The sequence below is a fragment of the Pseudomonas brassicacearum genome (genome assembly GCF_918698105.1).
Lineage (GTDB): Bacteria > Pseudomonadota > Gammaproteobacteria > Pseudomonadales > Pseudomonadaceae > Aquipseudomonas > Aquipseudomonas brassicacearum_F.
Genome location: NZ_CAKKMI010000054.1, coordinates 1 through 47,001 on the forward strand (window position 1 = coordinate 1; position 47,001 = coordinate 47,001).

Here is a 47,001-nt window from a genome sequence, read left to right on the forward strand (position 1 = left end):
GGGATGGGCACGCCCCATGCGATCACCCTGTCGGTGCGCGACAGCGCGGCGCTGCTGGACGCCACCGCCGGGATGGACCTGGGTGCGCCGTACGCCGCGCCGATCCAGGCGTTGCCGTATGGGATGGCGGTGCAGGCTGATCCCAAGCCATTGCGCATTGCCCTGGTCGAGCAACTCGGGCCTTGGCCTACGTCACCCCAGAGCCTTCAGGCGGTGGGCGAGGCCGCGCGGCTGTGCGAGTCCCTGGGGCACCGTGTCGAAGCGGTGAGCCTGCCAGTGGGGTTGCTGGAGTTTCTCGACCACGTGTTCACCATCATTGGTGCCAGCTCTCGTCACTATGTCGACCTGCTGGGCCAGATGCGTGGGTTCGCCGTGCAGGCGGAAGAACTGGAGGTGCGCACCCGGATCATCTTGCGGGACAAGGGCAACGTCAGCGGCGCCCAATATGCCGCCGCGGTGGAATGGATTCATGCCCTCGGCCGGCAGTTGGCGGTGTTCATGCAGGACTACGACGTGATCCTGACCCCGGTCCTGACCCGTGAACCGGTGCCGATTGGCGAACTGGATCTGCAGGATGTGTGCATGAGCCTGGATCAACTGATCGAGCGCTTCCACAGCTATTCGCCGTTCACCGCGCTGTTCAACGCCAGCGGCCAGCCGGCGATGTCAGTGCCATTGTCCTGGAGCGCCAATGGCCTGCCGATGGGGGCGCATTTTGCCGGTCGCTTTGGCGAGGAAAGCACCTTGCTGGCCCTGGCCGCCCAACTCGAACGCGCCCAACCCTGGCGCGGCCGAGTCCCTCCGGTCAGCGCCTGCCGGCGTTAAAACTGAGGGAGCGAGCTTGCTCGCGATGGCGTTGGGTCAGTCGGCATCATGGTTGGCTGGTAGTCCGCTATCGCGAGCAGGCTCGCTCCCACAGGGGGGTTGTATTGGTCGCGGATGCCTTGGGTGACTCGGAAAAAACTGTGGGAGCAGGCTTGCTCGCGATGGCGTTGGGTCAGTCGGCATCATCGTTGACTGATAATCCGCTATCGCGAGCAAGCTCGCTCCCACAGGGGGATTTGTGGTGGTCGCTGGTGTCTTGGGCAACTTGGAAAAACTGTGGGAGCGAGCTCGCTCCCACAGGGGATTCGTGGTTGCCGCGGATGCTTTGGACGACCTGGAACAAACTGTGGGAGCGAGCTTGCTCGCGATGGCGTTGGGTCAGTCGGCATCATCGTTGGCTGACAATCCGCTTTCGCGAACAAGCCCGGTCCCACAGGCGGGACTGTTTGTTTAAGGCAGCCGACAAACCCGTGGCGAGGGAGCTTGCTCCCGCTGGGCTGCGCAGCGGCCCCTTTTGTGAGCGCTTCGCACTCAAGCGGGAGCAAGCTCCCTCGCCACGGGTCCATCGTTTTTCTTAAGTAACGGTACAGTCCCCTAAGGGGAATTTGGTAGGTTGGGCTCTGGGGTGTTGCTCCAGAGCCCTTTTTTGTTGCTCAGTAGCGGATCATCACCGACTTTAGTTCGGTGTAGTCGTCGATGAATGCACTGCCGAATTCGCGGCCCATCCCGGAAGATTTGCTGCCACCAAAAGGCACGGCCGGGTCGAGCAGGGTGTGCATGTTCACCCAGACCGTGCCGGTTTCGATGGCGGGGACCATGCGCAGGGCTTTGCCCAGGTCGTTGGTCCAGAGGCTGGCGCTCAGGCCGTAGGGGGTGTCGTTCATCAGCTCCAGCAGTTCCTCTTCACTGTCGTAAGGGAAGAACGTGGCGATCGGGCCGAAGGTTTCTTCGTTGAGCAGGCTGTCGTCGCGGCGATTGGCGAGGATGATGGTCGGCTCGACGTAGCAACCCGGCCCATCGATCAACTTGCCGCCGTGGACGATGGTGTTGTTCTGTGCGCGGGCCTTGGCGAAGAATTCTGCGAGTTTGTGCTGGTGCTGGCGGTTGGTCACCGGGCCGAATTCGGTGCGTTCGTCCAGGGGCGAACCGATGGTGAGTTTGCTCAGGCGCTGGGCCAGTTTGTCCATGATCGACTCGATCTGCGAACGATGGACAAAAAACCGTTCCGCTGCCGCGCAGATCTGTCCCGAATGCAGAAAGCCCGCCTCGATGATGCCGTTGACCGCCACCTCGGGGTCGATATCCCGTAAGAACCCCGCCGCATTTTTTCCGCCCAATTCCAGGGTCGCCCGGGTCAATCCGGCGCCCATGGCCGCCTGGCCCACCGCCAGGCCGGTGGGCACGGAACCGGTGAACGAGACCTTGTTGGTGCCCGGATGTTCGATCAGCCCTTTGCCCACCTGGCCGCCGCCGGTCAACACATTCAGGGCGCCGGCTGGAAGGCCGGCCTCGATGGCCAGTTCAGCGATGCGCAGGATGGTCAGCGGGGTGAACTCGCTGGGCTTGATGATGATGCTGCAACCGGTCACCAGGGCTGAGGCCAGTTTCCAGATGGCGATCATGGTGGAAAAATTCCACGGTACGATACCGACCACCACCCCGACCGGTTCACGCAAGGTGTATGCGGTGTAGCGTTCGCCAGCGAAGGAGGGCAGTGATGGAGTGATCGTCTCGCCGTTGATCTTGGTCGCCCAGCCAGCGTAGTAACGCAGGAAATGGGCGGCCTGGTCGACTTCGAAGGCGCGGGAGATGTGGATGATCTTCCCCGACTGGCAGGTCTCGATCTGCGCCAGCTCTTCGCGGTTGCGTTCCAACAGGTCCGCCAACTTGAGCAGCACGTGGCCGCGGACCGCGGGTGCCGTTTGGGACCACTGCTTGAAGCCACGACGGGACGACTCCACCGCCGCATCAATGTCGCCGGGAGTGGCGTCGCTGACCTGGGCGATGACTTGGCCGGTGGCAGGGTTGACGACGTCCAGCGTCTGGCTGCTCTGGCTTTCGACGTAGCCACCGTCGATGAACAGGGCGTGATGTCTACCGAGGAAGGCTTCGACCTGAGGCAGCAGGGCAATATCGCTCATGAGGGTTTCCTGATCACGAATAGGGAAAGCCCCGAGGGTAATCCCGGCAGGAGCGTCCAGCTTGACTGTGCCTGCCGCGCCGCATGTCTGTGGCTGCCAGCCTGGGCGGTTGGCAGCCAGGAGCAAGGCCCGTGCAGGCAGGGACAAGCCAGCCTGGCGGGTTTGCGATCAGATCCGGGTTTCGACTTGATGGCATAGGGGCGGGCGATGTTTCTCCAGACCAACAAACAGAAACTGGCGTTGACTGCACAGGTGCAACGGGCGTTGACCAGCGAAACGGAGGACACGCCGCTGCTCGACGCGTATCCGCAACTGCGCACCGTCCTTGAGCAGCATGCACGACGGATGGCGAGCGCGACTGCACATCTGCATCAGGTCGAAGCACAAGTACAGGCGCAAACCCTGCAATGGCAGCACAGCGAGCGTGAGTTGCACAGGGTTCGCCAGCAATTGGAGCAAACCCTTGAGCGCGAGCAGGTGCTTGAAATTCGCTTGGACGAACTGAGCCAGCAGCTGCAGCAACAACGCCAGGATGCGCAGATCTGGGAGTTGCTGCAGTCGACCCTGACGGAAGGCTGCTGGGACATTACCGTGGTCGGCGGCGATCTCCAGCACCCGGCCAGTGCCATGCGCTTTTCCAGTCAGTTCCGTTCGCTGCTGGGTTACGGGGCCGACGACTTGCCCGACGGCTGGGATGCCCAGGTCGGCATCACCCACCCGGACGACCTGCCCAAGATCATGGCCATTTTCGACCGGGAAATCCTTGGCTCCCAGGGCAGCGGCGAATACGTCTTCGAATACCGGATGCGCCACAAGACCCGGGATTACATCTGGTGTCGCGAACGCGGTCGGGCGGTACGGGACGTACACGGGCAACTGGTGCGGGTCATTGGCGCGGTGCGTGATATCAGCGATGAGCGCTCGGCCCAGTCCACCCACCAGCGCATGCTCGAACAGAACCAGGTGACCTACGGCCAGATTGCCACGGTGGTGGGGGTGATCAAGGGCATTGCCGACCAGACCAATCTGCTCGCCTTGAACGCCGCGATCGAGGCAGCCAGGGCCGGCGATGTCGGGCGCGGTTTCTCGGTGGTGGCTGATGAAGTTCGCAAGTTGGCGCAAAGCACCCGGCAGGCGACCCATCAGATCCAGACCATGTTGCACCAACACAGATAACAGGCTAATCGCTATCCGTGGAACTGCGTAGGAGCTGCGTAGGAGTTGTGTAGGAGCTGTGTAGGAGCTGACGAGTGCAACGAGGCTGCGATCTTCCCCCAGACACTTGAGTCCCAAGCGAAAGATCAAAAGACCAAAAGATCGCAGCCTGCGGCAGCTCCTACAGGTGTCTGTCAGAACGGAACCGCCACCACCAACTGACTGTAGACGTTGGTGCCGTTGCCGCCGACCTGATTGCCACCGCTGTCCGCATCCTTCTCAGGCTTGTACAGGCCCACCAGCGGCGTGACGATCAGGTGCTCATTCACCGCCCATTCCACGTACAGGTCCAGCTCCTGCGCATCGAGGTTCAGCGCTTCACGGGTATGCAGGGTCTGGTAGTCGAAGAACAGCGCGCCAATGGTCACGTTTTCCGCCGGCTTGAGCTTGAGGCCAACGTGCTGGATGGCGGTATTGCTGTTGAACGGGCCGGCATAGTTGCCCGCCACTTCACCCTGGAACCAGGTGCCATAGCCGCGGCTCTGGCCGTTGAACATCGAGTCCCAGTCCTTGGAGTAGCGGCTGTAGCGATAGGTCAGGTCCGGCGTCCAGGGCAGGTCGGCGAAGGTGTAGCCGGCTTCGGTGTACCAGGCTTTCTCCGGGCCCGCGTCCTTGTCCTGCCAGGCATACTCGAAGGCGAAGTGGGCATTCTCGATGCCAGCATTCCCGGCGCCGCGCAGGCTGTAGATGTCCATGCCTTCGCGCTGTTTCTGGAAGTCGCTGGCGTAGCGGTCATCGACATTGATGCCGTGGATGTAGGTCAGCCCCAGGGTGCCAGGCGCGGCGGTGTATTCCAGGGTGCTGGCGGCCATCTCGGTGTTGGCCTGGGCGCGGTTGTCGGACTTGATCCACATCAGGCTGCCATGCACGCCTTCCTTGCCGCCCAGGCGCACGACAGCGGTTTTGTCGAAGGCATGCCGGGCCGCCAGGTAATAGGCGCCGCCACGGTTGAGCTCGCCATCGGCCACGCCTTTGCCCAGGTTCAGGCCATCGTCGTTGATGATGAAACCGTCGCCCAGGGTGATCACTTGGCGGCCGTAGGACAGGTCGACACCGTCTTTGCCCAGGGCCGGGAACAGGTCACCCGAGCGCCAGCCGGCAAAGGCTTCATCGAACTTGGTGGTGCGCTCGGAACCATCGCTCAAGCCGCCTGCGTCGCCATCGCCCCACGTGCCGGAGCTGACCAGGTTGGCCGTGCCGTAGACACTGCCCAGGCCGCCGAGTGTCTGGTCGATACTCAGGCCATACTTGATGAAACCTTCGCGCCAGCTCGAACCGCCGGCGGTGCCGTCGTAGTTCTTGCGGCTGTTGAACAGTCCGTAGACTGCGAGGAAGTTGCCGGTGACGGTGGTGTCTTCGTCGGTGTAAAGCTCATAAGCCTGGACCGATGAGTTGGCAGTCAGCAGGGCGATGCCCAGGCCGATGGCGTTGCGCAGCAAAGGTGTACGGCGTGTGTGCTCCATGGTGGATTCCCCAGTGTGATAGGACAGTAGAGCGCGCATTAAGAGGAGTGGCAGCCGGGGAAGTCTTTCACTTGCCTGCCATGGAGTTGACTCAGGCCGCCAGCGCGGCGGTGTTGGCAGGCAGCAACAAAACCGGCGGCAGACATGGGCAAGACGGCTGGGGCGGGGCGGCGCAGAGTAAGGCTGCACGCAACGCCGTTTCGATCAGGGACCGGTTGGGGAAGGCATGATCGCCGGCTCCTGGACGGCTGTGGCATCCATACTAAAAATACGCTTTCGAGGACCTTGCACCATGTCGATCAATGACAGGCTCACCGAGCACTTGAACCGGGGTTCGGTGGGTTTTCCCACCGCGTTGGCCAGTACCATTGGCCTGATCATGGCAAGCCCCGTGATTCTCACCGCGACCATGGGCTTTGGCATCGGCGGCAGCGCCTTTGCCGTGGCAATGCTGATCGCCGTGGTAATGATGCTGGCCCAGGCGACGACGTTTGCCGAGGCGGCGTCGATTCTCCCCACCACCGGCTCGGTCTATGACTACATCAACTGTGGCATGGGACGTTTCTTCGCCATTACCGGGACGTTGTCGGCCTACCTGATTGTCCATGTGTTCGCCGGCACCGCCGAGACCATCCTGGCCGGGGTCATGGCCCTGGTGAACTTCGAACACCTCAACACCCTGGCCGAATCGGCAGGCGGCTCCTGGTTGCTGGGCGTGGGGTTCGTGGTGGTCTTTGGCGTGCTCAACGCGTTCGGTGTCAGTGCCTTTGGCCGGGCCGAAATCATCCTGACGTTCGGTATGTGGACCACCCTGATGGTGTTCGGCGTGCTGGGCCTGATCGCCGCGCCGGCGGTGGAACTGGAGGGCTGGTTTGGCGCGTCCGTGGTGGGCACCGATCTGGTCACGGTGCTGTCGCTGGTGGGCATGGCCATGTTCATGTTTGTCGGCTGCGAATTCGTCACGCCGCTGGCGCCGGACCTGCGCCAGTCCGCCCGGACCATGCCCCGGGCCATGATGCTGGGCTTGTTCGGCGTCGCCACCTGCATGTTCATCTACGGTGCGGCGATGAAGCGCCAGGTGGAAAACGTGCTGCTCGATGCCACCACTGGCGTGCATCTGCTGGACACCCCCATGGCCATTCCACGCTTCGCCGAACAGGTCATGGGCGATATCGGCCCGATGTGGCTGGGCATCGGCTTTCTGTTTGCCGGTGCGGCGACCATCAACACCCTGATGGCCGGCGTACCGCGGATTCTCTACGGCATGGCAGTGGACGGTGCGTTGCCCAAAGTCTTCACCTATCTGCACCCGCGCTTCAAGACGCCATTGCTGTGCATCCTGGTGGCGATGTTGATTCCGTGCCTGCATGCGTGGTGGCTGGGCGGCAATACCGACAACATCATGCACCTGGTGCTGGCGGCGGTGTGCGCCTGGAGTTTTGCCTATCTGCTGGTGACCGTGTCGGTGGTCAGCCTGCGGATTCGTCGCCCCGATCTGCCGCGGGCCTATCGCTCGCCGTGGTTCCCGTTGCCCCAGATCCTGTCCAGTGTCGGCATTGTGCTGGGCATGTGGTTCATCACACCGCCCGGCATGAATCCGGCAGACATCTACGTGCCCTTCGCGGTGATGCTCGGTGGCACGGCAGCGTACGCCTTGTTCTGGACCCTGGTGGTACAAAAGGTCAATCCATTCAAGCCAGCGTCGGTCGAAGACGTGCTGGCCAAGGAGTTCTCCCATGAGCCAGGGCAACCTGCGGGCGAGTTTATCGACCCTGCTGCAAAAACTGTCTGAGTTGTTCAGCACCCAGCGCGCCCCGGCCGGTTATCGGCCTGGGGTGACCCTGGAGCACCTGCGGCGCAACCTGGCGCTGGCGCGATTCGAGGTGGTGGGCCCGACTACGGCGACGGCCGCCACCGACGACGGCAGCTTGCAGTGGGAGATTGTCGAACGCACCGAGTCGCAGTTGTTGATGCACCTGGTGATGACCGAGTTCGTCCTGCGCGTGCCTGCCACCCGAGAGGGCACGGCGCGCCTGGAACTGCACCACGGCGGGGCCGTTCGGCGTAGCGGCATTCGTTGCCGGCAGCGGGACGGGCGCAGTGACCTGGCGGCCCGGTTGCAGGCGGCCGTGGAGCAGGATCTTGTGCTGTACCAGGCCCTCATGCCGCTGGATTTCAAGCGTCTGCGCATCGATCTGCAAGGACGCCAGTGGTGCGTGCGCCTGGAACACATGGGCGGTAGCGAAGTGGTCAATCGCATGCCGGCCTTTCGTCGCTATATCCCGTTGAGCCGCGAGCAGCGCGGCGTCTTGCTGGCGACCTTGAGCGGCCTGCAACGGGTGTTGGCAACGCTCTGATCCTGTTGTGCTGCCCTGGCATCATTCCTGCTACTGCTCTGGCGATCAGGTAGTTGTTGCGCGCATATAGATAACATGTTAACTATTGCCGCACAAAAACAAAAAGCCACTGCGGAGAATGCCATGAGCATGCAACAGGTTGGGCAGGACGGTCTGGACACCTGGAACCGGGATCTGCGGGCGACTTGCGGCCACTTCGATACCGAACTGGCCTTCAATCGCGCGCTGTTCATTGGTGAAGTGTCGAATTTTCATCGGGGCGGCCTTGCCCTCGCGAACCTGCGCACCAACGCCGGTAACATCAAGCGTCACTCACCCAACGCCGATTACGATGATGACCAGGATTGCCTCCTGGTCAGCCAGCGCAGCGGCTACTGCCGCATTACCCAGAACGACCGAAGCATCCAGTTGGCACCCGGTGAATTGTTGTTGATGGATTCCGTGGGGGCGCTTGAAATCACCCCGTTCGGCCTGATCGAGCACGCGGTGCTGTCCTTGTCTCGCCAGGACGTGTCGAGGCAGTTGGGCGGGGAAGCCAAGACCTTCGGCAAGGTGTCGTCCAGCAAGGCGTGTGGGCGGATGTTGCATGTCTTGATGGACCAGCTGTGCAGGGACACACCGGACGGCGAGGGCGCGGCGGGCGAGGGTGAAGCCTTGCAGAGCGCCTTCGTTTCGCTGCTGGGCTCGGCCTTGGAACAGGGCAGCGATGCCCGTGATGAAGGGGCTGCCTTGCAGGGTAGCCATCTGCGCAGCTATGTGCAGAAGGTCATCGACGAATCACTGACCCAGCCCGGCCTCAGCCCGGTGGGCCTGGCCAATCGGCTGAATATTTCGGTGCGGCATCTGTATCGTTTGTTCGAAGAGCAGGATGACAGCGTTTGCCGCTACATCCAGCGGGCCCGGCTCAAGCGCAGCGCTGATGACCTGACCAACCCGTTCCTGCGGGACGAGTCCATTACCTCGATTGCCTACAAATGGGGCTTTACCGATTCGGCGCATTTCAGCCGTTCGTTCAAGAAGCAGTTCGAGCTGTCGCCCAAGGAGTTTCGTTCCAGCCGTTTGCAGGTGGGGCAGGGGGTGGCTTGAGGGAGGACGTCGCTGGCTGGAGGATCGCTATCGCGAGCAAGCTCGCTCCCACAGGGGGGCTGTGGTGGTCGCGGATGGCGTGAGCAACTCGGAAAAAAACTGTGGGAGCGAGCTTGCTCGCGATGACGGTGGTACATCCACCCTCATCGCAAGCTGACTCACCCCCACACAGGTTCACACCTCCGGCAAAGTCGACCCCCCATCGACCACCAAGGTCTGCCCGGTCACATAACCGGCCAGGCCCGATGCCAGGAACAGCATGGCACCGGCGATATCGCTCGGCTTGCCCAGTCGACCCAGCGGTACCCGGCGGGCGATGTCCCGGTTGACCTCATCGTCGCCAAGATTGGCCATGGCCGGTGTCGCGATCATGCCCGGCTCGACGCCATTGACGCGGACATTCTCGGCCGCCAGTTCCAGCGCGGCGTTGCGAATGAAACCATTGACCCCGGCCTTGGAGGCCGCGTAGTGGCAGAGCCCCGGATAGGCCACCCGCGGACCGGTGACCGAAGAGGTCACCAGCACGCAGCCTTGGCCCTGGCGCCGGAACATCGGCAGCGCCGCCTGGGTCAGCCAGAAGAGCGCCGACAGGTTCACCGCCAGCGTTCGCTCAAGCATCGACGGGGTGATCTCGGCGAACGGTGTCAGCGGAAAATACCCGGCGTTGTGCACCAGGATGTCCAGCCTCCCCAAGCGCTGCTCCAGCTCGGTCATCATCTCGAAGACCGCCGTGGCGTCGGCCAGGTCAACCCCCACCGCTTGCACCTGGCAGCCCACGGCGGCCAATTCGTCGGCCACCGCCTCGGCCCGGGCCAGGCCCAGGTCGGCAATGACCACGTGGGCCCCGCGCAGGGCAAACGCTTCGACGATGGCCCGGCCAATGCCCTGAGCGCCGCCCGTGACCAGCACGGTTTGGCCGCTGAAATCCAAATCCTCAGGCATCGCCGGCCTCCATCCGGCTGAAGGCCAGTGTCGGTACGTCGACGATGCTGGAGCCGCCATCGGCCACCAGCGTCGCTCCGGTGATGATCGACGCCTCGGGCGAGGCCAGGAAACGGCAGACGTTGGCGATTTCCTCGGCGCTGGCCGGCCTGCGCAACGGCACGTCGGCGCAGACCCGGTCATAGGCCTGCTGCAACGTTTCGCCATGGAACTGCATCAATGCCTGCATTTCCTCATCGGCCATGGGCGTGCGGACCCAGCCTGGGCAGACCGCGTTGACCCGTACGCCGTGAGGCCCGTAATCCCTTGCCAAGGAGCGGTTGAGGCCCAGCAGCGCATGCTTGGCGGTGGTGTAGCCGCACACGTGCGGGCCCGCCGCCAAGGAAGCAATGGAGGCGATCAACACGATGTTGCCGGCACTTTCCTGCAGCAGCGGCAGGCACGCCCGGGCGCTGTAGAAGGCGCTGTCGAGATTGCTGCGCAAGGCCGCTTCCCAGGCCGATGGCGGGGTCTCGGTGGCGCTGCCCATGCCCAAGCCACCGGCACAGGCCAGCAGCACGTCGAGGCGGCCATAACGCGTGCGAATCTGCTCGACGAAGCCGTCCCAGGTGTTCGGACAGGCCGCGTCGCCCACCAGCACCAGGCCGCCGATGTCCTTGGCAAGTGCTTCCAGGGGCTCGCGACGGCGGCCGATCAGCACCAGGTCGGCGCCCTCGGCGGCATACAGCCTGGCGCAGGCGGCACCGATGCCGGTGCCGGCACCGGTGATCACGACGGTGCGTGAATCAGGCATCGGGATACTCCGTCTGATTGAGCACCTGGCAGTACGAACTGACCGGGAAATTGGAGAACTCATCGAACGACGCACCGGCGTAGCCGAAGATCTTGCCGTCGCTGCGGTGCTGTTGCAGGTCGATCAGCACCAGCCCCAGGGTCGGGATGATTTTTTCCCGCCAGACGAACAGGTACAGCTGATCGGCGATCTTGTAGGTGTCGCAGCGGTCGGTGTCGCACAGGCCTTGTTCAACGCCCTTGAGGCACTGCCACGAGTAGAACTGGTCGTTGAGGTAGATGTGTTCGTAGACTTCGCTCGGGCTGTAGCGATACAGGTTGCGCAGCCCCACCAGTTCGGTGGTCGGTGCATGCGGGCACAGGCCAGGCTGCCAGGGACGATCGAGGCTGCCGTGCAGGAACTGCGCTTGTACCGAGGTCAGGGGCTTGCCGGCCAACGCCCGGCTGTAGAGGCCTTCGCCGGTTTCTTGCTGGCTCGGCATGCGGCCGATCACGGCGGTGAAGGCGGCGCTGGCGGTATCGAGCACAAGGCTTACCGACAACGTCAGCTCGCCTTCGCGCTTGATGAAGTCCACCAGGTACAGGCCCGGGCGTACGGAGGTGGCCCGGTAGGTCGCGGTGCCGCTGGAGTGCCCATCGGCGGCGTTCCAGGTCAGGGTGTCCTGCGCGAAGCGATGCTCGATCTGCCAGCCATTGGCGAAATGCAGGGTGAAGGTCTTGCCGTCCAGGTCGGCCAGGTTTGGCAGGATGAAGGCTTCGGGGGCAAAGCCATCGGCCAGGGCGCCGACGGTGATCCAGTCTGAAGATGTGCTCATGTGCAAGGCTCCGGTGGTTGAATTACGCACTCGGATCATGGGGTGTAGGGCAACCGCGGCCTATCAACCAAATGGTTGATCAGAGGAACAGTGCGCTGACCAACTCGGTGCGACTGCTCACACCGACTTTGCGGAACAGGTGGATCAGGTGAGTCTTGATGGTCGGCAAGCCCACCCCCAGCTCCCGGGCCAATTGTTTGTTGCTGACGCCTTGGCGCAGCAGCCAGGCAATCTGGCGCTCCTTGGGCGTCAAGTCGCCCAGTGGATCCTCATGGCTGGGCAAATGGGCCACGGCCAGTTGCAGCAAGGCCTGCAACGCGCTGAGTTGGCTCAACTGCTGGCTGGTGAAAGCGCCTTGCTCGGCAGTGCGCAACAGCGAAATCGCGGCTTGGGGCTGACCGTCCCGATGGGCGAAGACTTCGACGACGTCGACCACGCCGTAGCGCTGCAGGAAGTCGTGATAACGATGGTTGTCGCGTCGCGGTTGGCGGGTCATCGCCAGGCTCAACGGCACCACGGCCAACTCGCTGGACACGCAGTGGCGCGGGAGCAGCGGGTCGAACTGGCGGTAGTTGTCCAGGTAGTCGCGGTGCATCTCGCCGCTCATCCCATGGAGGCTGAAGTCATGGGCTTGCAGCTGCCGATCGACGCAGTAGAACGCTGCCCGGCTGACGGGAACCAGCTGGGTGAAGGCGTGCAGGCATTGGCCGGCGATGTCCTGTGGCGGGATGACGTTCATGCTCGCTACCTTCGCAAGGGAGCTGCCGGTGGGGCCGGCAGCCCTGTGCGGTCAGACTACCGCGAAGTAGTGCTTGACGAAACTTTCGCTGACGATTTCCCACAGCACCGGTGTGCCCTTGGTCACGAACCAGCTGTCGCCGGCCTTGTAGCGGGTGCTCTGGCCGGTGGCCTCGTCGGTGAGCACTACTTCACCGGTGACCACGGTGGCTTGTTCGGCGAACGGGTAGACCATCCGGAACTTGCCTTGGGTGGTGCCGAAGTACGCGCTGCTGACGGGATCGGTCGGTGCGCCGAAGGTCATCTTGCCGAAGGCTTTGACCTCGCCTTCGAGAATCTGCGAACCGAGATCGGCGACGGTGCCCCAGGCGTCCAGGTCGGACAGCTGGATGTCTTTTTCGAGGGTGATAAGGGGCATGGCAGTGACTCCTGATGGTTGAAAAAAACAGAGGTGTGTTCAGTGCCAGTCAGTTAAACCTCGACCTCTGTGGGAGCGAGCTTGCTCGCGATAGCGGTGGAACAGTCGATATTGATGTTGACTGACAGGGCCCCATCGCGAGCAAGCTCGCTCCCACAGGGGGCTTGCTTAACTGATTGGCATCATGTCCGTCAGCGACGGCCGTTCCAGTAGCCCGACAGCTGATGCCAGGACTTGCCGGCGGTCAGCAGCAAGGGACGAATGGCGTCTTTGCCGATGATGGTCGGGCGGTGGATCGAGCTGACCAGGTCGTAGCGCGCCGAGCCTTCGCTCATGCCTTCGGCCAGCACCTTGCAGATGATGTGGCTTGGGGTGACGCCAAAGCCTGAGTAACCCTGGACGAAAAACGCGTTGCTGCGGCCGGGCAGGGTGCCGATCTGCGGGAACAGGTTCGGGCTGCACGCCATCGGGCCACCCCAGGCCAGGTCGATCTTCACGTCCTTGAGGTACGGGAAGATCTTCAGCATCAGGCGCCGGTTCCAGGCCTTGAGGTCCTGGGGGATGTGCTCCACCAACGGCGTCGCGGCGCCGAACAGCAGGCGGTTTTCGTTGGTGACGCGGTAGTAGTCGATTACCGGGCGAATGTCACTGTAGGCACCGCGAATCGGGCTGATGCGCCGGATCAGTTCGTCCGACAACGGCTCGGTCATCATCTGGAAAGCGTAGGTGTTGATGGTCGAGCGATGCAGCTCCGGTTCCAGCTTGTTGAGGAAACTGTCGCAGGCCCACAACAGTTTGCTGGCCCTGACCGAGCCACGCCCGGTACGCACCGTGATGCGCTCGCCATAACTGACCTCCAGGGCCGGGCTGTTCTCGAAAATCCGCACGCCGTGGCTGACCAGGGCCTTGGCCTCACCCAGTAACAGGTTCAGTGAGTGCACATGCCCACCGCCCATGTGCAGCAAGGCGCTGCCGTAGGCCTTGGAACCGATGATCTGCTGCACGTCGGAGCCGCCGAGAAAGCGGATCTCGTGCTTGCTGTTGACTGACTTGAAGTCTTTTTCCCAGGCCCGCAGGGTTTTCTCCTGGCGCGCGTTGAAGCCCATGTAGCCGTAGCCGTGGCAGAAGTCGGCATCGATGGCGTACTTGGCGATACGGTCCTTGATGATGTCGGCGCCCAGGTCGCTGATCTCGAAGACCTGGCGCAGGCCGTCTTCACCCACGTCCTTCTTGATCTTTTCCAGGTCATGCCCGATGCCGGCCATGATCTGCCCGCCATTGCGCCCCGTGCCGCCGAACCCCAGGTAACGCGCCTCCAGCACCACGATGTTGGTGATGCCTTTTTCGGCGAGCTCCAGCGCGGTATTGATGCCGGAGAAACCGCCGCCAATGACCACGACATCGGCGTCCACGTCCTGTTCCAGCGTGGGGAAGCTGAGGTTGTATTTCTTGGTGGCCGTGTAATAGGTGGGCGTTTCGATATTGATCATGACGCAACCTGACAAAGTGAAAGGAAACTCCGTTGCAGTGCCTACGCAAGGCATTGCAGGGGATGGCCCTATTAAGAGCCTTGGCGGGGGCGCCTGTCTTGATCATCCGTGCCGGGGTATTTGACCGAGCGCGCCAGGGAACGAAACCTGCCCATGAAAAGTACAATCTTGGATCTGGAAGGTGCATTTTTCACCTGCCCGTGATTGCCCATACTGGACCGGCCTTAAGCACTGATCCCGCTGTTTGTGCAACTCAGGTTGCCGGGCAAAGGCGGGATTGGCAGATGCCAATAATAAAAGAGCCTGTCCATGAAAAAGCCAAACCCGCTGCTCGAAGACCTCAAGCCCATCCTGCCGGTCATTGCCGCCAACGCCTTCCAGGCGGAAAAGGACCGTAGTGTCCCTGCCGAGAATATTGCCCTGCTCAAAGGCATCGGCATGCACAAGGCCTTCCAGCCGAAAAAGTACGGGGGCATGGAGATTTCCCTGCCACAGTTCGCCGATTGCATCGCGCTGTTGGCCGGCGCCTGTGCCAGCACGGCCTGGGCCATGAGCCTGTTGTGCACCCACAGCCATCAGTTGGCAATGTTCCCGGCCAAGGCCCAGGAGGAAGTCTGGGGCGATGATCCCGATGCCACCGCCAGCAGCAGCATCGCGCCGTTTGGCCGCACCGAGGAAGTCGAGGGCGGTGTGATGTTCAGCGGTGAAATGGGCTGGAGCAGCGGCTGCGATCATGCCGAATGGGCGATCGTGGGATTTCGCCGGAAAAACGCCGAAGGCGCCCAGGACTACTGCTTTGCGGTGCTGCCACGCAGTGACTATGAAATTCGCGATGACTGGTTCGCGGTGGGCATGCGCGGCAGTGGCAGCAAGACCTTGATCATCGACAACGCTTTCGTGCCGGAACACCGGATCCAGAAAGCCAAGGACATGATGGAGGGCAAGTCCGGCGGATTCGGCCTGTACCCCGACAGCAAGATTTTCTACTCGCCATACCGACCCTACTTCGCCAGTGGTTTCTCCACGGTCAGCCTGGGCGTGGCCGAACGCATGCTGGAGGTCTTTCGCGAGAAAACCCGCAACCGCGTGCGGGCCTACACCGGTGCGGCAGTCGGTGCCGCTACCCCGGCGTTGATGCGCCTGGCCGAGTCGACCCATCAGGTGGCCGCGGCCCGTGCCTTCCTGGAGAAAACCTGGCATGAGCACGCCGAATACGGCGAGCGTCACGAATACCCCAGCCGCGAAACCCTGGCGTTCTGGCGGACCAACCAGGGCTATGCCACCAAGATGTGCATCCAGGCCGTCGATCGCTTGATGGAGGCGGCCGGCGGCGGTGCCTGGTTCGAAAACAACGAGTTGCAACGGCTGTTCCGCGACGCCCACCTGACCGGCGCCCATGCCTACACCGACTACGACGTCTGTGCGCAGATCCTCGGTCGTGAGCTGATGGGCCTTGAGCCTGATCCTTCCATGGTTTGACCGCCTGTTCGCTGAACCCTAGAACAATAACCGAGGCCGTCGCTCGAGGCGGCCGGGAGTCTTGCATGTCCAGTCTTTGTGAAACCGCTTTCGATACCCGCGCGTTCCGCCGGGCCCTGGGTAACTTCGCCACCGGCGTGACCGTGGTCACCGCCGCCACTGAAGATGGCCGCAAGGTCGGTGTGACGGCCAACAGTTTCAATTCGGTGTCCCTGGACCCGCCGTTGATCCTGTGGAGCATCGACAAGCGCTCAAGCAGCCATGGCGTGTTCGAAGCCGCCAGCCACTTTGCGGTGAACGTGCTGGCCGCCGACCAGATCGACCTGTCGAACAACTTCGCACGACCCAAGGAGGACCGCTTCGCGCAAATCGAATTCGAGACCGGCGAAGGCGGCGCCCCGGTGTTTGTCGATTGCTCGGCGCGTTTTCACTGTGAAAGATTCCAGCAGGTCGATGGCGGCGATCACTGGATCATGATCGGCAAGGTCGTGGCGTTTGATGATTTCGGACGCTCGCCGTTGCTCTATCACCAAGGCGCCTACTCGATGGTGCTGCCTCACACGCGCATGACCAAACGGGAAGAGGGTCAGTCCCCCAGCAGTCACTTCCAGGGGCGCTTGAGCCACAACCTGTATTACCTGATGACCCAGGCACTGCGGGCCTACCAGGCCAGCTACCAGCCGCGTCAACTGTCCACCGGCTTGCGCACCAGTGAGGCGCGGATGTTGATGGTGCTGGAGAACGACGCCGGGCTGAACCTGTGCGACCTGCAGCGGGAAGTGGCGATGCCGGCGCGCGAGATCGAAGAAGCCGTGGCCAACCTCAAGCGCAAGGGGCTGGTGAGCGATGAAGGCGAGCGGGTACGCCTGACTGCCAAGGGTATCGATGAGACCGAAGGGCTCTGGGCGATTGCCAAGGAGCAGCAGGACAAGGTGTTCGGCCAGTTCAGCGAGGAACAGGTCGAGCATTTCAAGCAAGTGCTCAAGGGCGTGATCAAGGGCGCTTGAGCGCCCTGTGGGAGCGAGCTTGCTCGCGATGGCGGTGGACCAGTCGATATTGATGTCGACTGGCTGGGCCCTATCGCGAGCAAGCTCGCTCCCACAGGGTTATGTGTGCGGCCCAGCTACAGATTCTGTGAATGGATAGTCCGGCATGGGTTGGAAGCTGTTAAGATTTAGTTAACTCATTAACTAAATCTTTTTCGCGAACTTTACTCATGCCCAAGCTGCGCCAATCCTTGACCCTGACCCTGCTCCAGGCCCGTGAAGCGGCCATGGGTTTTTTCCGACCTTCCCTCAATCAACATGGCTTGACCGAGCAGCAATGGCGGGTCATCCGTATTCTCAGCCAGCACGATGAGCTGGAGATCAATCGCCTGGCCGAACTGGCCTGCATCCTCAAGCCCAGCATGACCGGCGTGTTGGTGCGCATGGAAGCGGCGGGCATGGTGGTGCGGCGCAAGGCCGAACAGGATCAGCGACGAGTGCTGGTGCGCCTGGCGCCGCAAGGGCAGGCAAGCTTCGATTCGATGAGCCAGAGCATGGAAGAGAATTACCAGCGTTTACAGGACAAGTTAGGGGAGGAAAAATTGCAGACGCTGCTGGGGTTGCTCAATGACCTGAAGGCGATCAGGCGCTGAAGTCTGCGGCAGGCTTAGGGCTTTTGTGGCGAGGGAGCTTGCTCCCGCTGGGCCGCGAAGCGGCCCCAACACTCCAACCTCCTATTGTCTGACACTGCGCAGCGACTGATCCGGGGCCTGCTGCGCAGTCCAGCGGGAGCAAGCTCCCTCGCCACAGAGAAATGTGATGTTGTTCAGTACACGCCGCCAGCCGCAGGTTTTGGCGTGTCCTTGAACGCCGCCGCCAGTGTCTGCAAGCCCCGCATCAACACCGTGGTATCCACGCCCACCGCGACAAACGCCGCGCCGAGTTCGATATAGCGCCGGGCCAGTTTTTCATCCGCGCTGAGAATCCCGGCGGCCTTGCCGGCCTGGCGGATGCGGGCGATGGCGTCCTCGATGGCTGCTTGCACATCCGGGTGACCGGGGTTGCCGCGAAAACCCATGGACGCGCTCAGGTCCGCCGGGCCGATAAAGACCCCATCCACACCTTCCACGGCCGCAATGGCATCCAGGTTGGCCAGGCCTTCGCGGCTCTCGATCTGGACCAACAGGCACATCTGTTCATCGGCCTTGTCGAGGTAACCGGGGATGCTGTTCCAGCGTGACGCCCGGGCCAGTGCGCTACCGACGCCGCGCACACCATGGGGCGGGTAGTGGATGGCGCGCACCAGTTCGCGCGCCTGGTCGGCGCTTTCCACCATCGGCACCAGTAGGGTTTGCACGCCGATATCGAGCACTTGCTTGATCAGCGCCGTGTCGCCGATCACCGGGCGTATTACCGGCTGGCTGGGGTAGGGCGCCACGGCCTGGAGCTGGCCGAGCAAGGTGCGCAAGTCGTTGGGCGCGTGTTCGCCGTCGATCAGCAGCCAGTCGAAGCCGGCGTTGGCCGCCAGTTCCGCACAGTAGGCATCGGCCAACCCCAGCCACAGGCCGATCTGCGCCTCGCCGCTGCGCAGGCGTTGCTTGAAGGTATTGATGGGCATGTCCATGAAACGGTCTCCGATCAGACGAAACGGCAGGCGATGGAACCGAGCATGTCGTAGTCGACATGAAAGGTGTCGCCGGGGTTGGCTGCCACGGGGCGGGTGAAGGAACCACCGAGGATGATCTGTCCTGGTTGCAGGGTGACGTCATAAGCCGCCAGTTTGTTCGCCAGCCAGGCCACGCCTTTGGCCGGGTGATTGAGCACCGCCGCCGAGACGCCGGACTCTTCGATCACGCCGTTGCGGTAGAGCACCGCCGGCACCTTGCGCAGGTCGATCTCGGTCGGGCGTACGGCGCGACCGCCCATGACCACGCCGGCATTGGCGGCGTTGTCGGAAATGGTGTCGAACACCTTGCGCGTCGCTTTGGTCTGCGGGTCGATCTGCTGGATGCGCGCATCGATGATTTCCAGCGCCGGGATCACCCATTCGGTGGCGTCGAGCACGTCGAACACCGTCACGTTCGGGCCCTTCAGCGGCTTGCCGAGAATGAACGCCAGCTCCACTTCCACCCGCGGCACGATGAAACGCTCGAACGGGATGTCGGTGCCTTCGTCAAAGAACATGTCGTCCAGCAGTGCACCGTAGTCCGGTTCGGTGATGTTCGACGACACCTGCATGGCCCGGGAGGTCAGGCCGATCTTGTGGCCGACCAGCTTGCGGCCGTCCTTGATTTTCTGCGCGACCCAGGCACGTTGGATGGCGTAGGCATCCTCGATGGTGATGTCCGGGTGGTCGAGGGAAAACTGTCGCACCTGCTCGCGGGAGCGTTCGGCCTGGTCGAGGCGGGCGGCGGCTTGTTGGATGAGGTTCTGGTCAAGCATGGCAAGGGTCTCTTATTGAGGGTTGACGATGGCGGCCCGGGTGCGCAGCACTAGCAAGCCGCCAAGGGCGATGAGCAGGGCCAGCACATACAAGGCGAGGCTGGCGCTCTGGGTGGTGTCGCGCATCCAGCCGATCAGGTAGGGCGCGAAGAATGAGGCGATGCTGCCGAAGGAGCTGATCAGCGCGATGCCGGCGGCCTGCGTGCCGTTGGACAGGAAGGCTGGCGGCAACTGCCAGAACATCGGCAACGCCGCGCTGGCGCCCATGCCGGCGACAATCAGGCCGCTGAGCACCAGGGTCGGATTGCCGGGCGAGAGCCCGGTGACCGCAATGCCCAGCGCGGCCATCCACAGCGGTACGCACAGGTGCCAGCGACGTTCGCGATGGCGGTCGGAGGAACGCCCGCAACCGATCATGAAGAAACAGCCGGCCAAATAGGGCACCGCGCTGAGCAGCCCGACCTTGCCGTCGCTGCCGATGCCGGCGCCATGGATCAGGGTGGGCATCCAGAAGGCCAGGGTGTTCACCGCCAGCATCACGGCGAAGTACACCGCCACCAACAACCAGACCTGCCGATTGTTGAGGATCGCCGAAAACGAGGTAATGGATTTGCGCTGTTCTTCAAGGCTCAGTTGTTCGCGCAGCTGCTGCTTGGCGTGCGGTGTGAGCCAACTGACCGTCTCGAAATTGTCCGGCAGGCACTTGAGCACGACAAGGCCGAGCAGGATCACCGGCAGCCCTTCGATGACGAACATCCACTGCCAGCCGCGCAAACCGCCAACGTCATGGAAGTGCTCGAGAATGCCGCCGGACAAAGGCCCGCCAATCACCCCGGCCATCGGTACGGCGATGGCAAACAACGCGGTCACCTGGGCCCGGCGCCGGGCCGGATACCAGCGGTTGAGAAAGACCAGGATGCCAGGAAAGAAACCGGCCTCGGCCACGCCGAGCAGAAAGCGCAACACGTAGAAACCGGCAGCGCTGTCGATAAGGAACATGCCCGTGGACAAAGCGCCCCAGACCACCATCAGCGTGGCGATCCAGCGCCGCGGACCGACCCGGTCCAGGGCCATGTTGCTGGGCACGCCAAACAGCGCATAGGCGATGAAGAACAACCCGGCGCCGAAGCCGTAGACCGTGTCGCTGAACTGCAGGTCGGCACTCATCTGCATTTTGGCGAAGCCGATGTTGATGCGATCCAGGTGGGCAAAGAGGTAGCAGACCAGCAGCAGCGGCATCAGCCGCCAGGTGATGGTGGCATGGGTGCGGTCGTGCGCGACGGTGCCGGCAGTGTCGGCGGTATTGGCTGTGCTCATGATCTTGTACTTTTTGTCAGAGAGGCCGATGGGAAGAGCGGGGCAGACGCATTCAGGTGGCCTGGCCCTTGAGGAAGGCGTGGACGTTGTTGGCCTTGAAGTTGAGCTGTTCGTGCAGCTCGGTCATCTCGAACGACAGGGCCAGCAGGCGTTGGGCCTGGAGCTCGGCGAAGTGCGTGGTGATTACCTCGAAGAGTTGTTCCGCGACTTTCTGACGGGTGGCCAGGTCGCGGCCGTGGCCGACTTTCAAGGTCATGTGCACGAAGGCGTAGTCGTGCTTGCCATCGGCCATGCGCCAGGTGTCCAGGCGTATGCCGCGGCTGCGGATACCGCCCAGGGGGAACACGCCGCTGTCGCCCAGCAAGGCATGGACCTTTTCAAACAGGCCGGGCAGGTCGGCTTGTTGCTCGATGTTGTCGGTGTATTCAGCGATGAAATGAGGCATGACTGCTCCTTCAGGCCGCACGGGGATGCCGTACGGCCGCAGTGTCAAACAGGGAAGACAGCGTTGATCTGGCCGGTGCCGGAGCTGCCGAAAGGCTCGGTGATGATTTCGGCGGGCTTGTCGTAGTCCGGCCCGCCGAGCAACCCCAGCAGCATCGCCGTGTCATGCATCTTGCCTTCGCCGAAGCAGTGTTCGGCGTAGTCCGGGAGCATGGCGCAGAACTCTTTCCAGCGGCCCTGGCGCCACATCTCGACGACGTGCAGGTCGACCTGCTTGTCGAACTCCCGCGTCCAGTTGTGGATGTTGGCTTCAGCGTTGCGATCGTCGGAGAAACGGTGCGACAGCGACCCGGACGCGAGCACCAGCACCTTGCGGTCGCTTTTTTCGATGGCCCGGCGCACGGCGGCGCCGAAGGTGAAGCTGTCTTGCAGGCGGTGCCAGGCGCACCAGGCGGCAATCGATACGACGTTGAATTTCTGTTCCTGAGGGACGTCCATGTGCATGTAGCGCATGGGCACCAGCGTGCCGTATTCCAGCTCAAGACTCGGGATGTTGTGGGCCAGGGTACGCACGTCGGCGGCATTGGCCTCGGCGGCGATCAGCTCACCCAGTTCCGGGGCGCCGGAGTATTCGTACTCCATGTTCTTGATGAAGTGCGGCAGCTCGTTGCTGGTGTAGATGCCCTTGAAGTGCGCGCCGCTGTTGACGTGATAGGCGCTGTTGACCAGCCAGTGCACGTCGAACACCACGGCGGTGTCGGCCCCCAGTTCACGGGCGCGGCGACCGATTTCCTTGTGACCGGCAATCGCGGCGGCGCGGCAACCGTGGTGCTTGCCGGGCAGCTCCGACAGGTACATCGAGGGAACGTGGCAGATTTTCGCAGCCAGGACGACTTCGCCCATGATGATTCTCCTGAAAAATTGTTCTTGTTGAATCTTGGATAACCGGTGAATCGGGTCTTGATGCTGAACCGTGGCGAGGGAGCTTGCTCCCGCTCGATTGCGCAGCAATCGCCAGGAAAAGCGGGGCCGCTTCGCAGCCCAGCGGGAGCAAGCTCCCTCGCCACAGGGTGTATCTCTTGCCACAGACGCATCACTTGCTACAGAGGGATCACCCGACCTGGGTCATACACCCCAGCGCGGTATGTGATGACTGCCCATGGAGATGCAAACGTTCTTGATCTCGGCAAACACTTCAAAGCTGTACTGTCCGCCTTCACGGCCGGTTCCGGAACCCTTCACGCCGCCGAAAGGCTGGCGCAGGTCGCGCACGTTCTGGCTGTTGATGAACACCATGCCGGCCTCGATGCCGTGGGCCAGGCGATGGGCCTTGCCGATGTCCTGGGTCCAGATGTACGACGCCAGGCCATACTCGGTGTCGTTAGCCAGTTGCAAGGCTTCGGCTTCATCCTTGAACGGGATCAGGCACACCACCGGACCGAAGATTTCTTCCTGGGCGATGCGCATCTTGTTGTTGACGTCGGCAAACACCGTCGGCTGGATGAACTGGCCGCGACTCAAGTGCGTCGGCAGGTTGGCCGGACGCTCCAGGCCGCCGGCCAGGAGGGTGGCGCCTTCTTCGAGGCCGATCTTGATGTAGCCGGTGACCTTGTCGTAGTGAGCCTGGGTGATCATCGAGCCGACCTGGGTCTTCGGGTCCTGCGGGTCGCCGACGATCAGGCGCTTGGCGCGGGCGGCGAACTCGGCCACGAATTGCGGGTAGACGCTTTCCTGGATGAAGATCCGGCTGCCGGCGGTGCAGCGTTCGCCATTGAGGGAAAAAATCGTGAACAGCGCCGCATCAAGGGCCCGTTCGAGGTCGGCGTCTTCGAAAATCAGCACCGGCGACTTGCCGCCCAGTTCCATCGAGTACTTTTTCAGCCCGGCGGTCTGCATGATTTTCTTGCCGGTGGCGGTGCCGCCGGTGAAGGAGATCGCCCGCACATCCGGGTGGCGCACCAGCGCATCGCCGGCGGTTGCGCCGTAACCCTGGATCACGTTCAACACGCCATTGGGCAGGCCAGCCTCGACCGCCAGGCGACCCAGCTCGTTGGCGGTCAACGGCGACAGCTCGGACATCTTCAGCACGGCCGTGTTGCCCAGGGCCAGGCACGGCGCGGTCTTCCAGGTCGCGGTCATGAACGGCACGTTCCAGGGCGATACCAGCGCGCAGACACCCACCGGTTGGTACAGGGTGTAGTTGAGCATCTGGTCGTCGACCGGATAGGTGTGACCGTCCATCCGCGTGCAGACTTCGGCAAAGAAATCGAAGTTGTGGGAGGCTCGCGGGATCAGCACGTTCTTGGTCTGGTGAATCGGCAAGCCCGTGTCGAGGGTTTCCAGTTCGGCCAGTTTCGGCACGTTCTGCTCGATCAGTTCACCGAGCTTGCGCATCAGCCGCGCGCGTTCCTTGGCCGGGGTGTTGGCCCATTTCGGAAACGCTGCCTTGGCCGCCGCGACCGCTTGGGCGACTTCCTCTGCACCGCCGCTGGCGACTTCGCCAATGGCTTCGCCAGTGGCCGGGTTGTAGTTGACGAACACGTCTTTGCTTTCGACCTCACGGCCGTTGATCCAGTGTTTGATCATGTTGCTCACGCCTCTTTACGGGATGCGAAGAACTCGGCTTCGCTGACAATTCGATTGACCAGACGGCCGACGCCTTCCACTTCCACGATCACTTCATCGCCGGGTACCACGTCCGCCAGGCCTTCGGGCGTGCCGGTGGCGATCATGTCGCCGGGTTGCAAGGTCATGAAGCCGGACAGGTATTCGATCAGGTACGGGATGTCGAAAATCATGTCCTTGGTGCTGCCTTCCTGGCGCAACTCGCCGTTGATCCAGGTGCGCAGCGTCAGGTTGCTCGGGTCCGGCACATCGGCCACGTCGACGATCCATGGGCCGACCGGCGTCGTCGCGTCACGGTTCTTCACCCGCAGGTTGGGGCGGTAGTAGTTTTCCAGGTAATCGCGGATCGCGTAGTCGTTGCACACGGTGTAGCCGGCCAGGTATTGCAACGCATCCTCGCGCTTGACGTTGCGCGCCGCTTTGCCGATGACCGCCACGAGCTCGCACTCGTAGTGCATGTAGGCGACGTTGTCGGGACGCCAGGTCGCCTGGTTGTGGCCGGTGTAGGTGCCGGGGGACTTGATGAATGCCAGGGGCTCGGTCGGCGGCTTGAACGCCAACTCGGCGGCGTGATCGGCATAGTTCAGGCCCAGGGCGAACATGCTGCCGGTGGCCGGTGGCAGCCACTGGACCTGGTCCTCGGCCAGCAGGCGACCGTCGGCCAGGCGTACGGCGTTTTGAGCTTCAACGGTGACGGCGTGATCCTGGCCTTCAAAACGAATGCGTGCGTGTTTCATGAACCTGCTCCTGTTTCCTCGGCCACGATGGTGTTGACCAGACGGCCCAGGCCGCTGATGTCCACTTCGACCCGATCACCGGGCACTACATCAACCCGGCCCTCGGGCGTGCCGGTGATCAGCACGTCGCCGGCATGCAGGGTCATGAACTCGCTGATCTCGGCAATCAGTTGGGGAATGTTGCGAACGAAGTTGGCGGTGCTGTTCTGCTGGCGGACCTCGCCGTTGACGTACAGCGTGATCGTCAGGCTGTGGGGGTCGGTCACCTGGGCGGTGGGCACCAGTTCCGGGCCGATGGCGCAGAAGCCGTCCCGGCACTTGGCCTTGACGGCGGGGCGGTAGTAGCTGTCTTCCGGGAGGCTGAATTCATTGACGATGGTGTACCCGGCCACGTAGTCCAAGGCTTCGGCGGCGCTGACGCGGCTGGCCGACTTGCCCATGACCACGCCAAGCGCCGGCCCTGGTTGCAGTGTTTCGCCGCGACCGGGGTGAACCACCTCGGCGCCGTGCCGGTTGCGGGTATTGGGGGTCTTGATGAACAGCACGGGCTTGAGCGGCGGCTTCTGGTAGGGCGGTTGCTCGAACTCGGCGAGGCGCTGTTTCAGCAGCCCCTGGTAGTTCAGAGCGACCCCGAACAGGGTGCCGGTCGCGACGTCATGCAGGGCACGGCTCATGCTTGTCTCCTGGCGATGCAGAGGGTGAGGGCTCTGCGGTTATTGTTAATGTGTTAACAGTTATAATTAAGATGTTAACTATCGTCAAGCGTGACAGAATGAGCGGGCACTGGTTGCCTTGCCGGATTCGGTGCAGGATGGGTGCGGCAGGTGCCTGGACCAGAATAAGAAAACGAGTACTGCGTGATGACTGACCGTCAGCCGATCCCCAACATCAACATTGGTCAGGTGTACGACCAGCGCTACAGCGACGCCGAAGTGCATTACGACCGACTCGCCAACCTGGCGGATTTTTTCGGCCGCAACATGCCGGTGCATCGCCACGACCGGTTCTTCCAGGTGCACTACGTCAAGAGCGGCACCGTGCGTGTGTATCTGGACGATCAGCAGTACGTCGAGTCCGGTCCGATGTTCTTCCTCACACCGCCGACCATTCCCCATTCCTTCGTGACCGAGGCTGACAGTGACGGGCATGTGCTGACGGTGCGCCAGCAATTGGTGTGGCAGTTGATCGACGCCGACCCGAGCCTGGCGCCGGCCGGCGTGCAAATGCCGGCAGCCTGCGTTGCGCTGGCGCAACTGGGGCCTGGGCAGGCGGGGGAGGTGCAGCGGTTGGAATACCTGTTCGAGCAATTGAGCGAGGAGGTGACGGCCGGGCGTCCGGGGCGCAGTGCAACACTGGACGCTTTGACGCGGCTGATCATGATCAGCCTGCTACGGTTGTGTTCCAACTCCCTGGAGGCCAGGCCGGCGCGCCACGAAGACCTGAAGATCTTTCACCGCTTCAACGAGTTGATCGAGGCTCACTACCTGCAGCATTGGCCGTTGTCGCGCTACGCCGAAGGCATCGGCGTGACGGAGGCGCGCCTCAATGACGTGTGCCGACGCATCGCCGACTTGCCTTCCAAGCGCCTGATCATGGAGCGGCTGATGCAGGAGGCCAAGCGCCTGTTGTTGTTCACCGGCAGCTCGGCCAATGAAATCTGCTACCAGCTCGGGTTCAAGGATCCGGCGTATTTCAGTCGGTTTTTCCAGCGTTACGCCCAGCTCACGCCGGGGGAGTATCGCCAGCGGCAATCGGGGTTGCGCTGAGCGCTTGCAGCGCTGTGATAGCGACACTAAGCTGCCGACTCGCCCATCCCACACAGTTCGAACATGGCCAACCCCAGACCTTCATTGACCCTGACGCTGTTGCAAGCCCGCGAAGCCGCGATGGCATTTTTCCGCCCGGCGCTGAACCAGCATGACCTCACGGAACAGCAATGGCGGGTGATCCGCATCCTGCATCAGCAAGGGGAGCTGGAAAGCCATCAGCTCGCCCACCAGGCGTGCATCCTCAAGCCGAGCATGACCGGTGTGCTCAGTCGCCTGGAGCGTGACGGCCTGGTGCGGCGGCAGAAGTCCAGCCAGGATCAGCGACGGGTCTTCGTCGGGCTGACCGAGCGCGGCCAGCAGTGCTTCGTGTCCATGAGCGAGGGCATGGAAAGCAACTATCGACGGATCGAAGAACAGTTCGGCGAGGAAAAGATGCAGCAGTTGCTCGGGTTGCTCAATGAGTTGAAGAACATCAAGCCCTGAGCCATGACCTTTTGTGGCGAGGCGGCACCCGCAGGAGCTGTCGAGTGAAGCGAGGCTGCGATCTTTCCACTGCCAATTGAGTCGGGAGTGAAAGATCAAGATCAAAAGATCGCAGGCTTCGCCAGCTCCTGCAGAGTCGAGCGAGAGTAAGCGCCATCGCCACCAAATCGCTTTACACCGCAGACCGATACAAACTCAATAAGGCGAGGGCAAGCGGATGGCTTTAAGCCCTGGTCAAGGCTGGGCCAGGGCTTGTTTCAATTGCTCCACCAAGGTTGGCGTCATGTAGTGCGGCCCGTCGAACATGTAGAGCGGATAGCCTGCATAGGCCGCCAGTTGAGGCTTGAGCTCGTCGACCGTGGCGGCGCGGAAGCCACCGCCGTATTTGGGGCGAAAGGCTTCGACGATGATCCGCACGCGATCCTTGCCAAGCCGGTCACGCAGGGCATCGGCGTAGTTCCGAGCAACCGGGGCGGTGCGGGCATAGACGCCAACGCCGTCCTGGAAGAACACACCGATGTCGTTCGGCAACCATTGCTTGAGCCAGTCTGCGGTAGCGGCGGGGCCGATGTTGGCGCCGTCGTAGACGCTGATCCACAGCGGGCGTGGCAGCTTGGCCAGCAACGCCGGCAGCTCCGTGGCGCCCGACCAACTGGGGTCGACCTCAGCCGGAAAGTACCAACCGGTGACATGCAATGGCGTCGGCAACCCGGCAATGCGCTCCGACAGCGCCGCCAGCTGCTCGATGTTTTCTCGTGAGCGGTTCTCGCTGAAATAGCCGGCCAGCCCGAGGATGACATCCTGGGCCCAGGGCGCCTTGGCGATACGCGCCCAGTCCGGCAGTACCGGTACGCTGGTCAGGTCGGTACCGGGCACGAAAGCCTGGTCGTCCACCACCGTCCATTGCACCAGCAGCTCGTGCACGCCCAGTTTTTCCCAATTGCCGCTGATGCCGATGGTCTGGTTGTCTGGCTGCCAGACGATGCCGACGATGTTCGGTGTCGCAGTGATCGTGGTCATGTAGTACGTCCCTGTACCTGCGCCGAGGAGCGCGACCAGTAACAGCGCCGCGACAGTCTTGCGATGGGTGAACGTTGCGAAGCTTTTCAAACAAGTGCCTTCTGGATGCAGTGTAGTCGCGGCTCGCCAAGGCGAGCCGCTTTTCGTACCGATGGGCCAAATATCACATCAACGTCTTCAATAGGAGTAGGTCAGGCGCGCGAACACACCCTTGGCGCGATCCTCGCCAAACACCCTGGCCCGATACTGCAGGGACAGGTCCACATAGGAACGTGGGGCGTTGTAGGCGTCTTCCCGGAACCAGTAACGTACGTTGTTGCCTATCCCGATCCCCCCGGCATCGCCGGAAGCAAAGCCGCCGTCGGCTTCGCTCTTCATCTTGGAATCGTAGTCGATCGCCGCGACGACATGAGGGAAGGTCACCCAGCGCGAGCCGGTTCCACCGATGGCGTAGCTGCGGCCCACTTGCCATTCGCTGTTGAAGTAATTGCGCGAGGCGTTGAGGTAGCGACCGACCTCGGCGTACAGCTGCGAGGTCCACCAGCTCGGTACATCGACCCGCAGATCGGTGCCGATGCTCGAACCGTAGCCCAGGCGCACCAGCCAGTCGCCGTCGACATCGGATGAACCCAGCGGGAAGGTCCGTTCAAGGGCGGCCATGATGTTGACCGAAGTGAAGGGCTTGACCCGCACGCCGAGGGCGCCTTGCAAGGCGTCTGCGCCGGTGTCCGAATCGCTGTTCTTGCTCCACAGGGTGTCGGTGATGCGTCCGTAGAGTTCGACAAAGCGGCCATTGCGATAGCCCAGTGGACGCCACGACAGTTCGGTGCTGTTTTGCAGCAGGTCGTTGCTTTCGCTGCCGCTGCTGCTGGTGCCCGGGGCGGCGCTCAGGCCACTGGAACTGCTGCCGCGATAGCTGGTGGTGCTGGTCAGGCCGAGTCTGCGCGATACATCGCCCACGGTGCGACGGGTATCGAACAGCTGTTGCGCGGACAGCGGCGTCTCAGCGGTTTTTTGTCCATCGATGACGCGCTGGAAGTACGCGACGGCTTCGTCGTCTTCGTGCAGACGCATGGCGTTGTAGGCGGCGTCCTGGGCCGCCGTCGTGGTCAGTGGCGTGCTGGCGTCGGCCTTGCGGAACGCAGCGTGGGCGGCGTCGTCATCGCCGGCCTGCATCGAGAGATACGCGAGCTGCAGATCACTGGCCGAGGCCAGCTCGCCGGTGCTGCGTGCCTCTTGCAGACGCTCACGAGCCGTGCGGCGCTGGCCGATGGCTGCATACAGCCCGGCTTCTTCGTAGGCCGGCAGGGTGCCCAGCGCGAGGGCATGGCTAAAGTCGTCGCGGGCGCCAGCATCATCTTCGGTTTGTTGGCGCAGGCGTCCACGCATGACCAGCAGTCGGGCGTCATCGCCGTTGGCCTGCAGGCCTTGGCTGGCCGCCGCGATGGCTTCGGGCAGGCGCTTCTGATCCGTCAGGGCGCTGACCAGCAGGTAGCGATAGGACGGATTGCGGGGCGCACGGGCAATGGCCTGGTTCGTCAGGCCGACCGCGGTTGCCGGGTCTTTGCGGGCAAGGGCGGCGTAGGCCTGGGAGGCCAGGGCCGTGCCTGCGTCGTGGGTGCTGCCGGGCCAGATGGCGCAGATCAGGCCGAAGGTGCTTTCCTGGCATTCCAGGGGCGGCGGCGCAAATGGCGCGACGGTGACGAAGCCCTTGTTTTTCTGACGCAGCGCCATGCGCGCGGCGGTGCGTCGGCGGGTCACTTCATCACTGGCGTCACCGCCCAGGGCCTGCAATTGGTCCAGCGCCTGCTGAGGTTCGCCTCGGGCCAGCGTAGCGTCGATGGCAAAGAGACGCAGGTCACGGCTTTCATCGGCGCTCAGGCCAGGCAGGGCCTGGGCGCGGTTCAGGTCGGCCTGGGCCGCCGGCGTCTTGCCCTGACGCTCGCGAGCATAGCTGCGCAGGATCCACGGGGCGGTCTTGCTGTCGTCCAGCGCCAGGGCGTTTGTAGCAGCCTGTTCGGCGGCAGGGTAGTCCTTGGCCGCGAGCAGGGCGCTGACAAGCAGTTGTTGGTTGGCGGAAACGTCCGGAGCCAAGGCCACCGCTTTACGGGCCTGGTCCACGGCCATGGCCGCGTTGCCTTGCTCCAGGGCGCGGTAGCCCTGGGTCGCCAGTGGCACGGCGAGTTGGCGGCGAACGGCCTTGCGGCGCATCAACAACGTGTTGTCGTTGGCGAAGACGCCAAGGGCATCGGTGGTGGCCCGGTCGGCTTCTTCCAAGTGTTGCTGGCGCTGCAAGGAATCGATCAGCAACAGTCGATATTCACGGCGACGGGGTGCTTGAGCGATGGCCTTGCGGGCCGACTGCGCGGCCAGGCCGAATTGTTCGCGGTCATAGGCCTTGAACCCCTGGGACGCGGCGACGAAACCCGGTGCGGCGGTGGCGGAGCGCGACGCTGCCAGGGGCTGGGGTTGGTCGCGCAGTTTTTTGTCCCGCTCGGCCAACTCGATCAGCGTATTCAGGCGCGTTACGTCGGCGCGCTGGCGCAGGGCTTCGCGTGCCTTGGCGATGGCCAGGTCGTAGTCCTTGCGTTCATAGGCGCTGTAGGCCTCGTTGGCGGCGGTGTAGGCCGGCCCCGTCAATGGCAGCGGCAATGTCTGGGCAGACGCCAGCGCGGGAATCAGGCTCAGCCCCGTGGCCAAGAGGGTCAGAAGGGCGCGGTTCATGCCGGAAGCTCCATTGGGTAGAGGCTGTGCTGGCGTGCCACCACCTGTTCGATAGTTGCCCGGGGCAACACGCCGCTGTCGACCAAGTAGTCGCCGATCCGGCCGTGATGCTGCGGACGATACTGCAGCATGGCGCGGCTGAACTGATCGCGATCGAGCAGGCCCATTTCGATCAGCAGGTCGCCCAGCAGCGGCGCGCTGGCATTCGGTACGGCATGACCGTTGTTCGCTGGCAATTGGCGCAACAAGGCGAGAATTTCACTCTCCCGGGCGATCAATTGCACCGGCTCGCTGCCCAGTTCGGCGCTGACCTGTTGCAGACCTTCATCGGAAAGCGGGTTGGCAACGGCGATCTGTTCACGTCCTTCGCTATTGCGCCCGAGGGGAATGACCCGCCAGCGCAAGGCAAACTCGCTGGCCAGTGACGACGTCGAGGCCGCCGCTTTCTCGGCCACTTCAAAGACCCGCGGCAGGTCATTCTGGAACGCGATGGCTTCGGCCAGGGTTTCGTCGTCCAGCCAGCCGTTATTGAGCAGAATCCGACCCAGCGGCACATCGCGCGACTGCTGTTCGTCGAGGGCGCTTTGCAGGTTGGTGTCGGTAATGGCTTGCCAGGACAGCAACACACTGCCCAGGCGGCGTGGCGCGGTGGCGACCAGGTCGGTGGACGGGAAGTCATGCATGGTCTTGTCCCAGACCAGCTTGCGGTTCATGACCTTGCCCACCAGGAACATGCGCCAGGCGCGAGCGGCGGCCATGAAGTTGACGAAGTTGCCCACCAGCATGCGCGGGATCGACAGCAAACCGTGCTGCCAGCCGTAGAGCACGGTGGTGAAGTAATAGCGGTGCAGGATGCGCCAGGCCAGGGCAACGCCGTTGGCCAGCAACAGGTATTTGATCACGCCGTTGGTTTCAAAAGGCGTTGGGAAGCTGACGTCCCACCAGCCACTGTTGCGCAGGATAATCAGGCCCAGCAGCTGTACCAGAATCACGTAGGCAATGATGCTGATGAACGCGGTCACCACACCCTTGCGGTCGCGAAACAGCAGGTATCGGTTGGCCAGCGAGCCATTCCAGCCCATCTGTTCCCAGCCTTGCAAGCCGATGCCCAGGGTCCAGCGCGCCTTTTGTCGAAAGGCGGTGCGGAAGGTGTCGGGGAAAAACTCGCGCACGCACAAAGGCATGGTCAGGGTCGATTCGTAGGGCTTGCGGAACCAGGATTTGCGCAGCACCCGGAACTGCACCGGGAAACGTACGAAGATCGCGTTCATGCCAACCTTGGCCAAGCGCGCGCCAACGTCGTAGTCCTCGGTGAGGCTGTCGGTGTTGAACGGCTGGTTTTTGGTTTCACCGGCCAATACCTGCAGGGCGCGATGGGAAAAACAGGTGCCGACACCGGCCGAGGGCACGGTGTCGGTCATGCTTTCACGCACCACCAGGTCCTTGCCGTGCCATTCGGCGAACTCGTCCATGTAGACGCCCGCCACCCATTCGTACCAGTTGCGCTCCAGCGACACCACCGGCAACTGGATCATGTCCTTGCGCGGCAACAGGTAGTTGAACAGACGCAGTTCCAGTGGATGCAGCACGTCTTCGCTGTCGTGCAGGACGACGCCGGCGAAGGTCATGCCATGGGTTTTTTCATGCAGGAAAATCGCCTGGATCACCCAGTTCAGGCAGTCTGCCTTGCAGGTCGGCCCGGCATGGGGCACTTCCACGCGGTGCAGTTGTTTGTAACGCCTGCGCATCCGTTCGACTTCGTCGATGGTGCGCTGGTCGTTGATGTACGTACCGACGAAGACCACGTAGTTCTGGTAGTCGAGTGTCGACACCATGTTCTCGATCATCGGCGCGATGACGTCGTATTCCAGCCAGGCCGGCACCATGATCGCCAGGGGCTGTTCATCCCGGGCCAGCAGTTGTTCGGCGGTCAGCGGCCGGTATTTGCGGTCCACGGTGAACTTGCGGTACAGGCGACGAGACCAGTACCACACGTCAATGATCAGATCGTCCAGGCTGGAGATCAGGATCAACACCGCGACCACAATGGTCGCGACTTCCAGGTAGTTGTAGTAATGGGCCAGCCAATAGGGCCAATAAAGCGACGTCATCGAAGGTTACCGTTACTGGCGATTGCGACGGGCGCTACGGCCAGCCAGCAACAAGATAAGGAACAAGGCAATACCGCCGGGGATCAGCCAAAGCAGCGAAGGTTTGCGCCAGGCATCCAGGCCCTTGGGTTCTTCCGCGCCGATCAACTGGCTGCCGGTGGGATCCTGGGTATCGAAGATCGCCACGGCACCACTGTCGCCTAGAATCGCCACATCGCCACGGGTCAGTACGACCGGCTTGGCCAGGCTCGGGGGCTGGTCGCCCAGGGTCCGATAGACCAGCCCGTGCTGGCCCGAGGTCTGCACCACTTGCAACGAAGCCAACTGGTTGAGGCGCTGCACATCCAGCATCACCTGGTCCTTATGGTTGATCCGCAGGTGGCCCTGCTCGTCGACCTGGACTGACTCCTTGCTGTCCTTGAGCGGCAGCTCGAAAGCCAGGAAGGCTTTGTCCGGGCTGACGACGGCTTTCGGATCGGTGCTGACTTTCAACTGTGCGCGCAGCGGCGAGACACCCGAGGCATCGGCCACCGAGATCACCTGGGCCAGGCTGCTGGCCGGATGGTCAAGGTAGGCCTGGGGAACGAGCACTTGGGTGTCCACGGCAAAGCGTGCGGCGATGCCGGCGAAATCGTCACCCAGTGAGGTTTTGTCCAGCACGATATGGCTGGTAGGCAGCACGGACACCGGGAAAGCCTGCGGTGTTTCCAGGCAACGGTCGCTGACCGGTTGGCGCTGGAACGAGACGCGCAATACGTTTTTCGAACCCAGCGCGTAGCGGGGGATGTGAGCCTGGATGCGTTGTGGTTCACCATCGGTGGTCAGTTGCTGCGCACCGATCAGGAAATCATTGAAAAACAGCGAGGCCACGGGCGCGGTGTCCGAAGCGCCGGGCGCGGCGGAGACGTCGACCACTGCGGTGACGGGCAGGCGACCGTCATACGCCACGCTGCCCAGGGGGAACGAAGTGCTCCAGTCGAATCGCGAGGCCACGTCGAAGTTACCGGGAGCGCCGCCCAGTCGTGACAGGGCCACGCGGCCATCGTCGCTCAATGGCGTTTGCGCTTCGTTCACGGTCAACTGGCGGCTGCGTGCCAGTTTATTCCATGCGGAACCGAGCAAGGACAAGGCTTTGCCGGTCGCCTGCGGGGCGATCATCAGCACCGGACGAGTGCCCAGCAGCGCCAGGCGCACGTTGTCAGTGCCGGTGCCCACCAGGGCGGCGTTGACGTGCGCATTGCGCCATTGGGTCAAGGCCGTTGCCGCTGTGGCGTCGACGCCTTGGACCTGGCTCTGCAAGGCATCCAGGGCCTGGTTGATGGCCTGGAGCAGTTGCGGGTCGTTGATGGCCAGGTCGGCCTGCAGGTTCGGCACTTGGCCGAGCATCAGCAGCGCACCGATTTCGGCTGGGTTGGCCAAGGTATGCTGGCCCTTGCCGTTGAGGCTGGCGAAGGCGGGAATGTTCAACAGTTCGGCCGGGACGCGCAGGTTGCTCAGGTCGACGCTGTCCTTCAAGGCAGGGAAGGGCAGGATACGAGCATGCTTGCCAATCCGCTCCAGGGCCACGCCCAATCGCCAGGCGGCATCGTAGCTGCCGGCCGACAACGAGCCCGGTGCGACCAGGACGCCAGGGTTGGCCGGCAGTGTCGTCCAGGCGGTGCCGACATCCTTCAGTTGGCTGGCATCGTAGCTGTAGTTCAGGCGGGTATCAGGCTGAATGCGCAGCACGTTGCCGATCACCCGGTCTTCTTCGCACAGCGGCCGGGAGACCACCGACGACCAGGCGATGCCCAGACGCACCAGGCCGTTGTCCCGTGGGGCCTGGTCTACACCCAGTTTGACGCTGGCATCGCCCTGCGCCTCGCTGAGGCCTTCGGCGCGCACCGGGTAGCCATCGAGCGACAGCAGCATGGTATTGCGGCCGCCTTCGCCATTGAGATAGCTGGCGTCCAGTTGCAGTGTCGCATCGCTCAGGGTCACACCGGCGGGTACCGGCAAATACAGTTCGCGTCGAGCGTCGCTGGCACCCAGCAGGATGGGCGCGGTGATGCCCAGGTCGCTCAAGCGGATCTCACGCTCCTGGCGGGTATCGGTATTGAGTCGATTGATTGCCTGGGTCAGCGGGCTGTCCGCGGCCAGGGCAAAGTTTGGCATGAGCGCGAGCAGGCTCAGGCCACAGGCAAGGGCGCTGAGCGCACCCGTAGGGATGGCAACGGAAGGCTTCATTCAGGCAAATCTCGATCTGATAAGGGTGGGTAGCGGTTATGAGGTGAAATCGGCGAGCAGCTCTTGTGGCTCGGACGTTGGCCCGTGCGCCAATGCCTGGAACGAATGCGCCTGGCCCACGACAAAGTCGCTGACTGGGCGCCCCATCAGGGTATCGACGATGCGTTGGCTGGCCTTGCCATCGCCATAGGGGTTGGCGGCCTGTGACGCACGACGCCACAAGGCCACGTCGTCGAACAGCGCGTCCACACCGGCGATGATCGAGGCCGGGGAAGTGCCCACCAGGCGCACAGTGCCTGCGGCCACGGCTTCGGGGCGTTCGGTGACGTCGCGCATCACCAGCACGGGCTTGCCCAGGGACGGCGCTTCTTCTTGCACGCCGCCAGAGTCGGTGAGGATGACGTGGGCGTGTTGCATCAGGCGCACAAAGGCCAGGTAATCCAGCGGCTTGATCAGGTGCACATTGAGCAGGTCGCCCAGTTGTTCGGTGACCGGCCCGAGCACGTTCGGGTTGAGGTGCACCGGGTAGACGATCTGGATATCCGGCCGTTGGGCCAGCTGGCGCAGGGCCTTGCAGATGTCCAGGAAACCCTCGCCGAAATTCTCCCGGCGGTGACCGGTCACCAGCAGCAGCTTGCGTCCGGTTTGCAGGTACGGGAACTGTTGGTCCAGTTCGTCACGCAAACGAGCATCGTCATTGATGCGTCGGGCGGTCAGTTGCAGCGCGTCGATCACGGTATTGCCGGTCACCAGGCAGCGGCCCTGCAGGCGTTCGCCCAGCAGGTTGTCGCGTGATTGTCCGGTGGGGGCAAACAGCAGGTCGGCGCTGAGGTCGATGCAGCGGCGGTTCATTTCTTCCGGCCAGGGGCTGTAGATGTCACCGGTGCGCAGGCCGGCTTCCACATGGCCGACGGGGATGCGTCGGTGGAAGGCGGCCATCGACGCCACCATGGCCGAAGTGGTGTCGCCATGGACCAGTACCCGATCTGGCCGGGTCTGTTCCAGCACCGGGTCGATGGCTGCGTACAGCGCGGCGGTCAGGGAGTTGAGTGTCTGGTGCGGCGTCATCACGTCGAGGGTGAAATCGGCCTTGAGATCGAACAGGTCCAGTACCTGCTTGAGCATGCTCTGGTGCTGGCCGGTGACGCATATCAGCGACTCGATACCTGGTTCTGCGGCGAGGGCCTTGACTAAAGGTGCCATCTTGATGGCTTCTGGACGGGTACCGAAGATCGAAAGAATCTTGATCCGTGAGTCTTGAATAGCGATGACGCCCTTCCTCGCGCAGTTTTCTGCGCCGCACAACAGCCGTCCAATCACAACAATGTGATTGGCAAGCTAGCGGTTTAAGTTGAGTGGATCCGATATCAGGTAGAGACCTACGAGCACAGGAAGTGAGCGTAGTGGCGTCTTGATCTGACCCGTCAAATTAATAACATCAAAGATCGTTGCCGCAAAGTTTTATATGTGAAGTTTATTAAAAATTTTTAAAAAATCTTGATGAAGGCGAAGAAGAGGCGCGTTAAAAATGTTCTTTATGTCCTGTTACTGACTGATTAATAAGGATTTTTTTGAGAGTTTTTAGGTTTTGGCACGGCGGCCCGCTTAGCGATAGGCAACACCGACGTTTTTTTGACAAGGGGCGCCAATGTTCATGTAAGAGATTGGCTCGCCATTAGAATGGCGCCTGTATATTGTCAAAGTTGCCGAGGCCTTAGTACTTGAGTGCCAGTTTTTACGTGGTCGTGAAAGTTCCATTTAAATAAAGTTTTTATTTTAAGGGTTCTACAAATATGTACAGGGTTGGTGTTTATGCGCGGGGGGATTATTAATTGAAGTGGATGATGGTTAAAACGCTCCTGACAACTCAAATACCCTCGCAAACCCAATGTCCCTCTAGCCGATAATCGCACGCTTTGTAATGCGTTCGCGCCAGGGATATTGACCGTACTAACTGGTTGGTACATTTTAGGCGACATACGTCTTGCAACGCATTGCCAAGACCATAATAAAAAGTAGAGGAACACCTCATGCGGACCTATCTGCACACCCCCGATGCCTTTCCCTCACGCTGTCGCGCCTGGCCTGGAACTCCCGGTAATACCTGCGTCTGGATCCGATAGCGGACACCGCTACCGCTCCACCGCGCCGGTTGGACCCGGCATCCGACAATCCCAGAGGCCTTCATGATGACAAAAGTCGTCGATCTGTATTTCAAGCTGCTCAAGCTACTGATTGTGTTGTGCATGGTCGCGATGATCGTGCTGGTGTTCGGCAATGTGGTGCTGCGTTATGCCTTCAATTCTGGCATCAGTGTGTCGGAGGAGCTGTCGCGCTGGTTCTTCGTCTGGATGATTTTTCTCGGTGCCCTGGTGGCGCTCAAGGACCGTGCTCACCTGGGCATGGACAGCCTGGTCAAGCGCTTGCCGCCGGCCGGCAAGCGTATTTGCCTGATCATCAGCCATCTTCTGATGCTCTACATCTGCTGGCTGATCTTCAGTGGCAGTTGGCAACAAGCCGTGATCAACCTGAATGTCGTCGCCCCTGCCTCAGGATTGTCCATGGCGCTGTTCTATGGTGCTGGCCTGGTGTTTGGTGCCAGTGCCGCAGCGATTCTGCTTTACGAGCTCTACCTGGCGCTGATCGGCAAGCTGGGGGATGACGAGTTGGTGATGGTCAAGGACAACGACGCCGAGGTGATCACCCCTGACTCCATCACCCCTGACCACATCAAGAGTAGCCGCCCATGACACTGGTTATTTTCCTCGGCTCCTTGATTGGCAGCATGGCACTGGGCATGCCCATCGCGTTTGCCTTGCTGGTGGTCAGCGTTGCGTTGATGTTTTACCTGGATCTGTTCGACGCGCAAATCATTGCCCAGAACCTGCTCAACGGCGCGGACAGCTTCCCGCTGATGGCCGTGCCGTTCTTCATGTTGGCCGGTGAAATCATGAACGTCGGCGGCCTGTCCAAGCGCATCGTCAACATTGCCATGGCGCTGGTGGGGCACAAGCGCGGTGGCCTCGGTTACGTGGCGATCATCGCGTCCTGCCTGCTGGCGTCGCTCTCCGGTTCGGCCGTGGCCGATGCGGCGGCACTGGCGGCTTTGTTGGTGCCGATGATGGTGCTGGCCGGGCACAACCGGGCGCGCTCGGCGGGTTTGATTGCAGCCGGCGGCATTATCGCGCCGGTCATTCCGCCGAGCATTGGCTTCATTGTCTTTGGCGTGGCGTCCGGGGTGTCGATTTCCAAGTTGTTCCTGGCCGGCATCGTGCCGGGGATCATGCTCGGAGCGGCGCTCGCCATCGCCTGGTGGTTCGTCTCGCGCAGCGAGAATGTCGAGACGCCAGCCAAGCAATCCCGTGCCGAGGTCCTGCGGGCATTGGTCGAGGGCAGCTGGGCCATGGGCTTGCCGATCATCATTATTTTCGGCCTCAAGTTCGGCATTTTCACCCCGACGGAAGCGGCAGTGGTGGCGGCGGTCTATTCGCTATTCGTCTCCCTGGTGATCTACCGGGAAATGAAAGTCAGCCAGTTGTACGCGGTGATCCTGTCCTCGGCCAAGACTACCTCGGTGGTGATGCTGCTGGTCGCCGCCGCCATGGTTTCTTCCTGGCTGGTGACCATCGCCGATCTGCCGGGCCAATTGGCGGCGGTGCTCGAGCCGTTCATGGATAGCCCGACCCTGCTGCTGGTGGTGATCATGCTGATGATCATCCTGGTCGGCACGGTCATGGACATGACGCCAAGCATCCTCATCCTCACACCAGTGCTGATGCCGGCGATTACCCAGGCGGGCATCGACCCGGTCTACTTTGGCGTGTTGTTCCTGATCAACACCGCCATCGGCCTGATTACTCCGCCCGTGGGCACTGTGCTCAATGTGGTGAGCGGCGTTTCCAAGCTCAATATCGAAGAAATCGTTCGTGGCGTGTGGCCGTTCCTGCTGGCGCAACTGGCGGTGCTGTTCCTGCTGGTCCTGTTCCCGCAACTGGTCCTGGGACCCTTGAAATTCTTCACCGGTTGAGGCCGGTGCAAGCTGTAGTAGCTCGACTTAAAAACAATAATGATCGGAGAGTGACATGGGACAACTGATGAAAACCCTGTTGGCCGGGGCGTGCGCAACGGGACTGCTGCTGGGTAGCGTGGTCAGCCACGCCGATGAAATCCGCGAACGCACCCTGCGATTCGCGTTCCAGAACGTCAAGGAGCATCCACAAGGGCAGGGCGCGCAGAAGTTCGCCGACCTGCTCAGCGAAAAGAGTGGGGGCAAGATCAAGATCCGCCTGTTCCCCGGCGGTACGCTAGGCGGCGACGTGCAAACGGTGTCGGCGTTGCAGGGCGGCACGCTGGACATCACCGTGCTCAACTCCGGAATCCTGGCCGCCCAGGCACCGGATTATGCCATGCTCGATTTCCCCTTCCTGTTCAACAACGTCGAGGAAGCCCATGCGGTGATCGATGGGCCGGTCGGGCAGAAACTGGCGGCGCAACTGGACAGCAAAGGGCTGGTAGGACTGGGTTATTGGGACCTGGGTTTCCGTAACCTGACCAACAGCAAGCACCCAGTGACCAAGCTCGAGGACATGCAAGGCCTGAAGATTCGCGTCATCCAGTCGCCGATCTACCTGGAAACCTTCAATGCGCTGGGCGCCAACCCGGTGCCGATGGCGTTCCCCGAGGTCTACACGGGCCTTGAGCAGCACACCATCGACGGTCAGGAAAACCCGTTCACGGTGATCGAGGGCAACAAGTTCTATGAGGTGCAGAAGTATCTCTCCGTCACGGGCCACATCTTCAACCCGCAGTCGTTGATCATCAGCCAGAAAACCTGGAACCGCCTTAACGACGACGAAAAGGCAATGATTCGCGCGGCTGCGGCCGAAGCGCAAACATTCCAGCGTGAAGTCACGGCGGCGGGCATGGACAAGGCCAAGGTGACGTTGGCCGGCGCGATGACCGTGAATGAAATCACCCCGGCCGAGAAAGACCGCTTTCGCGAGCGCGTGCAACCGGTGATCGACAAGTTCGCCAAATCCCTGGACGGCGACCTGGTGAAGATGATGTACGACGAAATCGCCAAGGTGCGGGCGGCGCATTGAGGTGAATGGGTCACTCCTGAACAGACCCAACCCGTGTGGGAGCGAGCTTGCTCGCGATGGCGGTGTGTCAGTCAACATCAATGCGGCTGACTTGACGCTATCGCGAGCAAGCTCGCTCCCACAGGGTTTTTTGTTTTGTCAGCGAACGGTTATTGGGCGGCCGGGACGGCCAACCACTGCCCAATCACTTTCTGGTAGCTGCCATTGGCCTTGCTCAGGTGCAGCCACTGATCAACGTACATCTTCCAGGTGCTGTCATCCCGAGGCAGCAGGTAGGCCTTCTCGCCATATTGCAGGTAGCGGGTCGGGTTGACCGCGCACAGGCCGGGCTTGAGTTTTTGCTGGTAGAGCGCTTCCGAGGCGTCGGTAATCATCACGTCGGCTTTCTTGTCCAGCAGTTGCTGGAAGATGGTCACGTTGTCATGGAAATTGAGCTGGCCGTTGGGCAGGAACGCCCGGACGAAGGCTTCGTTGGTGCCGCCGGCCGGCTCGACAAGGCGCACCGAAGGCTGGTTCATCTGTTCGAGGGTCTGGTAGCGCTCCTTGTCTTCGCAACGCACCAGCGGGATCTTGCCGTCCACGTCCAGGGTGGTGCTGAAATAGGCTTTCTTCTGGCGTTCCAGCGTCACCGAAATCCCACCCATGCCGATGTCGCATTGACCGGCAACCATATCCGGCATCAGGGTTTTCCAGGTGGTCTGCACCCATTGCACCTTGACGCCCAGGCTGGCGGCCAGCGAGCGCGCCATGTCGATGTCGATGCCTTCGTATTCGCCCGCTTCGGTTTTAAAGGTATAGGGCTTGTAGTCGCCGGTGGTGCACACCTTCAGTTCGCCGCGTTGCAGGACCTGGTCCAGTAGCGAAGGTGCCGGTTCGGCCAGGGCGCCGCCGGAGAGCGCCAACAGGCCACAGAGCGTCATCGAACTTGTTATGTTTTTCATAGTGATTGGACGTCTCGCAACGGAAGGGATCAAGACCGGGGAGTGTAGTGAAAGCGCCTGCTCGCTGTCACTGCGGTGTTGATCGTGAACAGTCAGCTGAGCGTAGTCTCGGAGGGCTGCCGCTGCAGGCTTTCCAGGTAGGCGCAGAACATATCGGCCATGGCATCGCTATAGACGGCAACTTCCACAGGAGAGCGGGGCGCGGATGAAAATCGCTTGCCCACGGAACTGAGCGTCGTGATCACCAGGTCACCTGCCAGGGCGCGGGCCCGTGCCGGGACGGCAGGCAGTGCTTGCAGCATGAAGGCGTCCACCGACTGTTGCACCGACATCCGCGCGGCCTGGTGCTCGGGGGCGTCGCGGTAGAGCGGTGCGGCGTCGTTGAGCGCGACGCGTATCTGGGCCTCGTCGCATTCGGACTGGATGAACGCCCGCACGAGGCTGCGCAGCCGCTCGAACGGCGGCTTGAGGTTGTCTTCAAGGATCTCGCGCAGCATATCGCTGGTTTGTCGCCATTCATCACTTTGCAGGCGGAACAGGATCGCCGCTTTGTTCGGGAAGTACTGATACACCGAGCCGACGCTCACGCCAGCTCGCTCGGCAACCCGGGCCACCGTGAAACGTGCCGCGCCCTGGGTCGCCAGAACCTGAACAGCCGCCTCCAGAACGGCGGCGACGAGCTCGGTGGAACGTGCCTGTTGCGGCTGTTTACGCGAGGAAATCTGCGGGCTTGGGCGTTCGGACATACGGGCATGAGCCTCGGAAGGGAATGCGAATAGGAAATGCGACGGATTGTTCGTATCTTGAATGCGACGAATTGATCGCATTTTAGTCGGCTCCGCAGACAACGTTCAACGTCACATCGCATCCTTTCTGTGAGTAAGGTTATGACTCAAAAAAACGTTCATCAGGGCGCCTCCTTCGCGCCTCAGGCAAGCGCTGACGCCAAGCCGGTGCTCAAATTGTTGCCACTCACGTTGACGGTGTTCATCGGTTTTCTGACCCTGGGCATGCAATTGCCGGTCTTGCCCCTGCACCTGCATGACACGCTGGGCATGGGCACGCTGGTCATCGGCCTGGTGGTCGGCGCACAATTTGCCGCGGCGCTGTTGTCACGCGCCTGGGCCGGCAACTTCGCCGACATGCGCGGTGGCAAGCGCGCCGTCATGGTCGGCCTGGTGACGGCGGCGGTTTCCGGGTTGGTTTATCTGCTGTCCTTGGCGTTCGTTGCTACGCCTGTCACGTCGGTCTGGCTCTTGCTGGGCGGTCGTGTCCTGTTGGCGCTGGGTGAAAGCCTGATCGTCACCGGCGCGTTGGGTTGGGGAATCGGCCTGGTCGGCGCGCAGCATTCCGGCAAGGTCATGGCCTGGAATGGTATTGCCATGTACGGCGCCTATGCCCTGGGCGCTCCGCTCGGCGTGGCGCTGAATAGCGGCTGGGGATTCACCGGCATTGCCGTCGCGACGATTTTCGTCCCGCTGCTGGCGCTGGCGATTGTCGCGGGTGTCCGGGCTGTCGCCCCCACGGCGACCCGGCGGGCACCGTTCTACAAGGTGCTGGGCGCGGTGTGGGTGCCGGGCATGGGGTTGGCGTTTTGCAGCGTTGGCTTCGGTGTCATCACGGCTTTTATCGCGCTGCTGTTTGCGGCCAGGGATTGGGGCAATGCCTCTCTGGCGTTCACCGCGTTCGGGCTGGCGTTCATCGGTGCGCGCCTGCTCTTTGGCCACCTTCCAGACAAGATCGGCGGCGCGCGTGTCGCCCTGGTCTGTGTGGTGATCGAAGCCGTCGGGCAATTGCTGATCTGGGGCGCCGACACTGCGCTGATGGCCTATCTGGGCGCAGCGCTCACCGGCTTCGGCTATTCCCTGGCCTTCCCGGGCTTTGGGGTGGAGGCGGTGAAGCGTGCGCCGGCGCAGAACCGCAGTCTTGCCATGGGGGCCTATGTCGCGTTCCTGGACATTTCCCTGGGGCTGAGCAGCCCGCTGGCCGGGGCGTTGGCGGGCACGTGGGGTATCGGCGCGGTTTACCTGGGCGGGGCCGTGACGGTGATGCTGGCCTTTGTCGTGGCGCTGGCATTGGTGATGCCAGGGGTACAAGGCCGGCAGCCGGCTTGAGCTACGCCAGAAGTGAGTCTGTGTTCCTCGATGGTTCTAACCAGGAGTTTGAAACATGCATGTATTCGTTACCGGTGCCACGGGCTGGGTTGGGTCTGCCGTGGTCCAGGAATTGATCGGTGCCGGCTATCAGGTCACCGGCCTGGCCCGTTCCGATGACAAGGTTGCCGCACTGGCCGCGACCGGCGCGAAGGTGGTCCGTGGGACATTGGATGACCTCGACGTCCTGCACCAGGCGGCTTCGGCGGCGGACGCGGTGATTCACACCGCGTTCAATCATGACTTCTCGCGGTTTGCCGAGAACGCTGAGCAGGACCGCCATGTGATCGAAGTATTGGGCTGCGCGCTGCAGGGGTCTGAGCGACCTTTGCTGGTGACGTCCGGCCTGTTGGGCTTGACTCGGGGCGCGAGCGAGCTGGAGGTGCCCAGCCCGGCTTCGCCGCGTAAATCCGAAGCGGCGGCCCGGGCGCTGGTCGAGCGTGGTGTGCGCTGCGCGACCGTGCGCCTGGCGCCCTCGGTGCATGGCCTCGGCGACCACGGGTTCGTTCCGATCCTGGTTCGCCTGGCCCGGGAGACGGGCGTTTCGGCCTATCTCGGGGACGGCGCCCACTGCTGGTCGGGCGTGCATCGGCTGGACGCCGCACGGGTCTATCGGCTGGCGCTGGAGCAGGGCGTGACACAGTCCGTCTACCATGCCGTCGCCGACGAGGCTGTGCCGTTCAAGGACATTGCCCAGGCGATCGGTCGTGGTCTGGGGTTGCCGGTGGAATCCCGGGAGCGTGAGCATTTTGGCTGGTTCGCCCACATGGCGGGCGCGAGCATGGCGGTGTCCAGCGAATACACCCGCGCCTTGCTGGGCTGGACGCCAAGCGGCCCAGGCCTGTTGGCCGATCTTGAACAGCCTGGTTACTACGTTGGATAAGGCTTACTTTTGGCGAGGGAGCTTGCTCCCGCTGGGTTGCGCAGCGACCCCAATATTTTACGGTCGCTGCGCAACCGAGCGGGAGCAAGTTCCCTCGCCACAGTGGTTTCTCTAGCGAGAAATGATCCCGTGGTCGATCGCGTATTTCACCAGGGCCGCGGGCTTGTCGATGTTCAGCTTGCGGCGAATGCTCAGCCGGTGGGTTTCGACGGTGCGTACGCTGATGTCCAGTTCACGGGCCATTTCCTTGTTGTTCAGGCCCTGAACCATTTTCGCCAGCACCTGACTCTCGCGCGGCGTCAGCTCGCTGTCGGTGTGTGGGTCGGTGGCGAGCCGCTGGGCGATCTCGGCACTGTAGAACGTACCGCCGCTGATGATGGCTTCGATGGCCGCGATGATTTCACGCGATGGCGCGTTCTTGAGCACGTAGCCGCTGGCACCGGAGCGCACGGATTCGCTCACATACTCGTAATTGTCGTACATGCTGAGGATGAGGATCTTGAGGCTTGGGTATTGCTTGCCCAGCAGCCGGGTCAGCTCGAGCCCGTTCTTATCCTTGAGGCCGATGTCCATCAGGAGCAGGTCCGGCTGGCAGCGACCGACCATTTCGATCGCCTGCGCGCCGTTCTCGGCTTCGCCCACCACGTCCAGTTGCGGCATCACCGACAGCAGGGCCTTGATGCCGTCGCGGACCAGGGAGTGATCGTCGACCAGCGCGACGCGGATCACCGGAGGCAGGTTCATCGGCAGGTGCTCTTGTTGGAAGGGGCGCGCATCAGCTTTCCGTGACCGAGAGGTTCATGGGCAGCAGGATGTCCAGTTCGCTTCGTCCCGGTGCCGAGGTCACTTCCAGGCGTCCGCCGAAATGCTCGACCCGTTCGCGGATATTGCGCAGGCCGATGCCAGCATGGCCGCGTTCTACTTGCGGGACGTTGAAGCCCATCCCGTCATCGACCACCGTCAGGCGCAAGGATTGGCTGGAGCCGAACAGGGTGATGCCGACGCTTTTCGCCCCGGCATGGCGCTCGATATTGGTCAGGGCTTCCTGGGCAATGCGAAACAGTGAGACAGGGGCGCCATTTTCCAAGCGGCAATCGAATTCGTTGCTTCGGTAGGAGACTTCCAGCCCGCTGCGTTGTTGGAACTCGGTCGCGAGCTGGCCGATGGCGGCGGGCAGGCCCAAGGTGTCGAGCAGGGACGAGCGCAAGTCGTGGGAGATGCTACGGATCTCGCCGATGGCTTCGCCCAGCCGGTCGGTGGCGTTCTTGAGGATGCCCAGGCCGTTTTCCTGACCGTTTTCCAACACGTGGCTGGCGAGTTCGAACTGGAATTTTATCGACACCAGCAACTGGCTGATGCCGTCGTGCAGCTCGCGCGAGACCCGCGAGCGTTCTTCTTCCTGCAAACTGACGATGCGCTGGTTCAGGCGCTGCAGTTTTTTGTCGGCCAGGCGATGTTCGCTGACGTTGAGGGTCATGCCGCCTGCGAACACCAGCAGCACCGCCACCAGGGCGATAGCGGCGATGGCCTGCATGGTGGTGTGGATGCCATGGGCAACTTCGTCGCGGGCTTGCTGGGTGGCGCGTTCGACATCCTCCAGGTAAATCCCGGTGCCGAGCATCCAGCCCCATTTGTCCAGCATCACGACATAGGCCAACTTGTCGGTGACCTGGCCGGAGGAGGGCTTGTTCCAGGCGTAGCGCTGGAACCCTTCGCCTGACTCGGCGCTTTTGATCAGCGCCTGGATGACCGGCAGGCCATGGGGGTCCTTCATGTCCCAGAGGTATTGCCCCACCAGTTCCGACTGGCGGGCGTGCATGAGGCTGCGGCCCTGGCGGTCGTACACGAAAAAGTACCCGTTGATGCCGAAACTGAGTTTGCGCAGCTCTTCCAGGACCTGCTGTTGCGCGCGCTCGTCTCCCCGGCCGTTGTCGTATAGCGGGGCGATCAGGCTCTGCGCCATCTCGACATAATTCTTCAGCTCAGCGCGCTTGCTCGCCAGGATGCTGTCTTCGATCAGTTGCGCCTGTTGATCGCCCAATTGGCGATTGAGCGAGATCACCAGGGCGCAGATGACCGCGATGGCCAAGACCAGCGGCAAAATCCCGAGGGCGACGATTTTGTGTTTGAGCAGCATCTGTACTCCTGTCCGGACTCGGCGGGGAGGCGAATGGCGGCATCATATGCCAAACCCATGGGTGAGGCATAAAACCTGTGGCGCAAGACAGGTGCGAGCAAAGCTTGCTCGCGGTGCAGGCACCGCGGTTTATGAAAGACCGTATTGACTCTATCGCGGGCAAGCCTTGCTCCCACCGGGGGAATTGGGGTTCTACGTAGTACTACGGATTTATTTATTGACCCATTGCGGGGATATTGGGCCGGCTCCGAATAGCCGGGGCACACTATAAAAACAAACGCCGCAATCCACTGGATATCGGCAGGAGACACGCAATGACAACCCGTCTGGTTAAACACCTCGCCTGGTTTGCCGTGGCTGTTCTGGGAGCCTGTGCGTTGAGTGTCGTGGCCTTGCGCCGCGGCGAACCCATCAACGCCCTCTGGATCGTCGTCGCAGCCGTGGCCATCTACCTGGTCGCCTACCGCTACTACAGCCTCTTCATCGCCAACAACGTGATGCAACTCGACGCGCGCCGGGCCACCCCCGCCGTGCTCAACAACGATGGCCTGGACTACGTCCCGACCAACAAACACATACTCTTCGGCCACCACTTCGCGGCCATTGCTGGCGCGGGGCCGCTGGTCGGGCCGGTGCTGGCGGCGCAGATGGGCTACCTGCCCGGCACGCTCTGGCTGATCGCCGGCGTGGTGCTGGCCGGTGCGGTGCAGGATTTCATGGTCCTGTTCCTGTCCACCCGCCGCAACGGTCGCTCCCTGGGCGACATGGTGCGCGAGGAAATGGGCCGCATCCCCGGCACCATCGCGCTGTTCGGCTGCTTCCTGATCATGATCATCATCCTCGCGGTGCTGGCGCTGATCGTGGTCAAGGCCCTGGCCGAGAGCCCGTGGGGGATCTTCACGGTGATGGCGACCATCCCGATCGCGATGTTCATGGGCATCTACATGCGCTACATCCGCCCGGGCCGCATCGGTGAAATCTCGATCATCGGCGTGCTGTTGCTGCTGGGTTCGATCTGGCTGGGCGGGCAGATCGCTGCCGACCCGGTCTGGGCCAAGGCCTTTTCCTTCACCGGGATCCAGATCACCTGGATGCTGATCGGCTACGGTTTTGTCGCGGCGGTGCTGCCGGTGTGGCTGA

Annotated in this window: 40 protein-coding genes and 2 pseudogenes; 17 read left to right on the forward strand and 25 right to left on the reverse strand. The window is 62.3% G+C overall.

The annotated features are described in order from the left end of the window. A partial coding sequence (locus LQ215_RS19990; protein ID WP_253074162.1) for an amidase occupies positions 1 to 825 on the forward strand: 825 nt, incomplete at its 5' end. 653 nt (positions 826 to 1,478) lie between these two features. On the opposite strand, the gene LQ215_RS19995 is transcribed toward LQ215_RS19990, so the two are convergent. Continuing rightward, entirely contained in the window at positions 1,479 to 2,966 is a 1,488-nt protein-coding gene (locus tag LQ215_RS19995; RefSeq protein WP_230152227.1) for an aldehyde dehydrogenase family protein, read from the reverse strand. Positions 2,967 to 3,593: 627 nt separating this feature from the next. Between LQ215_RS19995 and LQ215_RS29825 the strand changes: the two are divergent. Together LQ215_RS29825 and LQ215_RS29830 are read left to right on the forward strand one after the other, a co-directional pair. Continuing rightward, a pseudogene (locus LQ215_RS29825) lies at positions 3,594 to 3,884 on the forward strand (PAS domain-containing protein); the annotation flags it as partial. Beyond that, positions 3,864 to 4,133 (forward strand): annotated as a pseudogene (locus LQ215_RS29830) (methyl-accepting chemotaxis protein); the annotation flags it as partial. The pseudogenes LQ215_RS29825 and LQ215_RS29830, both read left to right, overlap by 21 nt. Positions 4,134 to 4,315: 182 nt before the next feature. Here the strand turns inward: LQ215_RS29830 and LQ215_RS20010 are convergent. Continuing rightward, positions 4,316 to 5,644, reverse strand: coding sequence for an alginate export family protein (locus LQ215_RS20010; protein ID WP_230152228.1), 1,329 nt, complete (start codon positions 5,642 to 5,644; stop codon positions 4,316 to 4,318). A 292-nt stretch (positions 5,645 to 5,936) separates the two neighbouring features. Between LQ215_RS20010 and LQ215_RS20015 the strand changes: the two genes are divergently transcribed. From LQ215_RS20015 to feaR, 3 genes are all read left to right on the forward strand, one after another. After that, a complete protein-coding gene (locus tag LQ215_RS20015) occupies positions 5,937 to 7,436 on the forward strand; it encodes an APC family permease (protein ID WP_230152229.1) in 1,500 nt (499 codons plus the stop codon). Continuing rightward, positions 7,381 to 8,001, forward strand: coding sequence for a DUF3156 family protein (locus tag LQ215_RS20020; RefSeq protein ID WP_230152231.1), 621 nt, complete (start codon positions 7,381 to 7,383; stop codon positions 7,999 to 8,001). The genes LQ215_RS20015 and LQ215_RS20020 overlap by 56 nt, the downstream gene beginning before the upstream one ends. A 123-nt stretch (positions 8,002 to 8,124) precedes the next feature. Beyond that, positions 8,125 to 9,087 (forward strand): transcriptional regulator FeaR, encoded by a 963-nt coding sequence (feaR, locus tag LQ215_RS20025; protein WP_230152233.1) that lies wholly within the window; start codon positions 8,125 to 8,127, stop codon positions 9,085 to 9,087. 174 nt (positions 9,088 to 9,261) lie between these two features. Here the strand turns inward: feaR and LQ215_RS20030 are convergent, their stop codons facing one another. From LQ215_RS20030 to LQ215_RS20055, 6 genes are all read right to left on the reverse strand, one after another. Then, positions 9,262 to 10,029, reverse strand: coding sequence for an SDR family oxidoreductase (locus LQ215_RS20030; RefSeq protein ID WP_230152234.1), 768 nt, complete (start codon positions 10,027 to 10,029; stop codon positions 9,262 to 9,264). Beyond that, complete coding sequence (locus tag LQ215_RS20035; RefSeq protein WP_230152235.1) at positions 10,022 to 10,822, reverse strand: SDR family NAD(P)-dependent oxidoreductase; 801 nt, start codon at positions 10,820 to 10,822, stop codon at positions 10,022 to 10,024. Before LQ215_RS20035 ends, LQ215_RS20030 begins: the two co-directional genes overlap by 8 nt. After that, positions 10,815 to 11,636 carry a molybdenum cofactor biosynthesis F family protein gene (locus LQ215_RS20040; protein ID WP_230152236.1) on the reverse strand — a complete coding sequence of 274 codons (822 nt, stop codon included), beginning with the start codon at positions 11,634 to 11,636 and terminating at the stop codon, positions 10,815 to 10,817. The genes LQ215_RS20035 and LQ215_RS20040 overlap by 8 nt, the downstream gene beginning before the upstream one ends. Positions 11,637 to 11,715: 79 nt before the next feature. Beyond that, entirely contained in the window at positions 11,716 to 12,375 is a 660-nt protein-coding gene (locus LQ215_RS20045; RefSeq protein ID WP_230152237.1) for a helix-turn-helix transcriptional regulator, read from the reverse strand. Positions 12,376 to 12,426: 51 nt separating this feature from the next. Then, the gene (locus LQ215_RS20050; protein ID WP_230152238.1) at positions 12,427 to 12,792 is read right to left on the reverse strand and encodes a cupin domain-containing protein; all 366 of its coding nucleotides are present in this window, start codon (positions 12,790 to 12,792) and stop codon (positions 12,427 to 12,429) included. A gap of 191 nt (positions 12,793 to 12,983) precedes the next feature. Beyond that, a complete protein-coding gene (locus LQ215_RS20055; RefSeq protein WP_230152239.1) occupies positions 12,984 to 14,282 on the reverse strand; it encodes an NAD(P)/FAD-dependent oxidoreductase in 1,299 nt (432 codons plus the stop codon). Positions 14,283 to 14,591: 309 nt separating this feature from the next. Between LQ215_RS20055 and LQ215_RS20060 the strand changes: the two genes are divergently transcribed. The 3 genes from LQ215_RS20060 to hpaR (LQ215_RS20070) all read left to right on the forward strand — a co-directional run bounded on the left by LQ215_RS20060 (position 14,592) and on the right by hpaR (LQ215_RS20070) (position 17,400). Further along, a complete protein-coding gene (locus tag LQ215_RS20060; RefSeq protein WP_230152240.1) occupies positions 14,592 to 15,761 on the forward strand; it encodes a p-hydroxyphenylacetate 3-hydroxylase oxygenase component in 1,170 nt (389 codons plus the stop codon). 65 nt (positions 15,762 to 15,826) lie between these two features. Next, entirely contained in the window at positions 15,827 to 16,768 is a 942-nt protein-coding gene (locus tag LQ215_RS20065; protein WP_230152241.1) for a p-hydroxyphenylacetate 3-hydroxylase reductase component, read from the forward strand. Between the two features lie 209 nt (positions 16,769 to 16,977). Continuing rightward, positions 16,978 to 17,400 carry a homoprotocatechuate degradation operon regulator HpaR gene (gene hpaR / locus LQ215_RS20070; RefSeq protein WP_014338027.1) on the forward strand — a complete coding sequence of 141 codons (423 nt, stop codon included), beginning with the start codon at positions 16,978 to 16,980 and terminating at the stop codon, positions 17,398 to 17,400. 173 nt (positions 17,401 to 17,573) lie between these two features. Here hpaR (LQ215_RS20070) and hpaI read toward each other — a convergent pair whose 3' ends face one another. The 8 genes from hpaI to LQ215_RS20110 form a co-directional block, all read right to left on the reverse strand. Then, entirely contained in the window at positions 17,574 to 18,371 is a 798-nt protein-coding gene (gene hpaI, locus LQ215_RS20075) for a 4-hydroxy-2-oxoheptanedioate aldolase (RefSeq protein WP_230152242.1), read from the reverse strand. Positions 18,372 to 18,385: 14 nt separating this feature from the next. Then, on the reverse strand, positions 18,386 to 19,189 hold the full coding sequence (gene hpaH / locus LQ215_RS20080) for a 2-oxo-hept-4-ene-1,7-dioate hydratase (protein WP_230152243.1): 804 nt from the start codon (positions 19,187 to 19,189) through the stop codon (positions 18,386 to 18,388). 12 nt (positions 19,190 to 19,201) lie between these two features. Next, positions 19,202 to 20,506: an MFS transporter gene (locus tag LQ215_RS20085; protein ID WP_230152244.1), complete on the reverse strand. Its 1,305-nt coding sequence runs from the start codon at positions 20,504 to 20,506 to the stop codon at positions 19,202 to 19,204. 52 nt (positions 20,507 to 20,558) lie between these two features. Next, complete coding sequence (locus LQ215_RS20090; protein ID WP_230152245.1) at positions 20,559 to 20,951, reverse strand: 5-carboxymethyl-2-hydroxymuconate Delta-isomerase; 393 nt, start codon at positions 20,949 to 20,951, stop codon at positions 20,559 to 20,561. Between the two features lie 44 nt (positions 20,952 to 20,995). Continuing rightward, positions 20,996 to 21,853, reverse strand: coding sequence for a 3,4-dihydroxyphenylacetate 2,3-dioxygenase (gene hpaD, locus LQ215_RS20095; protein WP_027911702.1), 858 nt, complete (start codon positions 21,851 to 21,853; stop codon positions 20,996 to 20,998). 222 nt (positions 21,854 to 22,075) lie between these two features. After that, positions 22,076 to 23,536, reverse strand: coding sequence for a 5-carboxymethyl-2-hydroxymuconate semialdehyde dehydrogenase (gene hpaE / locus LQ215_RS20100; RefSeq protein WP_230152247.1), 1,461 nt, complete (start codon positions 23,534 to 23,536; stop codon positions 22,076 to 22,078). Between the two features lie 5 nt (positions 23,537 to 23,541). Beyond that, positions 23,542 to 24,312: a fumarylacetoacetate hydrolase family protein gene (locus tag LQ215_RS20105; RefSeq protein ID WP_230152248.1), complete on the reverse strand. Its 771-nt coding sequence runs from the start codon at positions 24,310 to 24,312 to the stop codon at positions 23,542 to 23,544. After that, positions 24,309 to 24,986, reverse strand: a complete 678-nt coding sequence (locus tag LQ215_RS20110; protein WP_230152249.1) for a fumarylacetoacetate hydrolase family protein — start codon at positions 24,984 to 24,986, stop codon at positions 24,309 to 24,311. The genes LQ215_RS20105 and LQ215_RS20110 overlap by 4 nt, the downstream gene beginning before the upstream one ends. 186 nt (positions 24,987 to 25,172) lie before the next feature. Between LQ215_RS20110 and hpaA the strand changes: the two genes are divergently transcribed. Together hpaA and hpaR (LQ215_RS20120) are read left to right on the forward strand one after the other, a co-directional pair. Beyond that, positions 25,173 to 26,078: a 4-hydroxyphenylacetate catabolism regulatory protein HpaA gene (gene hpaA / locus LQ215_RS20115; RefSeq protein WP_230152250.1), complete on the forward strand. Its 906-nt coding sequence runs from the start codon at positions 25,173 to 25,175 to the stop codon at positions 26,076 to 26,078. A gap of 63 nt (positions 26,079 to 26,141) precedes the next feature. Further along, the gene (gene hpaR / locus LQ215_RS20120; RefSeq protein ID WP_230152251.1) at positions 26,142 to 26,564 is read left to right on the forward strand and encodes a homoprotocatechuate degradation operon regulator HpaR; all 423 of its coding nucleotides are present in this window, start codon (positions 26,142 to 26,144) and stop codon (positions 26,562 to 26,564) included. Positions 26,565 to 26,798: 234 nt separating this feature from the next. Here the strand turns inward: hpaR (LQ215_RS20120) and LQ215_RS20125 are convergent, their stop codons facing one another. The 5 genes from LQ215_RS20125 to wecB form a co-directional block, all read right to left on the reverse strand. Then, positions 26,799 to 27,584, reverse strand: coding sequence for a hypothetical protein (locus LQ215_RS20125; RefSeq protein WP_230152264.1), 786 nt, complete (start codon positions 27,582 to 27,584; stop codon positions 26,799 to 26,801). 177 nt (positions 27,585 to 27,761) lie between these two features. Next, positions 27,762 to 30,308: a bacteriophage N4 adsorption protein A gene (locus LQ215_RS20130; protein WP_230152252.1), complete on the reverse strand. Its 2,547-nt coding sequence runs from the start codon at positions 30,306 to 30,308 to the stop codon at positions 27,762 to 27,764. Next, a complete protein-coding gene (locus LQ215_RS20135) occupies positions 30,305 to 32,419 on the reverse strand; it encodes a glycosyl transferase family protein (protein ID WP_230152253.1) in 2,115 nt (704 codons plus the stop codon). Before LQ215_RS20135 ends, LQ215_RS20130 begins: the two co-directional genes overlap by 4 nt. 12 nt (positions 32,420 to 32,431) lie before the next feature. Beyond that, the gene (locus LQ215_RS20140) at positions 32,432 to 34,645 is read right to left on the reverse strand and encodes a hypothetical protein (protein ID WP_230152254.1); all 2,214 of its coding nucleotides are present in this window, start codon (positions 34,643 to 34,645) and stop codon (positions 32,432 to 32,434) included. Between the two features lie 36 nt (positions 34,646 to 34,681). Further along, complete coding sequence (gene wecB, locus LQ215_RS20145; RefSeq protein ID WP_230152265.1) at positions 34,682 to 35,914, reverse strand: non-hydrolyzing UDP-N-acetylglucosamine 2-epimerase; 1,233 nt, start codon at positions 35,912 to 35,914, stop codon at positions 34,682 to 34,684. A gap of 920 nt (positions 35,915 to 36,834) precedes the next feature. Here wecB and LQ215_RS20150 point away from each other — a divergent pair. Genes LQ215_RS20150 through LQ215_RS20160 form a run of 3 tightly spaced genes read left to right on the forward strand, consistent with a single transcriptional unit; the run spans position 36,835 to position 39,747 of the window. After that, complete coding sequence (locus LQ215_RS20150) at positions 36,835 to 37,395, forward strand: TRAP transporter small permease (RefSeq protein ID WP_230152266.1); 561 nt, start codon at positions 36,835 to 36,837, stop codon at positions 37,393 to 37,395. Continuing rightward, a complete protein-coding gene (locus tag LQ215_RS20155) occupies positions 37,392 to 38,672 on the forward strand; it encodes a TRAP transporter large permease subunit (RefSeq protein WP_230152255.1) in 1,281 nt (426 codons plus the stop codon). Before LQ215_RS20150 ends, LQ215_RS20155 begins: the two co-directional genes overlap by 4 nt. 55 nt (positions 38,673 to 38,727) lie before the next feature. Continuing rightward, complete coding sequence (locus LQ215_RS20160; RefSeq protein WP_230152256.1) at positions 38,728 to 39,747, forward strand: TRAP transporter substrate-binding protein; 1,020 nt, start codon at positions 38,728 to 38,730, stop codon at positions 39,745 to 39,747. A gap of 149 nt (positions 39,748 to 39,896) precedes the next feature. Here LQ215_RS20160 and LQ215_RS20165 read toward each other — a convergent pair whose 3' ends face one another. Beyond that, positions 39,897 to 40,688: a transporter substrate-binding domain-containing protein gene (locus LQ215_RS20165; RefSeq protein WP_230152257.1), complete on the reverse strand. Its 792-nt coding sequence runs from the start codon at positions 40,686 to 40,688 to the stop codon at positions 39,897 to 39,899. A gap of 92 nt (positions 40,689 to 40,780) precedes the next feature. After that, positions 40,781 to 41,434: a TetR family transcriptional regulator gene (locus tag LQ215_RS20170; protein ID WP_230152258.1), complete on the reverse strand. Its 654-nt coding sequence runs from the start codon at positions 41,432 to 41,434 to the stop codon at positions 40,781 to 40,783. Positions 41,435 to 41,575: 141 nt separating this feature from the next. Here LQ215_RS20170 and LQ215_RS20175 point away from each other — a divergent pair, with 141 nt between their 5' ends. Beyond that, complete coding sequence (locus tag LQ215_RS20175; protein ID WP_230152259.1) at positions 41,576 to 42,802, forward strand: arabinose transporter; 1,227 nt, start codon at positions 41,576 to 41,578, stop codon at positions 42,800 to 42,802. A gap of 55 nt (positions 42,803 to 42,857) precedes the next feature. Next, on the forward strand, positions 42,858 to 43,724 hold the full coding sequence (locus tag LQ215_RS20180) for an SDR family oxidoreductase (protein WP_230152261.1): 867 nt from the start codon (positions 42,858 to 42,860) through the stop codon (positions 43,722 to 43,724). Positions 43,725 to 43,835: 111 nt separating this feature from the next. Here LQ215_RS20180 and LQ215_RS20185 read toward each other — a convergent pair whose 3' ends face one another. Both LQ215_RS20185 and LQ215_RS20190 read right to left on the reverse strand, forming a co-directional pair. Beyond that, a complete protein-coding gene (locus tag LQ215_RS20185; protein WP_230152262.1) occupies positions 43,836 to 44,468 on the reverse strand; it encodes a response regulator in 633 nt (210 codons plus the stop codon). Between the two features lie 31 nt (positions 44,469 to 44,499). Then, positions 44,500 to 45,861, reverse strand: coding sequence for a cache domain-containing protein (locus LQ215_RS20190; RefSeq protein ID WP_230152263.1), 1,362 nt, complete (start codon positions 45,859 to 45,861; stop codon positions 44,500 to 44,502). Between the two features lie 314 nt (positions 45,862 to 46,175). Between LQ215_RS20190 and LQ215_RS20195 the strand changes: the two genes are divergently transcribed. Next, positions 46,176 to 47,001, forward strand: an 826-nt coding sequence (locus tag LQ215_RS20195; RefSeq protein ID WP_290369151.1) for a carbon starvation CstA family protein, incomplete at its 3' end; no start/stop codon positions are given.

Coding starts and splice junctions, on each gene's coding strand:
- LQ215_RS20170 (WP_230152258.1), bottom strand. CDS start 41,434: ATGTCCGAACGCCCAAGCCCGCAGATTTCCTCGCGTAAACAGCCGCAA.
- hpaE (WP_230152247.1), bottom strand. CDS start 23,536: ATGATCAAACACTGGATCAACGGCCGTGAGGTCGAAAGCAAAGACGTG.
- hpaI (WP_230152242.1), bottom strand. CDS start 18,371: ATGGACATGCCCATCAATACCTTCAAGCAACGCCTGCGCAGCGGCGAG.
- LQ215_RS20175 (WP_230152259.1), top strand. CDS start 41,576: ATGACTCAAAAAAACGTTCATCAGGGCGCCTCCTTCGCGCCTCAGGCA.
- LQ215_RS20065 (WP_230152241.1), top strand. CDS start 15,827: ATGTCCAGTCTTTGTGAAACCGCTTTCGATACCCGCGCGTTCCGCCGG.
- LQ215_RS20030 (WP_230152234.1), bottom strand. CDS start 10,029: ATGCCTGAGGATTTGGATTTCAGCGGCCAAACCGTGCTGGTCACGGGC.
- LQ215_RS20155 (WP_230152255.1), top strand. CDS start 37,392: ATGACACTGGTTATTTTCCTCGGCTCCTTGATTGGCAGCATGGCACTG.
- LQ215_RS20140 (WP_230152254.1), bottom strand. CDS start 34,645: ATGAAGCCTTCCGTTGCCATCCCTACGGGTGCGCTCAGCGCCCTTGCC.
- LQ215_RS20150 (WP_230152266.1), top strand. CDS start 36,835: ATGACAAAAGTCGTCGATCTGTATTTCAAGCTGCTCAAGCTACTGATT.
- LQ215_RS20010 (WP_230152228.1), bottom strand. CDS start 5,644: ATGGAGCACACACGCCGTACACCTTTGCTGCGCAACGCCATCGGCCTG.
- LQ215_RS20055 (WP_230152239.1), bottom strand. CDS start 14,282: ATGATCAATATCGAAACGCCCACCTATTACACGGCCACCAAGAAATAC.
- LQ215_RS20090 (WP_230152245.1), bottom strand. CDS start 20,951: ATGCCTCATTTCATCGCTGAATACACCGACAACATCGAGCAACAAGCC.
- LQ215_RS20020 (WP_230152231.1), top strand. CDS start 7,381: ATGAGCCAGGGCAACCTGCGGGCGAGTTTATCGACCCTGCTGCAAAAA.
- LQ215_RS20110 (WP_230152249.1), bottom strand. CDS start 24,986: ATGAGCCGTGCCCTGCATGACGTCGCGACCGGCACCCTGTTCGGGGTC.
- LQ215_RS20130 (WP_230152252.1), bottom strand. CDS start 30,308: ATGAACCGCGCCCTTCTGACCCTCTTGGCCACGGGGCTGAGCCTGATT.
- hpaR (WP_014338027.1), top strand. CDS start 16,978: ATGCCCAAGCTGCGCCAATCCTTGACCCTGACCCTGCTCCAGGCCCGT.
- hpaR (WP_230152251.1), top strand. CDS start 26,142: ATGGCCAACCCCAGACCTTCATTGACCCTGACGCTGTTGCAAGCCCGC.
- LQ215_RS20125 (WP_230152264.1), bottom strand. CDS start 27,584: ATGACCACGATCACTGCGACACCGAACATCGTCGGCATCGTCTGGCAG.
- LQ215_RS20105 (WP_230152248.1), bottom strand. CDS start 24,312: ATGAAACACGCACGCATTCGTTTTGAAGGCCAGGATCACGCCGTCACC.
- hpaH (WP_230152243.1), bottom strand. CDS start 19,189: ATGCTTGACCAGAACCTCATCCAACAAGCCGCCGCCCGCCTCGACCAG.
- hpaA (WP_230152250.1), top strand. CDS start 25,173: ATGACTGACCGTCAGCCGATCCCCAACATCAACATTGGTCAGGTGTAC.
- LQ215_RS20040 (WP_230152236.1), bottom strand. CDS start 11,636: ATGAGCACATCTTCAGACTGGATCACCGTCGGCGCCCTGGCCGATGGC.
- LQ215_RS20165 (WP_230152257.1), bottom strand. CDS start 40,688: ATGAAAAACATAACAAGTTCGATGACGCTCTGTGGCCTGTTGGCGCTC.
- LQ215_RS20190 (WP_230152263.1), bottom strand. CDS start 45,861: ATGCTGCTCAAACACAAAATCGTCGCCCTCGGGATTTTGCCGCTGGTC.
- hpaD (WP_027911702.1), bottom strand. CDS start 21,853: ATGGGCGAAGTCGTCCTGGCTGCGAAAATCTGCCACGTTCCCTCGATG.
- LQ215_RS20180 (WP_230152261.1), top strand. CDS start 42,858: ATGCATGTATTCGTTACCGGTGCCACGGGCTGGGTTGGGTCTGCCGTG.
- LQ215_RS19995 (WP_230152227.1), bottom strand. CDS start 2,966: ATGAGCGATATTGCCCTGCTGCCTCAGGTCGAAGCCTTCCTCGGTAGA.
- LQ215_RS20135 (WP_230152253.1), bottom strand. CDS start 32,419: ATGACGTCGCTTTATTGGCCCTATTGGCTGGCCCATTACTACAACTAC.
- LQ215_RS20045 (WP_230152237.1), bottom strand. CDS start 12,375: ATGAACGTCATCCCGCCACAGGACATCGCCGGCCAATGCCTGCACGCC.
- LQ215_RS20050 (WP_230152238.1), bottom strand. CDS start 12,792: ATGCCCCTTATCACCCTCGAAAAAGACATCCAGCTGTCCGACCTGGAC.
- LQ215_RS20035 (WP_230152235.1), bottom strand. CDS start 10,822: ATGCCTGATTCACGCACCGTCGTGATCACCGGTGCCGGCACCGGCATC.
- LQ215_RS20160 (WP_230152256.1), top strand. CDS start 38,728: ATGGGACAACTGATGAAAACCCTGTTGGCCGGGGCGTGCGCAACGGGA.
- LQ215_RS20060 (WP_230152240.1), top strand. CDS start 14,592: ATGAAAAAGCCAAACCCGCTGCTCGAAGACCTCAAGCCCATCCTGCCG.
- LQ215_RS20185 (WP_230152262.1), bottom strand. CDS start 44,468: ATGAACCTGCCTCCGGTGATCCGCGTCGCGCTGGTCGACGATCACTCC.
- LQ215_RS20085 (WP_230152244.1), bottom strand. CDS start 20,506: ATGAGCACAGCCAATACCGCCGACACTGCCGGCACCGTCGCGCACGAC.
- LQ215_RS20015 (WP_230152229.1), top strand. CDS start 5,937: ATGTCGATCAATGACAGGCTCACCGAGCACTTGAACCGGGGTTCGGTG.
- feaR (WP_230152233.1), top strand. CDS start 8,125: ATGAGCATGCAACAGGTTGGGCAGGACGGTCTGGACACCTGGAACCGG.